Origin of the sequence: Pseudoalteromonas sp. 23_GOM-1509m (assembly GCF_000518425.1) — a bacterium.
Classification (GTDB): domain Bacteria; phylum Pseudomonadota; class Gammaproteobacteria; order Enterobacterales; family Alteromonadaceae; genus Pseudoalteromonas; species Pseudoalteromonas tetraodonis.
The window spans coordinates 102242-159912 of the sequence record NZ_KI912433.1 but is presented as its reverse complement, the minus strand read 5'-3'; the positions used below and the strand labels follow the sequence as shown (position 1 = coordinate 159912).

The 57671-nt window shown below is 41.0% G+C and carries 49 protein-coding genes and 1 other RNA gene (2 of these 50 running past the window's edge); 28 read left to right on the top strand and 22 right to left on the bottom strand.

Features of this window, described 5'->3' with window-relative positions; translation table 11 throughout:
- Both phhA and N523_RS0114065 read left to right on the top strand, forming a co-directional pair.
- Positions 1 to 415: the 3' portion of a phenylalanine 4-monooxygenase gene (gene phhA / locus N523_RS0114070; RefSeq protein WP_013465436.1), read on the top strand. It extends 383 nt beyond the left edge of the window; 415 of the gene's 798 nt are visible here — the last part of the coding sequence; its start codon lies off the left edge, out of view; the stop codon is at positions 413 to 415.
- Between the two features lie 38 nt (positions 416 to 453).
- Complete coding sequence (locus tag N523_RS0114065) at positions 454 to 798, top strand: 4a-hydroxytetrahydrobiopterin dehydratase (RefSeq protein ID WP_013465435.1); 345 nt, start codon at positions 454 to 456, stop codon at positions 796 to 798.
- 81 nt (positions 799 to 879) lie between these two features.
- Here N523_RS0114065 and N523_RS0114060 read toward each other — a convergent pair whose 3' ends face one another.
- The 5 genes from N523_RS0114060 to map form a co-directional block, all read right to left on the bottom strand.
- Positions 880 to 2910, bottom strand: a complete 2031-nt coding sequence (locus N523_RS0114060) for a BCCT family transporter (protein ID WP_013465434.1) — start codon at positions 2908 to 2910, stop codon at positions 880 to 882.
- Between the two features lie 230 nt (positions 2911 to 3140).
- Positions 3141 to 4157 carry a tetratricopeptide repeat protein gene (locus N523_RS0114055; RefSeq protein ID WP_028834045.1) on the bottom strand — a complete coding sequence of 339 codons (1017 nt, stop codon included), beginning with the start codon at positions 4155 to 4157 and terminating at the stop codon, positions 3141 to 3143.
- A gap of 275 nt (positions 4158 to 4432) precedes the next feature.
- Positions 4433 to 5260, bottom strand: a complete 828-nt coding sequence (gene dapD / locus N523_RS0114050; protein ID WP_008467531.1) for a 2,3,4,5-tetrahydropyridine-2,6-dicarboxylate N-succinyltransferase — start codon at positions 5258 to 5260, stop codon at positions 4433 to 4435.
- A gap of 9 nt (positions 5261 to 5269) precedes the next feature.
- On the bottom strand, positions 5270 to 7888 hold the full coding sequence (glnD, locus tag N523_RS0114045) for a [protein-PII] uridylyltransferase (RefSeq protein ID WP_016899280.1): 2619 nt from the start codon (positions 7886 to 7888) through the stop codon (positions 5270 to 5272).
- A gap of 167 nt (positions 7889 to 8055) precedes the next feature.
- Positions 8056 to 8841: a type I methionyl aminopeptidase gene (map, locus tag N523_RS0114040; protein ID WP_008467527.1), complete on the bottom strand. Its 786-nt coding sequence runs from the start codon at positions 8839 to 8841 to the stop codon at positions 8056 to 8058.
- Between the two features lie 272 nt (positions 8842 to 9113).
- Between map and rpsB the strand changes: the two genes are divergently transcribed.
- The 14 genes from rpsB to N523_RS0113970 all read left to right on the top strand — a co-directional run bounded on the left by rpsB (position 9114) and on the right by N523_RS0113970 (position 22732).
- Entirely contained in the window at positions 9114 to 9842 is a 729-nt protein-coding gene (gene rpsB, locus N523_RS0114035; protein WP_013465430.1) for a 30S ribosomal protein S2, read from the top strand.
- A gap of 104 nt (positions 9843 to 9946) precedes the next feature.
- A complete protein-coding gene (gene tsf, locus N523_RS0114030; RefSeq protein ID WP_013465429.1) occupies positions 9947 to 10798 on the top strand; it encodes a translation elongation factor Ts in 852 nt (283 codons plus the stop codon).
- A gap of 158 nt (positions 10799 to 10956) precedes the next feature.
- Positions 10957 to 11706, top strand: a complete 750-nt coding sequence (gene pyrH / locus N523_RS0114025) for a UMP kinase (RefSeq protein ID WP_016899281.1) — start codon at positions 10957 to 10959, stop codon at positions 11704 to 11706.
- A 50-nt stretch (positions 11707 to 11756) separates the two neighbouring features.
- Entirely contained in the window at positions 11757 to 12278 is a 522-nt protein-coding gene (frr, locus tag N523_RS0114020) for a ribosome recycling factor (RefSeq protein ID WP_013465428.1), read from the top strand.
- 256 nt (positions 12279 to 12534) lie between these two features.
- The gene (locus tag N523_RS0114015) at positions 12535 to 13314 is read left to right on the top strand and encodes an isoprenyl transferase (protein ID WP_008110986.1); all 780 of its coding nucleotides are present in this window, start codon (positions 12535 to 12537) and stop codon (positions 13312 to 13314) included.
- A gap of 21 nt (positions 13315 to 13335) precedes the next feature.
- On the top strand, positions 13336 to 14202 hold the full coding sequence (locus N523_RS0114010) for a phosphatidate cytidylyltransferase (RefSeq protein ID WP_008110985.1): 867 nt from the start codon (positions 13336 to 13338) through the stop codon (positions 14200 to 14202).
- Positions 14199 to 15401, top strand: coding sequence for a 1-deoxy-D-xylulose-5-phosphate reductoisomerase (ispC, locus tag N523_RS0114005; protein ID WP_028834046.1), 1203 nt, complete (start codon positions 14199 to 14201; stop codon positions 15399 to 15401). Before N523_RS0114010 ends, ispC begins: the two co-directional genes overlap by 4 nt.
- A gap of 1 nt (position 15402) precedes the next feature.
- Positions 15403 to 16755 carry a sigma E protease regulator RseP gene (rseP, locus tag N523_RS0114000; protein WP_028834047.1) on the top strand — a complete coding sequence of 451 codons (1353 nt, stop codon included), beginning with the start codon at positions 15403 to 15405 and terminating at the stop codon, positions 16753 to 16755.
- A 106-nt stretch (positions 16756 to 16861) separates the two neighbouring features.
- Complete coding sequence (bamA, locus tag N523_RS0113995; protein WP_028834048.1) at positions 16862 to 19333, top strand: outer membrane protein assembly factor BamA; 2472 nt, start codon at positions 16862 to 16864, stop codon at positions 19331 to 19333.
- A gap of 11 nt (positions 19334 to 19344) precedes the next feature.
- Complete coding sequence (locus N523_RS0113990; RefSeq protein WP_010388129.1) at positions 19345 to 19863, top strand: OmpH family outer membrane protein; 519 nt, start codon at positions 19345 to 19347, stop codon at positions 19861 to 19863.
- A gap of 7 nt (positions 19864 to 19870) precedes the next feature.
- Complete coding sequence (gene lpxD, locus N523_RS0113985) at positions 19871 to 20893, top strand: UDP-3-O-(3-hydroxymyristoyl)glucosamine N-acyltransferase (protein ID WP_013465423.1); 1023 nt, start codon at positions 19871 to 19873, stop codon at positions 20891 to 20893.
- A gap of 27 nt (positions 20894 to 20920) precedes the next feature.
- Positions 20921 to 21373: a 3-hydroxyacyl-ACP dehydratase FabZ gene (gene fabZ, locus N523_RS0113980; RefSeq protein WP_008110974.1), complete on the top strand. Its 453-nt coding sequence runs from the start codon at positions 20921 to 20923 to the stop codon at positions 21371 to 21373.
- Positions 21374 to 21375: 2 nt separating this feature from the next.
- Positions 21376 to 22146, top strand: a complete 771-nt coding sequence (gene lpxA, locus N523_RS0113975; RefSeq protein ID WP_013465422.1) for an acyl-ACP--UDP-N-acetylglucosamine O-acyltransferase — start codon at positions 21376 to 21378, stop codon at positions 22144 to 22146.
- A gap of 178 nt (positions 22147 to 22324) precedes the next feature.
- Entirely contained in the window at positions 22325 to 22732 is a 408-nt protein-coding gene (locus N523_RS0113970) for a septal ring lytic transglycosylase RlpA family protein (protein ID WP_013465421.1), read from the top strand.
- Here the strand turns inward: N523_RS0113970 and cydC are convergent.
- The 5 genes from cydC to N523_RS0113945 are packed head-to-tail and all read right to left on the bottom strand — an operon-like array spanning position 22729 to position 29119.
- Positions 22729 to 24465, bottom strand: coding sequence for a thiol reductant ABC exporter subunit CydC (gene cydC / locus N523_RS0113965; RefSeq protein WP_028834049.1), 1737 nt, complete (start codon positions 24463 to 24465; stop codon positions 22729 to 22731). The two genes, N523_RS0113970 and cydC, sit on opposite strands and share 4 nt — an antisense overlap.
- Entirely contained in the window at positions 24458 to 26233 is a 1776-nt protein-coding gene (cydD, locus tag N523_RS0113960) for a thiol reductant ABC exporter subunit CydD (RefSeq protein ID WP_028834050.1), read from the bottom strand. The genes cydC and cydD overlap by 8 nt, the downstream gene beginning before the upstream one ends.
- Entirely contained in the window at positions 26223 to 26387 is a 165-nt protein-coding gene (cydX, locus tag N523_RS0113955) for a cytochrome bd-I oxidase subunit CydX (RefSeq protein ID WP_013465418.1), read from the bottom strand. The genes cydD and cydX overlap by 11 nt, the downstream gene beginning before the upstream one ends.
- Before the next feature lie 12 nt (positions 26388 to 26399).
- Complete coding sequence (gene cydB / locus N523_RS0113950) at positions 26400 to 27539, bottom strand: cytochrome d ubiquinol oxidase subunit II (RefSeq protein WP_013465417.1); 1140 nt, start codon at positions 27537 to 27539, stop codon at positions 26400 to 26402.
- Positions 27536 to 29119, bottom strand: a complete 1584-nt coding sequence (locus tag N523_RS0113945) for a cytochrome ubiquinol oxidase subunit I (protein WP_028834051.1) — start codon at positions 29117 to 29119, stop codon at positions 27536 to 27538. Before N523_RS0113945 ends, cydB begins: the two co-directional genes overlap by 4 nt.
- Before the next feature lie 292 nt (positions 29120 to 29411).
- Here N523_RS0113945 and lpxB point away from each other — a divergent pair, with 292 nt between their 5' ends.
- The 6 genes from lpxB to N523_RS0113915 all read left to right on the top strand — a co-directional run bounded on the left by lpxB (position 29412) and on the right by N523_RS0113915 (position 37396).
- Positions 29412 to 30569: a lipid-A-disaccharide synthase gene (lpxB, locus tag N523_RS0113940; protein ID WP_028834052.1), complete on the top strand. Its 1158-nt coding sequence runs from the start codon at positions 29412 to 29414 to the stop codon at positions 30567 to 30569.
- Complete coding sequence (rnhB, locus tag N523_RS0113935; RefSeq protein ID WP_028834053.1) at positions 30559 to 31158, top strand: ribonuclease HII; 600 nt, start codon at positions 30559 to 30561, stop codon at positions 31156 to 31158. The genes lpxB and rnhB overlap by 11 nt, the downstream gene beginning before the upstream one ends.
- A 2-nt stretch (positions 31159 to 31160) precedes the next feature.
- Positions 31161 to 34652, top strand: a complete 3492-nt coding sequence (gene dnaE / locus N523_RS0113930; RefSeq protein WP_028834054.1) for a DNA polymerase III subunit alpha — start codon at positions 31161 to 31163, stop codon at positions 34650 to 34652.
- Positions 34653 to 34668: 16 nt separating this feature from the next.
- Entirely contained in the window at positions 34669 to 35625 is a 957-nt protein-coding gene (gene accA / locus N523_RS0113925) for an acetyl-CoA carboxylase carboxyl transferase subunit alpha (RefSeq protein WP_008467493.1), read from the top strand.
- Between the two features lie 122 nt (positions 35626 to 35747).
- Positions 35748 to 37058, top strand: coding sequence for a tRNA lysidine(34) synthetase TilS (gene tilS, locus N523_RS0113920; protein ID WP_028834055.1), 1311 nt, complete (start codon positions 35748 to 35750; stop codon positions 37056 to 37058).
- Entirely contained in the window at positions 37055 to 37396 is a 342-nt protein-coding gene (locus tag N523_RS0113915; protein ID WP_028834056.1) for a hypothetical protein, read from the top strand. The genes tilS and N523_RS0113915 overlap by 4 nt, the downstream gene beginning before the upstream one ends.
- A gap of 57 nt (positions 37397 to 37453) precedes the next feature.
- Here the strand turns inward: N523_RS0113915 and N523_RS0113910 are convergent, their stop codons facing one another.
- On the bottom strand, positions 37454 to 38350 hold the full coding sequence (locus tag N523_RS0113910; protein WP_008467488.1) for a GGDEF domain-containing protein: 897 nt from the start codon (positions 38348 to 38350) through the stop codon (positions 37454 to 37456).
- Positions 38351 to 38477: 127 nt separating this feature from the next.
- On the opposite strand from N523_RS0113910, the gene N523_RS0113905 reads away from it, so the two are divergent.
- Positions 38478 to 40451 carry a monovalent cation:proton antiporter-2 (CPA2) family protein gene (locus tag N523_RS0113905; RefSeq protein ID WP_024601812.1) on the top strand — a complete coding sequence of 658 codons (1974 nt, stop codon included), beginning with the start codon at positions 38478 to 38480 and terminating at the stop codon, positions 40449 to 40451.
- 18 nt (positions 40452 to 40469) lie between these two features.
- On the opposite strand, the gene N523_RS0113900 is transcribed toward N523_RS0113905, so the two are convergent.
- On the bottom strand, positions 40470 to 41615 hold the full coding sequence (locus N523_RS0113900) for a patatin-like phospholipase family protein (RefSeq protein WP_016899295.1): 1146 nt from the start codon (positions 41613 to 41615) through the stop codon (positions 40470 to 40472).
- A 172-nt stretch (positions 41616 to 41787) separates the two neighbouring features.
- On the opposite strand from N523_RS0113900, the gene N523_RS0113895 reads away from it, so the two are divergent.
- The 3 genes from N523_RS0113895 (at position 41788) to N523_RS0113890 (ending at position 45861) form a co-directional block, all read left to right on the top strand.
- Positions 41788 to 42666, top strand: coding sequence for a DUF3014 domain-containing protein (locus tag N523_RS0113895; RefSeq protein ID WP_016899296.1), 879 nt, complete (start codon positions 41788 to 41790; stop codon positions 42664 to 42666).
- A 139-nt stretch (positions 42667 to 42805) separates the two neighbouring features.
- An RNA gene (gene ffs, locus N523_RS19400) (signal recognition particle sRNA small type) lies at positions 42806 to 42902 on the top strand.
- Between the two features lie 202 nt (positions 42903 to 43104).
- A complete protein-coding gene (locus tag N523_RS0113890) occupies positions 43105 to 45861 on the top strand; it encodes a hybrid sensor histidine kinase/response regulator (protein WP_028834057.1) in 2757 nt (918 codons plus the stop codon).
- A gap of 74 nt (positions 45862 to 45935) precedes the next feature.
- Here the strand turns inward: N523_RS0113890 and N523_RS0113885 are convergent, their stop codons facing one another.
- The 4 genes from N523_RS0113885 to N523_RS0113870 all read right to left on the bottom strand — a co-directional run bounded on the left by N523_RS0113885 (position 45936) and on the right by N523_RS0113870 (position 49644).
- Positions 45936 to 46337 (bottom strand): DUF6691 family protein, encoded by a 402-nt coding sequence (locus N523_RS0113885; RefSeq protein ID WP_028834058.1) that lies wholly within the window; start codon positions 46335 to 46337, stop codon positions 45936 to 45938.
- A gap of 3 nt (positions 46338 to 46340) precedes the next feature.
- A complete protein-coding gene (locus N523_RS0113880) occupies positions 46341 to 46754 on the bottom strand; it encodes a YeeE/YedE family protein (RefSeq protein ID WP_028834059.1) in 414 nt (137 codons plus the stop codon).
- A gap of 3 nt (positions 46755 to 46757) precedes the next feature.
- Positions 46758 to 48017: an OmpP1/FadL family transporter gene (locus tag N523_RS0113875; protein ID WP_028834060.1), complete on the bottom strand. Its 1260-nt coding sequence runs from the start codon at positions 48015 to 48017 to the stop codon at positions 46758 to 46760.
- Positions 48018 to 48219: 202 nt separating this feature from the next.
- On the bottom strand, positions 48220 to 49644 hold the full coding sequence (locus tag N523_RS0113870) for a sugar porter family MFS transporter (protein WP_013465388.1): 1425 nt from the start codon (positions 49642 to 49644) through the stop codon (positions 48220 to 48222).
- A gap of 486 nt (positions 49645 to 50130) precedes the next feature.
- Here N523_RS0113870 and N523_RS0113865 point away from each other — a divergent pair, with 486 nt between their 5' ends.
- Positions 50131 to 52287, top strand: coding sequence for an exonuclease domain-containing protein (locus tag N523_RS0113865; RefSeq protein ID WP_028834061.1), 2157 nt, complete (start codon positions 50131 to 50133; stop codon positions 52285 to 52287).
- A gap of 240 nt (positions 52288 to 52527) precedes the next feature.
- A complete protein-coding gene (locus N523_RS0113860; RefSeq protein WP_028834062.1) occupies positions 52528 to 53055 on the top strand; it encodes a sel1 repeat family protein in 528 nt (175 codons plus the stop codon).
- 2 nt (positions 53056 to 53057) lie between these two features.
- Here N523_RS0113860 and N523_RS19395 read toward each other — a convergent pair whose 3' ends face one another.
- The 6 genes in view from N523_RS19395 to dinG are tightly spaced (at most 50 nt apart) and all read right to left on the bottom strand, a layout consistent with a single transcriptional unit that may run on beyond the window.
- A complete protein-coding gene (locus N523_RS19395; protein WP_081745130.1) occupies positions 53058 to 53210 on the bottom strand; it encodes a YbaM family protein in 153 nt (50 codons plus the stop codon).
- On the bottom strand, positions 53203 to 53475 hold the full coding sequence (locus N523_RS0113850; RefSeq protein WP_013465384.1) for a late competence development ComFB family protein: 273 nt from the start codon (positions 53473 to 53475) through the stop codon (positions 53203 to 53205). Before N523_RS0113850 ends, N523_RS19395 begins: the two co-directional genes overlap by 8 nt.
- A 50-nt stretch (positions 53476 to 53525) precedes the next feature.
- Positions 53526 to 54413, bottom strand: a complete 888-nt coding sequence (locus tag N523_RS0113845; protein ID WP_028834063.1) for a histone deacetylase family protein — start codon at positions 54411 to 54413, stop codon at positions 53526 to 53528.
- Positions 54413 to 55021, bottom strand: a complete 609-nt coding sequence (locus tag N523_RS0113840; protein WP_028834064.1) for a primosomal replication protein — start codon at positions 55019 to 55021, stop codon at positions 54413 to 54415. Before N523_RS0113840 ends, N523_RS0113845 begins: the two co-directional genes overlap by 1 nt.
- 1 nt (position 55022) lies before the next feature.
- The gene (locus tag N523_RS0113835; protein ID WP_016898974.1) at positions 55023 to 55799 is read right to left on the bottom strand and encodes a TSUP family transporter; all 777 of its coding nucleotides are present in this window, start codon (positions 55797 to 55799) and stop codon (positions 55023 to 55025) included.
- A protein-coding gene (gene dinG, locus N523_RS0113830; RefSeq protein WP_028834065.1) for an ATP-dependent DNA helicase DinG crosses the window boundary here: on the bottom strand, positions 55799 to 57671 show its 3' portion. It continues 203 nt past the right edge of the window; only the last 1873 of its 2076 coding nucleotides appear in the window; the start codon falls outside the window, past its right edge — the gene reads right to left on this strand; its stop codon occupies positions 55799 to 55801. The genes N523_RS0113835 and dinG overlap by 1 nt, the downstream gene beginning before the upstream one ends.

Sequence of the window (57671 nt, the reverse complement as noted above, 5' to 3'; positions counted from 1 at the left end):
TGCCATGCTAACAAATCCTGACTTTGCTGAATTTACGCATAAGTACGGGCAACTAGGTTACGCGGCAGAGAAAAAAGACCGCGTTTATTTAGCGCGCATGTATTGGTTTACGGTCGAATTTGGTTTGATGCAAACTGAAAAAGGATTGCGTATATACGGGGGCGGTATTTTATCAAGCCCAGGAGAAACCCAATACGTGTACTCTGATACACCAGAAATTAATCCAATGAATGTGCTAGATGTGCTGCGCACGCCATACCGTATTGATATTATGCAGCCGCTGTACTACACCATTAATTCGATTCATGATCTGTTTGAAATATCGCAAATGGATATAATGACTTTAGTTGAGCAAGCTAAGGCGCTTGGTTTACACGAGCCGAAATTTCCCCCAAAAGAAAAATTAGCTAGTTAGTTTTTTAATAAAAGTAACACTAGAATTAAGGATTTAAAATGTCTTCATTAAGTGAACAAAAATGTGAAGCCTGTCATGCAGATGCTCCAAAAGTATCAGATGCAGAATTGGCTGAATTAATTAAAAAAATCCCTGATTGGGTGCCGGAAGTACGCGACGGTATTATGCAATTAGAGCGCGTTTATAAGTTTAAAAACTTTAAGCAGGCCATTGCATTTACTAATAAAGTTGGCGATATGGCTGAAGACGAAGGCCATCACCCTGGTCTATTAACCGAATGGGGTAAAGTAACTGTTACTTGGTGGAGCCATTCAATTAAAGGTTTGCATAAAAACGATTTTATTTGTGCTGCTAAAACAGACGATGTATTTAACGCGCTGTAATTATATTTGAGTAAATAAAAAGGCACTTTACAGTGCCTTTTTTATTTTTAATTACCGTTTTACCAATACTGGCTGTATCCGTTAAGCTTTATCGGTATTTAACATGTCATCATGTTCGGCCATATCCCAAGGAAGTTCGCCTGGGCTATTACCTAGAAAGTGTAAGTAGTTCTCAAACTGATCAAGAATATCTTTCACAATATCATCTTCAGTGTAGCCATAAACATCGTATGACAGACCACCACGACGTAAAAACACGTCGGCCTTATAATACTTTTCAGCATCGTTGTTATCAGGTTTTAGCTCTGAGTAAGCAAAGCTTGGCATAGGATGCTCGGTAAGGCGAATATCATAAACAAAATCCACATGTTCATGGCGCAGTACCGTTAAATGAGCGCGACCTAAATCAGTATCAAATTCCACCACTGCATGCCATTGTCTAGATTTCAATTCTGCTTGTACGGCTTTCATTGCCTCAACTACCACGCTACCAATAAAAGTATGTACTTTTTCTTTATTAGGGTAATTGACCATAGCCGCTAAACGGCGTTTCCAGTGAGACAAGTTAATGTTGCGGCTATTAAGAGTATGTGCTTGCAAGCTAGTGTCTCGATGGCCTTCAATTTTTAGAGCTCGCCAAAGCCCCGCCGTGGCAATTAGCATAATAATAGCAAAGGGTAAGGCACTGGCTATGGTCATGGTTTGCAGCGCACTTAGTCCGCCTGCCACTAATAAAACAGCCGCCACAGCACCTTCAAGTACCGCCCAAAACACGCGTTGCCAAGCTGGAGTATTAATGCTTCCTCCAGAGGCGAGTGAATCAATGACTAAAGAGCCTGAATCAGATGATGTAACAAAAAAAGTTATGATCAAAATGACAGTGAGCAGTGAAATGAAAAATGACAGTGGTAACACTTCAAATAATTGAAATAATGCGACGGCATGATTTGCTTGTACATCGCCAATAAGGGTATCAAATCCCTCATTCATAATTAAGTTAAGTGCGGTATCACCAAAGACTGAAAACCATAAAAAGGTAAAAATAGTGGGAACTAACATTACCCCAACAACAAATTGTCGGATGGTTCTGCCGCGGCTAATTTTTGCGATGAACATACCCACAAACGGTGCCCACGCAATCGTCCAGCCAAATATAAATAAGGTCCAGTTACCAATCCAATCACTGCGGCTGTATGCCTGTAAATTAAAGGTACGTTCAACAATGCCGCTTAGGTAACTGCCGGTATTTTGTAAAAATGATTCTAGAATATGGATAGTCGGGCCGATAAAAAAGACAAAGGCCATTAATGAGATGGCCAATGCCATGTTTATAATTGATAATCGCTTAACCCCTTTATCCATCCCGGCAACTACTGAGAGCGTAGCTGCGGCAGTAATAACGGCAATCGCGGTAATTTGCACTGTGGTATTAATAGGGATGTTTGGCCATAAGTAATGTAGGCCAGCATTTATTTGTGTAACCGAAAGCCCTAGTGTAGTGGCAATACCAAATAAAGTACCTAATATGGCAAATACATCCACAGTATGGCCGATTGGGCCATAAATTTTATCGCCAATAAGTGGATACAAGGCAGAGCGAATAGACAGTGGTAAGCCATGGCGAAATGCAAAATAAGCAAGCACTAAACCAACAATTCCATAGATAGCCCAAATATGAAATCCCCAATGGAAAAAGGCAATTTGCATTGCCTGCTTGGCGGCATCAACGGTTTCAGCCGCCCCCGATGGCGGGGATGCGTAATGCAGCACAGGTTCAGCAACACCAAAATAAAGCAGTGCCACGCCATAACCGGCAGAAAAGAGCATGGCAAACCATTCACCAAAGCTGTATTGTGGCTCTGCATGATCAGGGCCTAATTTTATATTCCCCCAGCTAGAAGCCGCGACCGAGACAATAAATACCAAGAAAATAGCGACAGACAACATATAAAACCAGCCAAAGGTTTCAGTAATCCACGCAAGGGCAACACTAAATGCCTGACCAGCGAGTTCAGGGTTACTACTTGTACCAATCACCAAAAGTAGAATAATAAATACTGCGGGCAAAAATACAGGTAGCAAAATGGTTGAGCGTAAAGCAGTTTTTGTCATATTAATCCTTAATATTAATTGCTAACTTTCAAGTATGCCTGACTACCTTATTATAAATTCACTAGGGTTGGCTAATTTTGCAGCTTAAAAATGTCATTTTTTTAAATTAAAGTTAATATTTACAGCAGCTTGGTTTTAAAAAAGAAAGTAAGAGAAAGTTGATGTGAGAGTATTAAAGTATTTATTTTAGAGGGGTATAGCTTTATATAGGCTAAGGACTAAATCGAGTCTTAGCGTTTCCAATCACATTGCTTTACCAGCTCAAACCAAGGGCTGGTAAAGTCCTTAGCGACAATAGGGGCGGGTAAGGTTACAGCTACATCTAGCTTGTTGGCTAAATAGCGCGCTACTAGTTGTTTCATTTTATCGCTTTCTAATTGCTCATATGCAGTTTGTAACTGTTGTTTGTCTTTTTGGCTTATAAAACCACCGATCAAATTTTTGTAGCCTATTTCAAGCCAAAAAAGTAATGCTTGTTTCGCTTCGTTGGGAAAGGCATGGGTTAATGTTGCCGTTGGGCTATAGAGTCGCTCAAAATTAATTTGCTGCTCTTGAATCAAAAAAACCATTAATAAATTAAGTCCGGTTGAGATTTGCCCCGCGCGTTTATCAATGTTTTGGTTATTACTTAATGCACTTCTAAAATAGCGCTCAGCTTCGGGTATATTGCCCTCATCCAGGGCTAAATAACCTAAGTTACTCTCTATCAGTGCAGTTACATTGGGAAGCTGTAATTGTGTGGTGATTTTATGGCTATCAAGGTACAAGGCACGCGCTTTTGCAAAGTCATCTTGCGAGCGAGCAACCAATGCCATACTGTTGGTGAGTGTTAAGCGTTGACGATCGTTTTGCGCATATTTGTAAGCACATTTAAATGAGTACTGGGCATCGTCTAAATATTCTGCATGGCGAAGCCATATTCCCAAGGCACTCATAATGGTGGTCAGTTTTTGTTTGAAATAATCAGTTTGATGATGCTGAAATATTGCGTCAATCGATGTATAAAGCTCGTCATAGTGACTTGTAGGTACTGCTGTACGAGCATAGATAAGGTGCCAGCGGATAAATAATTCTGGCGGCATGAGTTGTAACCCTGTGAGGTTTTCTAAAATAGTAATAGATTGAGCTGGATTAACAGTAAGATAATCTTCGGCTTCGTCTAATTTTTTTTCAAAGGTATTGAAGTCATTAGCAAAGACGTGTTTTGAACATAATAATATCAACCAACTTATTACAAAAAGCCGCAACAACTTAACCTCGACAATCGAACTATGCGTTAATTCACTATAGTTGTAGGCATCTAACAAAGCAACGCAATTAAAGGGGACAGGTTTGTGAGAAAGTATTTTAAAATCACTAAAAAAGCCCTAAAGCTATACAAGCTTAGGGCTTTTTCTGTATGTAATTAAATTTTAGCGAATACACATTAACTTAATGTGTCGTTGGGTTTCGTTTTATTCAACCCAACCTACGTTTAACATCAACCTGCTTAGCGCTAACAGCTAAAAACTTACAGCTGCTCTTAATCATCAATCGAGCGCAGTAGGGCATTAATGCCCACTTTTTCGCGAGTTTGTTTATCTACTTTTTTCACAATAATAGCCGCATACAAGCTATGGCTGCCATCTTTTGAAGGCAGTGCACCTGGAACCACAACAGCGCCGGCAGGCACACGGCCATAGTGAATTTCACCGGTTTCACGGTCGTAAATACGGGTACTTTGGCTAATGTAAACCCCCATTGAAATAACGGCGCCTTCTTCAACAATTACGCCTTCAACAATTTCTGAACGTGCGCCAATAAAACAGTTGTCTTCAATGATGGTAGGATTCGCTTGTAACGGCTCTAAAACGCCGCCTATGCCTACGCCGCCAGATAAGTGTACGTTCTTGCCAATTTGAGCACATGAGCCCACTGTCGCCCATGTATCAACCATGGTGCCATCGTCAACAAATGCACCTATGTTTACGTACGATGGCATTAATACGACATTTTTACCTACAAAGCTGCCTTTACGAGCAACGGCGTTGGGTACGACACGCATGCCGCCTTGCTGAAATTGCTCCGGCGTGTAGTCGCTAAATTTAAGCGGTACTTTATCGTAAAATTGGTTTACGCCGTCGTTCATTGGCTGATTTTCACGAATTCTAAATGAAAGTAGTACTGCTTTTTTAAGCCACTGGTGAACAACCCATTCGCCTGAAATTTTCTCTGCAACGCGAGCAGCGCCGCTATCTAATAGCTCAAGCGCATCTATAATCGCTTGTTTAACATCGCTTGATACTGTAGCAGGGCTAATGCTATCGCGGTTATCCCACGCATTTTCAATCATGGTTTTTAAATCTGACATAGTGTCCTCTTATTCAATTTCGGCGTTGAGTTTTTTACGTAATGCCTGATGAATTTTTGCTTGCTCTTCATCAGTCAGCGCTTGATATTCGTTATTTGATACCACAAAGAAATCTTCTGCACGTTCGCCTACCGTGGTAATACGTGCGGCATGTATGTGGAGTAAGTAAGCTTGAAAAACCTCGGCTATTTTAGTTAATAGTCCAGGTATATCAACCGCTTGAATTTCTATTAAGCTACGATCCTTACGAGGGTGCGGGCGCAGTACAATTTTAGGTTTAATATTAAAGTCTTTAAAACGCTGTGATCGGCTCTTTTTAAAGCGTATTTTTTTACGTGGATCATGAAGCGCTTGCTCTAATCCGCGTTTAATCGATTGTGCGCGGCTACTGGCAATCGGATCGCCGTTAACTTCTAAAATAACAAAGTTGAACAGTACGTAGCCATCTTTGGTGGTCAGTACTTGGGCGTGCTGAATTTGCGCTTTTTTAGAGCCAATAACACTTACCAGTCGAGCAAAGAGGGCACCTGAATAGGGGCTATAAGCAAACACTTGGGTACCGCCATGCATCGCTTTATTAGAAACGATAACACTGGGCTGGCTTAAATCAGTGCACTTGAGTAAGTGCTCAGTATGCCAAGAAATTTGTTGCTCACTAAAAGCGGTAAAGTAATTTGCTTTAAAACGGCTCCAAATTAAGTCAATTTGCTCCTCGTGATAATGCAAATTAAGCAGGCGTTGCTTAGCTTGGTGCTTTTTATCACGAATTTGGTCGCGTTGATCCATTGGGTTTTCAAGCCCGAGGCGCAAGGCGCGCTGTGTGTGCAAATAAAGCTCGCGCAGCAGCGTGTTTTTCCAGTCATTCCATAGGTTGTCATTGGTGGCTCGAATATCAGCCACGGTTAAACAATAGAGGTAATCGAGTTGGCGTTCGGTTTTTACTCGCGATGCAAAATCTTTTATTACATCGGGGTCGTTAATATCTTTACGTTGCGCAGTTACCGACATAAGTAAGTGGTTGCTTACCAACCACGCTATGAGCTTACCATCTGAAGAGGCAAAGCCATGCAGCTTTGAAAACGCTATGGCATCAACAGCGCCCAGCTCTGAGTGATCGCCACCACGCCCCTTAGCAATATCATGAAAAATACCAGCCAAATACAGTAATTCGGGTTTATCCATGCGCGTAACTATTTCACTGCAAATTGGAAAGTCACTAATGCTGGTTTTATCGAAGTATTGGTAAATATTATTAATTAATTTATGGGTATGTTCATCTACGGTATAGGCATGAAACAAATCAAACTGCATTTGGCCAAAAATATTGCGCCACTGCGGAAGGTAAGCGGCAATCATGCCGTGCTTATGCATTAGCGTAAATGCACGGCCCATGCCGTTAGGGTGCTTTATAATACGTAAAAAAGCTTCGCGGCACGCGGCATAATCTTGTAAGTCACCTAATAAGCGACGACGTACTTGGCGGATAGTTCGAATAGTGCTTGGGTATATATGGGTAATTTCTGGGTGATCAGCAATGTGCTCAAATAATACAAAAAGTTGGTCACGCCTAAAAAATACTGACGGACTTTTTACCCGAATTTGATGGCCCACGCGTTCAAAATTACGATCAAGTTCTTCAACAGTGGCTTGGCTGCTGTCTGGTGAAATACTTTGCTCAAAGTACGAAAGTAGCATTTGATTAAGTTCACGCACCCGGCTCATTATTCTGAACAAGCGTTTCATCATGCGCTCAACAGAGGCTTTACCATCACTACCAAAACCCAAAATTTCAGCCGCTTGCGGTTGGTGATCGAATAATAAGCGGTTTTCTGAGCGACCTGCGGCTAAATGCAAAGCAAAGCGAATATTCCATAAATTTTCAAGGCACTCTAACAGTTCTTGGTATTCTTCGTGAGTTAGGTAGCCGTGATTTATCAGTTCTTGCAGGGTTTCGGCTCTAAAGTGTTTTTTAGCAACCCAAATAATCGTTTGTAAATCGCGCAGCCCGCCTGGATTTTCTTTTATATTAGGCTCTAGATTATAAGCCGTACCATGACATTTTTTGTGGCGTAAATTTTGCTCTTGTACTTTTGCAACAAAGAACTCTCCAGAGCCCCATACAGGCCTTTCGATGAGGTGACTTTTGAGCTTTTCGAATTCAATATGGTTGCCGAAAATTAATCGGCTTTCTAGTAGGCTGGTGGCAAAGGTAACATCTTCACGTTTTTGCTCTATGGCTTGTTCAATGGTACGTACACTGTGACCTATTTCTAAATTAAGATCCCACAGCATAGTGACAAACTGGCCTATTTTTTCGCAAATATCGTCATTGGGTTGCTGGGTAACAAGCAGTAAAAAGTCAATGTCGGAGTAGGGATGAAGTTCACCGCGACCATAACCTCCTACAGCAATTAAAGCGAGATCTGGCTCGTGGGCTAAATCGAAAACATGAAAGAGTTTAATCAGTAACCGGTCTATAAATTCTGCACGGGCGTTTATTAGATTACCAACGGGTTGTTTTGAGAATTCATTATGCAACCATTTATAAAAATAGGCGGAGCAATCGCGGTATTCGCTAAGTTGCTGAGCATCATTGAGCAACTTTTTTACTTTGTTAGGTAATGCCACTTAGGCTGGCTCCTATATATGGACTGCATTATAAGTCTTGGATTAAGTTATTTTTATACTGTGTTTGCTGCAAAGGGAATAAATCATGTTATTTCCCTTTGCAGCAAACCACTTAATCTGTACGCAGGCTAAAGCCTGTTATTACTATGATTAAGCACACACTACTATTAGTGCTCGATGATTCTATCGATAGTATCATCTGATCGTAGTGTTAAAATTTCAACACCATTTTCAGTTACCAGTAAGGTATGTTCCCACTGAGCTGATAAACTACGGTCTTTTGTTACCACAGTCCAGTCGTCTTTTAGTAATTTACATTGGCGTTTGCCTGCATTGACCATGGGCTCGATTGTTAAACACATACCGGCTTTTAATGTTTCGCCTGTACCTGGTTTTCCGTAGTGCATTACCTGTGGTTCTTCATGAAATTCACTGCCAATACCGTGCCCGCAGTATTCACGTACGATAGAGTAATTAAAGCTCTCTGCATATTTTTGAATAGCTGCACCAATATCACCAAGGCGAACACCCGGTTTTACCATTTTAATGGCAAGGTAAAGGCTTTCTTGAGTCACTTCTGCAAGGCGTTTGCCTTGAATGTTAGGTGTGCCAACATGGAACATTTTTGAAGTATCACCATGGTAACCATCTTTAATAACAGTAATGTCAATATTGACACTGTCACCGTCTTTTAATGCTTTGTCGTTCGGAATTCCGTGACAAATTACATGATTTACCGAGGTACAAATTGATTTTGGAAAACCATGATAATTAAGAGGAGCAGGAACGGCATCTTGCACATTAACAATATAATCATGACAAATTGTATTTAGCTCATCGGTGGTGATACCTGGTACCACATGTGGTTCGATCATTTCTAGCACATCAGCAGCCAAACGGCCGGCTACACGCATTTTCTCGATTTCTTCAGGGGTCTTAATCACAGCGCTCATTGAGGCTCCAAAGTTGCGTTTTTAGATGATTATCGTCGCACAATTTTTGCACGAGACGTTGAGTATTTAATTTTAATATGGTATAAAGCGCGCCGTCTTTTTACAAATAAATTCTTAAATGATTTTTTGTATTTAAGGCAAACACAATTTTATTTTAACACACACACGTATCGTCACATACACTTGGGTGCATTTCAGTTTCATTTAACTGCGGTGTTGGTGCTATGGGATATGTGGAGGCCTAACCCTAAACAACTTAGAGGATTTACAAAATGGCAAACGTTTCAATGCGCGATATGCTTCAAGCTGGTGTTCACTTTGGTCACCAAGCACGTTACTGGAACCCTAAGATGAAACCTTTCATCTTCGGCGCACGTAACCGTGTACATATCATCAACCTTGAGCAAACTGTACCAATGTTCAACACTGCACTTAAGTTTTTATCTGGTGCTGCTGCAAACAAAGGTAAAGTTCTTTTCGTTGGTACTAAGCGCGCAGCAAGCGAAGCAGTAAAAGAAGCTGCTTTACAAAGCGATCAATTCTTCGTTAACCACCGTTGGTTAGGCGGCATGTTGACTAACTGGAAAACAGTTCGTCAATCAATCAAGCGTCTTAAAGACCTTGAAGCTCAAAGCCAAGACGGTACTTTCGAGAAGTTAACTAAGAAAGAAGCGTTAATGCTTACTCGTGAAATGGACAAGCTTGAAAAAAGCCTTGGTGGTATTAAAAACATGGGTGGCCTTCCAGACGCTATCTTTGTAATCGATGCTGACCACGAGCACATTGCTATCCGTGAAGCTAACAACCTAGGTATCCCAGTTGTTGCAATCGTTGATACTAACTCTAACCCAGACGGTGTTGATTACATCGTACCTGGTAACGATGATGCTATCCGTGCAATCAACCTTTACACTAGTGCTGTTGCAGCTGCGATCACTGAAGGCCGTGAGAGTAACATCGTTGCTCAAGCTGAAAAAGATGACTTCGTAGAAGCTGAGTAATTAGCTGTCATCAAGTCTTCATCTTTTAAAGGTGAAGACTTGCTATTCTTGTGGAGCGGGTAACCCGCTTATCTAAACCTGATTTCAGATTTGAGGATTTACTAATGGCTGTAACTACTGCCCTAGTTAAAGAATTACGCGAGCGTACTGGCGCTGGCATGATGGATTGTAAAAAAGCGTTAACTGAGACTGATGGTGACATCGAGTTAGCGATTGAAAATATGCGTAAGAGCGGTGCTGCAAAGGCTGCTAAAAAAGCAGGTAACATCGCTGCTGAAGGTACTATCATCATCAAGCAAAACGCGGGTGTTGCAGTACTTGTAGAAGTTAACTGTCAAACTGACTTCGTAGCTAAAGATGCAAGCTTCTTAGCATTTGCTAATAAAGTTGCAGATGCTGCTATCGCTGACACTTCATCTATCGAAGACTTACAAGCTAAGTTTGAAGAAGATCGTGTTGAGCTAGTAACTAAAATTGGTGAAAACATCAATGTACGTCGTCTTCAGTACATCACTGGTGAGCAACTAGTTGAGTACCGTCACGGCGAGCGTATTGGTGTTGTTGTTGCAGGTGTTGCTGATGAAGAAACACTTAAGCACGTTGCAATGCACGTTGCTGCTTCAAACCCAGACTACTTAACACCAGATGACGTACCTGCTGATGTTGTTGAAAAAGAAAAGCAAGTACAAATCGACATCGCGATGAATGAAGGCAAGCCTGCTGAAATCGCTGAGAAGATGGTTGTTGGTCGTATGAAAAAATTCACTGGTGAGGTTTCCCTTACTGGTCAAGCTTTCATCATGGAACCTAAAAAGTCTGTTGGCGAAATTCTTAAAGAGAAAAACGCAACAGTTACTGGCTTTGTACGTATGGAAGTTGGTGCAGGTATCGAGAAGAAAGAAGAAGATTTTGCTGCTGAAGTTGCTGCTCAAATTGCAGCTGCTAAAGCTAAGTAAGATTAGCTATTTGTGATGCCAAAGGAAAATAGATGCAATTAAAGTACTATTTGCTTTTGCGTCACGCTTAGAAATTCTTTAAAATAACCGCGCTTTTATGTTTAACATAAGCGCGGTTATTTTTTATCCATAATTCAATAAAAGTTGGCCCCAAAACTATGACTATCAATCGCAAACCTATTTTTAGACGTGTTCTTCTCAAATTAAGTGGTGAAGCTTTAATGGGAGACGAAGGCTTCGGCATCGACCCTAAAGTTTTAGATCGTATGGCACAAGAAATTAAAGAGCTCGTAGAACTCGACGTAGAAGTGGGTTTAGTTATTGGTGGCGGTAACTTTTTACGTGGTGGCTCACTAGCCGAAGCGGGTATGAACCGCGTTGTTGGCGACCACATGGGTATGCTTGCAACCGTCATGAATGGTCTTGCTATGCGTGATGCGTTGCACCGTGCATTTGTAAATTGCCGTTTAATGTCAGCCATTCCTTTAAATGGCGTATGTGATGCGTATAACTGGGCAGAAGCCATTAGCTTATTAAAAACAGGTCGTGTTGTTATTTTTGCAGCCGGTACGGGTAACCCGTTCTTTACAACTGACTCTGCAGCGTGTTTACGTGGCATTGAAATTGAAGCTGACACAGTAATTAAAGCAACCAAAGTAGATGGTGTATTTAGCGATGATCCGGTTAAAAACCCAGATGCGACACTTTACCGTCACTTAAGCTACAATGAAATTATTGATAAAGAACTAAAAGTAATGGATTTAGCGGCATTTACATTAGCTCGCGACCATAATATGCCATTGAGCGTATTTAATATGAATAAATCAGGCGCATTAAAACGCGTAATAATGGGTGAAGAAGAAGGAACCCTTATTTCTTCACAAGCCTCAGATGAAGTTAGTAACTAGATTAGGATTAAACCGTGATTAACGATATTCAAAAAGATGCGCAAGCGCGCATGCAAAAAAGTGTAGCAGCACTTGGTAGTCAATTATCTAAAATTCGTACTGGCCGTGCTCATCCTGCAATTTTAGACGGCATCATGGTGTCGTACTACGGCGCACCAACACCGTTAAACCAAGTTGCAAATGTAACAATTGAAGACTCACGTACATTGGCTATTGGTGTATTTGATAAGTCATTAGCGCAAGCTGTTGAAAAAGCGATTATGGCATCTGACCTTGGTTTAAATCCAATGTCTGCAGGTACAGTGATCCGTGTACCACTTCCTCCATTGACTGAAGAACGTCGTAAAGATTTAATTAAAATCGTACGTGGTGAAGTAGAAGGCGGTCGTGTTGCTATTCGTAACATTCGTCGTGATGCAAATGGCGATATTAAAAACTTATTAAAAGATAAAGACATCTCTGAAGATGAAGCGCGTCAAGCTGAAGATGCTATCCAAAAAATCACTGATAAGTTTATCAAAGAAATGGATACGCAACTAACAGCTAAAGAAGCTGAGTTGATGGAAATCTAATTGCTAATCTAGGCTCGGATTAACAGCTTTACTAAAGTAACTAAGTCGTTGTTTATATGCCTTCGCACTTAACTTTAATTGTGTGATTTTAAAGGGTAACAGATTGTATTTACTCTTTGCTATTGGCTCGATTATCAGTAAATACAAGGTTGTTAGCTGTATAATTATTTGCTTTATGTAGATTTATTATCACGGGTACAGGTTAAAATTATTAGTTTTGAAACGCCGTCTGGGGTATACTAGGCGGCGTTTTTTTATGGAATACACAAAATTTATGGTTCTAGACGCTGATACAATTTCACAGCAATGTTTACCTAAACATGTTGCCATCATCATGGATGGGAACGGGCGTTGGGCACAAGCTAGAAATAGACCTCGTGTATATGGGCATAAAAAAGGCGTGGATGCAGTTCGTCAATCCGTGCAGTTTTGTACTAAATTAGGAATACAATCGTTAACCTTATTTGCTTTTAGTAGTGAAAACTGGCGCCGCCCTGAAGACGAAGTAAATACACTTATGGAGCTTTTTTTATTTGTACTGAGTAAAGAAGTTAAAAAGCTGCATAAAAATAACGTAAAACTAACCATCATTGGAGATTTATCTCGATTCTCTGAAAGCTTGCGCGCTAAAGTACATACAGCTCAAGAACTAACAGCGAACAATACCGGGCTGCACTTAAATGTTGCGGCAAATTACGGTGGTCGCTGGGATATGACTCACGCTGCTAAGCAAGTTGCTTTACAAGTAGCGAATGGAGAAATTGACCCAGCAGATATTACAGAAGAACATATTGCACAGCATATGAGTATGGCAGATCAAGCTCAGCCTGATTTATTGATCCGTACCGGTGGCGATGTCAGAATTAGTAACTTTTTACTTTGGCAGGCAGCCTACGCTGAACTTTATTTCACAAATACACTTTGGCCTGATTTTAATGAAGCTGCTTTTGCAGAGGCCATTGCATGTTACGTTGCCAGAGAGCGACGTTTTGGTTGCACGGGCGAACAAATAAAACAATTACTCGCTCAAACCTAAAATAGATTAAGGGTCATCATTTTGTTAAAACAACGTATTTTAACCTCACTAGTGCTAGCGCCATTAGCACTGGCTTTGGTTTTTTACACCCCACTAACGTTATTTAGTTATTTTGCGGGTGCTATTGTATTAATGGGCGCGTGGGAATGGTCTGCCTTTATGGGACTATGCGATAAGCTAAAACGTGGCGCCTTTGTGTTATTAGTGGCAGTATTACTAGGGTTACTCAATTTGCATTGGCCTATAGAGACTCTATGGCAAGATGGTCAACTTGTAGGCGATGCTAATTACTTATTTACCTTGTCGTTTTCTTGGTGGTTGGTAGCCAGTTACTTAGTATGGCGTTACCCTGCTATGGCGAAAGGGTGGAACGAAGGGCTTGTGATGCGCGGCATTGCTGGTTTGTTGACCTTAGTACCGCTATGGCTTGCACTTAACACACTGCGTAGTGCGCAATATACGGAATCTACTCACTATGGCTCTATGCTCATTTTAGTTGTATTAGGCATTGTATGGAGTGCCGATATAGGCGCTTACTTTACAGGTAAAAGTTTTGGTAAACATAAGTTAATGCCTAAAGTTAGTCCAAATAAAACCATAGAAGGCCTCGCAGGTGGCGTGGTTGCTGCGGTGTTATTTGTACTGGCTTTTTGTTATTACACTAACGTTGATACCTCTGTATGGCCTATTTATGCAGTTATGACAGCGTTTATTGCCTTGTTTTCTGCGGTAGGTGATTTACTTGAGAGTATGTTTAAGCGCGAAGCGGGACTTAAAGATAGCGGCAGTTGCTTACCGGGACACGGTGGTATTTTAGACCGTATTGATAGTTTAACTGCGGCAGCACCGATGTTTGTTATTTGCTTTGCTTGGACGCTTAGCTTATGAGTGCTGTGCAACAACTGGTTATTTTGGGTGCGACGGGGTCGATAGGTCTTAGCACGTTAGATGTTGTTGCAAGAAACCAACAGCAATTTAAAGTTTTTGCATTGACCGCAGGACAAAATGCAAAAAAAATGGCTGAACTGTGTATAGCTCACCAGCCTCGTTATGCTGTAATGGCATCTGAATCGGCGGCTAAGCAGCTTTCTGCGCTTTTAAAGCATGAGAGTAAAACGCAAGTAATGCATGGCGAGAAAGCCATGAGTGAGCTCTGTGCTCATGGTGATGTTGATACGGTTATGTCAGCGATTGTCGGTGCAGCCGGATTACTACCTACCTTGAGCGCTGTTGAAGCGGGCAAAAAAGTATTGCTTGCCAACAAAGAGTCACTGGTGATGTCGGGTCAGTTATTCATTGATAAAGTTAAAAAGCATCAAGCAACTTTATTACCCATCGACAGCGAGCATAATGCTATTTTTCAGTGTTTACCTAGTGCTTTACAAAATACCCAAGGGCAAGCAAGGCTTGAGCAACATGGGGTTAGCAAAATTTTATTAACTGGCTCAGGTGGCCCGTTTTTAAATCGCGATATCAATACCCTTAACACCGTTAGCGTCAGTGAAGCGGTTGCTCATCCTAATTGGTCTATGGGGCAAAAAATATCAGTAGACTCAGCTACGATGATGAACAAAGGCTTAGAGTTTATTGAGGCTAAATGGTTATTTAACTGTGATGCAAACGATATTGATGTGGTGATTCATCCTCAAAGTATTATCCATTCTATGGTGCAATACCAAGATGGCTCTATTTTAGCGCAAATGGGTAACCCTGATATGCGCACCCCGATAGCGCATGCACTTGCGTATCCAGAGCGCATTGATGCGGGTGTCAAGCCGTTAAATTTTTCTGATATTTGTGATTTTTCGTTTACCAAACCTGATTTCTCACGTTACCCCAATTTAAAGCTTGCAATTGCAGCCTGTGATGCAGGCCAAGGAGCCACCACCACCGTTAATGCGGCTAATGAGATTGCAGTTAATGCGTTTCTTCAGGGGCAGATTGGGTTTACGGATATTTATAAAGTGAATGCGCAAACGCTAGACGCCGCACAATTTACTGATGCGAAAACACTCGATGAAATTTTAGAGTGTGACCGTTTAGCACGCATCAGCGCTGCGCAGTTTATAACAAAAGTGGTGCATTGATATGTTCGATTTTTTTTGGAATTTAGGTTCGTTTATACTCGCACTAGGCATTCTAGTGACCGTTCATGAATATGGTCATTTTTGGGTTGCGCGTAAAGCGGGTGTAAAGGTACTGCGCTTTTCAATTGGTTTTGGTAAACCCTTACTAAAATGGCACGATAAATATAATACTGAGTACGTTATTGCGGCAATCCCGCTGGGCGGATACGTGAAAATGCTCGACGAGCGTGTTGATGAAGTGCCTGCCAATCAACGTCATTTATCGTTTAATGCTAAATCAGTTAAAGCCCGCATAGCCATTGTGGCAGCAGGGCCGATGGCGAACTTTTTGTTCGCTATTTTTGCTTTAGCGGTGATGTACATGGTAGGTGTGCAAACCATAAAACCAGTTGTGGGTAGTGTTGTTGAAGGCAGCCGAGCTGAACAAGCCGGTATTATGCCAACCCAGCAAATTATTAAAATTGGTGATGACGACATAAGTAATTGGCAAGATGCGACCTTTTCTTTGATGTCTCATTTAGGTGATAAAAGCGTTGCCGTAACCTTACGTAACGAAAATTATCAGCAAACAGTGCAAACACTTAACCTAGATGGTTGGAAGCTTGATCAACAAGATGTACCGCCGCTCAGTTCGTTAGGTATTGTACCGTTTCGTCCTCAGGCAACCTTGGTTATTGCCGCTATTACTAAAAACTCAGCTGCTGAACAGGCTAATTTACAGGTTAACGACGTTATTTTAGCTGTGAATGGTGAAACAATGACCAGTTGGCAGCAATTAGTTAATCTTATTACTCAATCGGCTAACAAATCCTTACAATTTAGTGTAAAAAGACAAGATAGTATAAAAACAATAACAGTTACTCCAAAGAGCCGGGTCGTCAGTAATGGCATAGAGCAAGGCTTTTTGGGTGTTGCTCCCGTTGTAGAGCAGTGGCCTGATGATTTTGTAGAGACTAGACATTATGGGCCACTAGATAGTATTGTGCTGGGCACAAAAGAAACATGGCGTTTAATTACGCTGAGTTTTGACATGATAGGTAACTTAATAACAGGCCAAGTGTCGGTTAAAAACCTAAGTGGGCCAGTCGGCATAGCTGTAGGCGCCGGCACCAGTGTTAGTTATGGATTAGTCGCATTTTTAAGCTTTTTAGCTTTGATAAGCGTTAACTTGGGAGTATTTAATTTACTTCCTCTGCCAGTGCTTGATGGTGGGCACTTAATGTATTACATAATTGAACTTTTTCGTAAAAAGCCAGTCTCTGAAAAGACACAAGAGTTTGGTTTTAAAGTGGGGGCCTTGCTACTCATTTTTCTAACATGTTTCGCTTTGTTCAATGATGTATCGCGCTTGTAGTTATGTAAGCGTGGTAACGACAAATTAGAACACGATTGTAAAGCTCGTAAATATTTAATTTCCGATGCTAAGCGGTAATACAGTTGTAAAGGATAAAGATAATAAAATGGCTATAAAAAAACATTTGGTAGTTTCAAGTTTATTGGGTGCAAGCTTTGCAGCCCTAGGCCAAAACTCCTTTATTGTTGAAGATTTAAAGGTTGAGGGATTGCAACGTGTTGCACTTGGTGCTGCATTAACGCATATTCCTATTAACGTGGGCGACAATGTTGATGAATATACAATTTCAAAAACAATTAAGTCACTTTATCGCTCTGGTCACTTTGACAATATAAAAGCGTTACGTGATGGTAATAACGTTATTTTTAAAGTAACTGAACGTCCAACCATTAGCTTTATTGAATTTGAAGGCAATAAAGACATAAAAGATGAGCAGTTAAATCAGTCACTCGATCAACAAGATATTCGCCAAGGCGAGCCGCTTGATAAAACGGTAATCGATAACATCGAAAAAGGCCTGATTGAATTTTTCCACAGTATTGGTAAATACAATGCAAAAGTGGATATCAGTGTCACTAAATTACCACGTAATCGGGTTAAATTAAGACTTGAGTTTGACGAGGGCGATGCAGCCTCCATTCGTCAAATTAACTTAGTGGGTAATGAGCTTTTCTCAAACGAAGAGTTATTGCAACTAGTTGAGTCGCAGCAAGACTTACCATGGTGGCAGTTTATGGGTAGCGACCGCTATCAAAAACAAACCATTGAAGGCGATTTAGAGAAAATTCGCAGCTTTTATTTAGACCGTGGCTATTTACGCTTTAATATTGACTCAACTCAAGTATCAGTTAGCCCTGAACGTGAGTCTGTTTATGTAACGGCAAATATTACCGAAGGCGTTAAATACAAAGTGAAAGGCTTTGATTTCATCGGTGATTTACTCGGTCGTGAAGAATTAATAAAAAGTGTTATTCCACTGCGTACAGGCGAGCTTTATAACGGATCAGTGGTTACCTCATCAGAAGAATTTATCAAAAGCTACTTGGCGCGTTTTGGTTACGCCAATGCTGAAGTACGTACGATTCCAGAAATTGATGACGAGAACCAAGAAGTACAATTGACTCTGTCGGTTGACCCAGGCAAGCGTGTGTATGTTCGTCGAATTATTGTAGGTGGTAACCAAAACACGGCTGATGAAGTACTGCGCCGTGAAATGACACAGCTTGAAGGTGCATGGTTATCTAATCAAAACCTAGAGCGTTCTAAACTACAAATTCAACGTTTACCTTATATGGAAACCGTTGATTTTAATGTGGTGCCAGTTCCAGGTGTTGATGACCAAGTAGACGTTGACTTTACAGTTAAAGAGCAATCAGCGGGCAGCTTTAATGCGGGCCTTGCCTATGGTTCATACTTAGGTCTGCAGTTTAATATTGGTGTAACCGAGTCTAACTTTTTAGGCACAGGTAACCAAATTGGCTTTAACATTAATACTTCACGCGGCTCTGAGCGTGTCAGTGTATCGTATACCGACCCTTACTTTACGCCTGATGGCGTATCGCAGGGCAGCAGTATCTTTTACAGTAACTACGATGCCAGTCAGTTTAGCTTGATTGACTATAAGTCAAAAAGTTATGGGTTAGGGACAAACATTGGTTTCCCAATTGATGCCATTAACCGTATTAACTTTGGCGCACGTTGGATAGAAGAAGAGTTGTCAGATATTGCTGAATATGAGCAAACACGTGTACTACGTGAAACCTTCTTAGATCCAGAAAATCCAGATGCGGGCTTTGAATTTACAAAGTACGAGCTAAGTGTAGGTTGGTCGCGTGTAACGGTGAACCGTGGTTTGTTCCCAACAGCTGGCTCAAGACAAACATTAAACCTAACAGCAACAACGCCGAATTCAGATTTAAAATACTTTAAATTAAATTACGATTCACGTTTTTACTGGCCGATTTCAAACGATCATCGTTGGGTGTTCTCAACGCGTGCGGCATTAGGTTACGGTAATGGTTATGGCTCTACTAACGGGTATGAGCAGACGCTCCCATTCCAAGAATATTTCCGTATTACAGAAATGGAACTACGTGGCTTTGATAGAAATACTATCTTACCGCGTGCAGTATCACGAGTACCGCAATCTATACCAGGCACGCCATCGGGTGATGGTACAACCACAGGTAATATTGGTGGAGCATCAGAGTTTGATGTATTGAGAACTCAAGGCCGTATAGGTGGTAACGCGAAAGCCGTTGCAGGTATGGAACTTATTGTTCCTACACCGTTCTTAGATGAAGAAAATACCAGTTCGGTACGTACTAGTTTCTTTGTTGATGCTGCCAACGTTTGGGATACCGAGTTTAACGTTGATCGTTATCAAAACTTAGGTATTGATGAGCGTGCAAAATTAGATGATTATTCAGACCCAATGCGCTTTAGGGTTGCAACCGGTTTATCATTACAATGGATCTCACCTATGGGTCCTATGCTGATCAGCTTTGCGTATCCGTTGCAAAAAGAAGAAGATGACGATACCAAGACCATCAGTTTTAATATTAGTAACACTTTCTAAAGGAGTTTTTTGTGAAAAAATTATTCAAATCAACAGCAGTTGCCGTTTTAGCTACACTTATGATGGGTACATCAGTTAATGCTTTTGCTCATAAAGTGGGTATTGTAGATATGCAAGAAATCTACAAGCAGCTTCCACAAATGGCTAAAATCGAACAGTCTTTACAAACTGAATTTGCTGAGCGTCGTCAAGAGCTTGAAAAGTTACAGGGCGATATTCGCTTTGAAGCTGAAAAGTTTAAGCGTGAAAGCACCACAATGAGTCAAGATCAAAAAGACGCATTACGTGATAAAATCCAGGGTATGCAAAAAAACCTTGCTGAAAAAGGTCGTCCGTTAGAGCAAGAAATTAAAGCACGTCAAAATCAGGAGTTGGCTAAAGTTCAGACTTTAATCATTGAAACTATCCAAGAGATTGCTAAAAAAGGTGATTTTGACGAAGTTAAAGTAAAAGACACAACTATTTACTTTAATCCTAAAGAAGTAACTGATCTTTCTGAAAAAGTAGTAACAGCTGTAAGTAAGAAATAATTAATCTATGCAAAATTATACGCTTTCGCAAATTGCGGAACTTCTAAGCGCCGAGCTACAAGGTGATGGCGCTTTAGAAATTAAAAAAATAGCAACACTTGCAAATGCCCAGACTGGGCATATTGCATTTTTAGCGAACAAGAAATATCGCTCTCAGCTTGAAACAACACAAGCCAGTGCTGTGATACTGAGTCCTGAGGATGCGCCTTATTTTTCAGGCAACAAAATCATCGTCGCCAATCCGTATGTGAATTACGCCAAACTCGCTCAGTTAATGGATACCACGCCACGTAGTGCCATTAGTGGTATACACCCAAGTGCGGTTATACATGCCAGTGCGCAAGTCAGTAAAAGCGCAGCCATAGGCGCGAATGTTGTAATTGAAGCTGACGCTGTGATTGGCGATAACGTACAAATTGGTCCGAACAGTTTTATTGGTGAACGTGTTAAAATAGGCTCAGGCACCAAACTATGGTCAAGTGTGAGCGTTTATCATGATGTTGAGATTGGCGCAGACTGTTTATTTCAAGCGAATACTGTTATTGGCAGCGACGGTTTTGGTTATGCGAATGAACGTGGTCAGTGGCTTAAAATTCCACAACTAGGCTCAGTGATTATTGGCGATAAAGTCGAAATTGGTGCAAGCACCACCATAGATCGTGGTGCACTCGATGATACTATTATTCACAGTAACGTTATTATTGATAACCAGTGTCAAATAGCACACAACGTTGAAGTTCAGTCAGGCACTGCAATTGCCGGTTGTACTGTACTTGCAGGCAGTGTCAGCATAGGTAAAAATTGCCAGATTGGCGGCATGACCGCAATTAACGGTCACATGTCTGTATGTGATGGTGTTATAATTACTGGTATGAGTATGGTGACTAAATCAATCACCGAACCGGGTATTTACTCATCCGGTATGCCTCATACGACTAACAAAGAATGGCGAAAATCAATTGCTCATTTGCGTAACCTTTCAGACATGAAGTCACGTCTAAAAGCGCTTGAAGCATTGAATAAGTCATGAACGTTGAACACTAATAAGGATGCTATTTTGGCAAACGAATTAAATAGCCTTGATATTCAAGAAATTTTAAGTTTATTACCGCACCGTTACCCGATGCTACTGATTGATCGCGTTATAGATTTCACCCCTGGTGAATCGTTACATGCAATTAAAAACGTATCGATTAATGAACCCATTTTCACCGGCCATTTCCCAAACCAGCCGATTTTTCCTGGTGTGCTAATATTAGAGTCAATGGCACAAGCAACGGGTCTATTAGGGTTTAAAACGGTTGAAAATCGTAGTGAAAACGAACTTTACCTATTTGCAGCAGTAGACAATGCTCGTTTTAAGCAGCCGGTTGTGCCAGGTGATACCATGCATCTTCATGTTAAGTTTTTAAAAGAGCGTCGTAACATATGGAAATTTGCGGCTGAAGCTAAAGTTGACGGCAAAACAGTGTGTAGCGCCGAAATCATGTGTGCTAGAAGAGAGTTTTAATTGTGATCCATGCTACGGCAATAATCGAACCGGGTGCAAAACTTGGTAACAATGTGTCAGTTGGACCATACAGTTACATCGGTAATGATGTTGTTATTGGTGATGACTGTATTATTGAGTCTCACGTTGTTGTTAAAGGGCCTGCTACTATTGGCTCTGGTAACCATATTTTTCAGTTTGCTTCTGTGGGCGAAGCCTGCCAAGACAAAAAATATAACAACGAACCAACAAGCTTAATTATTGGCGACAATAATGTTATTCGTGAATGTGCGACTATTCATCGCGGTACAATCCAAGATGAAGGTGTTACCAAAATAGGTAGCAATAACTTATTTATGGCTTACACTCACGTTGCACACGATGCGGTGATTGGCGATAACGTTATTTTTGCAAATAATGCCAGTGTAGCGGGTCACGTTCATGTTGGTGATTGGGTTATTTTAGCGGGTAACTCAGGTGTGCATCAATTTTGTAAAATTGGTGCTCATGCATTTGTTGGTATGTATTCTGGTGTAAATAAAGACGTACCTCCTTTTGTTACCACCATTGGGATGCCAGCAGGCCCTGCAGCAATCAATACCGAAGGTATGAAACGCCGTGGTTTTGAAAGCGATGAGATAATGGCAGTACGCCGCGCGTACAAAGCGTTTTATCGCAAGAGCCTAGGCGTTGATGAAGCGATAGAATCGCTTTCAGAAGACGCTGAAAAATACCCTGCTGTGCAGCTGATGATTGATTTTGTTAAAAGCTCAGAGCGCGGTATCGTGCGTTAATAAAGAGCATTTTAATTTATAAAAAAACCACCTTTGAGTAATCAAGGTGGTTTTTTATCAGCTGATATTTGATTAATAACTCAGCCATGAAGTGCATGTTGCTATGTTTATTAAATTCAGTCTCTACTCAGGCTTACCTTATTACACTCCCTACACATTTTCCTATAAAGTATTAATAATGAAACGGATAAAGTTAGTATTGCTTTCAATGCTATTGGTTATGTTAACTGCTTGTAGTACTGCGCCAAGGCAAATAATTAATCAACAAAGTGATATGTCAGAGCGAGGTAAAGCATCATTCTATGCAGACAAATATCATGGCAGAACCACGGCTAATGGCGAACGTTTTAGCCAACAGGCGGCAACGGCTGCGCACCTAAGACTCCCATTTGGTACAAAAGTGAAAGTTACCAATATTGCTAATAATAAGTCTGTAGTGGTCAGAATTAATGACAGGGGGCCTTATATTCGGGGGCGAATTATTGATTTATCTAAGGCGATGTTTAAAAAAATAGCCGACCCTAAAGTCGGCGTTATTGATGTAACGGTCACCGTTATTGATAAAAGTAATACTGCTAAGGACTAAAAGCGGGTCGTTAACGCCACATAGTCAGGGTGTTCATTGAGCAATTGTTGATGTGAACCTTGAGCGATGATTTGTCCACTGTCTAGCCAGATGACACTATCCATTTGCGATAACAACGCTGGATCATGAGTAATTGTTAATACACTAGCATGCTCTTTTAGCTGTAAAATACTGTTCATAACGGCTTGTTTAGAAATATTATCGAGCCCTTCAGTGGGTTCATCGAGCACTACAATGGCGGGTTGTTGCAGCAGCGCTTGTGCCAAGGCAATGCGTCTTGACTGGCCTTGAGAGACACTGCGTCCCCCCGTACCTAAACGAGTATTTAAGCCTTCTTTTAGCGCGCTAAACCAGTTACCCAGCTCGGCTTGTTTTAACGCCGCTGTCATTTGTTGCGGTGTTGCATCAGGTGCCGCATAGGCAAGATTATCGCTTAATGTACCATCAAAAATATGATGTTGCTGCGCTAAAATATTTAATGTTTTTGCACGGCTTTCATTATTTAAATTATGCAGGTTTATTGTTTCTTTTTCGTTTTGTAAGCTAATTGCACCTTGTTGCAGAGGCCATAAACCGCTTAGTAAATTCACTAAGGTTGTTTTACCACTGCCGCTTCGTCCAACAATCGCCACTTTATGCTTTGCAGGTAGCTCAAAACTCACATTATTTAATGCCTGCTTTTGGCCATAGTGGTAGCAAATTTTATTTAGCGAAAGTGTCCATTTTTTATTATGTGAATCAATAACCTGTGAAGGTATCTCGTTTTTATTCAGTACTTTATCTTCAAGGGTAAATAGTCGCTCAGCTGCTTTTAATACATTAGGTAGTTCAATAAACGCGTTGGGTAGTAACAATACGCTTTCAAAACTGGCCAGTACAAACAAACTCAACATCGCCAATTCAACATTTACCATCTCGGCGCTAAACACCAGCGGCACAATAGTGACAATGCTGGCGAGCATAGCCAGTTGTACTATGAGTAAGCTCAAACCATCAGCATTGCCAAGAGCCTTATGACGAATAAATAATTGCTGGTTATACTGCTTACTTAACTGATCACACTTAGTGAGTTGTTGGTTTCGAGCTTGGTAAATATTTAGTTCTCTAAGACCCGTTAAGGTATCAGATAGCTCAGCTCTTAATTGGGCGCTGAGTAATGTTTCTTGGTGGCTGTTTTTATCTAATTGTCTGCTCAATATAGCGGGTATAACCACCCCAATAACAACGATACCCGTAAAGCAAATTAAGGCTACACTTGGGCTGTAAGCAGACATAAACAGCATAATAATAGGCACAGTGAGTAAGGCTACCAACATCGGCAGCAACACATTTAAATAAAATTTATCTAGTGCGTCTACATCATTTTGTAAGCGGTTAACTAAATCGGCACTGCGGCTCATAGCCAAATCAAGATTATTAAGTTTACTGAGTGTGGCGAACATATTTACTCGTATTTCACTTAACAATAAAAATGTGGCGTTGTGAGTAACTAAGCGTTCAGCGTAACGTGAAGCGGTGCGCACAATCGCCAAAAAACGAATGGTGCCAGCTGGGGTAAAGTAGTTCATATGGACGCCTGCAATTCCTGCGGCAGCCATAGAAGCTAAAAACCAGCCGGAAATAGCGAGTAAGCCTACATTAGCTAGCACCGTGAGTGACGCTAGAAACGTCCCTAGAAGCATCGCTTTATAATGAGGGCGGCACAATTTAAGTAAACGAATAAAGTTAGTCATTAGTCGCTCCATGTTGCGCTGTTTGCAGCAGCTTTGCAAATTCGCCAGCTTGCTGGCTGAGCGTTATAAAGTCGCCTTGCTGAGCGATGGCACCGTTTTCCATAACGATAAGTTGTTTGGCATTTCTTACTGTATTTAAGCGGTGCGCTATGGTGATCACTAAGTGTTCTTTTGCATACTCAGCAATAGCGTTTTGAATGAGCTGTTCAGTTTGACTGTCTAAATGAGCGGTTGGCTCATCAAGCATTAAAATAGGGGCGTTTTTTAAAAATGCACGAGCTAAAGCAATACGCTGCTTTTGTCCTCCAGAGAGCCCTTCGCCTTGTTCACCTATTAATGTGTTAAACCCATCAGGTAAGTCGTTAATAAATTCCAGCGCACCAGCTTGCTGCGCCGCCTGCTCAAGTGCTGCATTTGAAACGCCTGGGTTACCTAGCTTTATATTAGCGCCAATGGTGTCGTAAAATAAGGTTGGCTTTTGTGGGATCCAGGCAATGTTTTGTTGTAATTGGCTTATATCGGCTGTCGTCAATGGTTGTTGGTCAATGGATATGTGTTGTATTACTTCTGGGTGAAAACCAAGCATGCAATCAAGTAGGGTGCTCTTACCTGAGCCGCTAGCTCCCACAATGGCTACTAGCCCTGTGCTTGGCAGGGTTAAATTAATATTATTAATTCCCTCATTGCTATTAGGGTAACTAAAATTGAGATCATGGACGCTGATAGTGCTGTTACCCTCCATGTTTATATGAGCTGTGTGGTTATTATTTTTTGATGGCAGTGGTGCATTTAAAATGATTAGCATATCTGCAGCAGCACTAATTCCTTGTAAGCGCGCATGATAATGGCTGCCTAATTGGCGAAGCGGTAAGTAAAATTCAGGCGCTAGCAGCAATACTACAAAGCCGGTTGCAAAATCGAGCGTGCCAAAAAATAATCTAAAACCAATAATAACCGCTACCAGTGCCACACTAATTGTGGCTAAAAACTCCAGTGCAAAAGAAGATAAAAAAGCAATTTTTAACACGCTTAGCGTTGCATGCCTAAAATCATCTGAAATTTGGGCTATTTGCTTTAGCTCTTTGCGCGTAGCATTAAATAATTTTAGTTGGGTAAGCCCTTGTATGCGGTCAAAAAAGTAGTTGCCTAATACCGCCAGTTGTTGCCAGCGCTTTTGGTTAAGCGCTTCTGCCTTATGACCAACTAGAATCATAAAAAACGGAATAAGTGGTGCGGTTAATAAAAATATCAGTCCCGCTTTATAATCGGTCGGAAATATAACCACTAATATTGCCAGAGGAATAAGCGCACTATAGGCAACCCCTGGTAAGTACTTTGCATAGTAGTCATGCAGAGCTTCTACACCATTGTGCAGCGTGTTGAGCGTAGCGCCTTGGCCGTGTTGCTCTATATAACTTGGCCCAAGTAGCGTGAGTTTATCGAGTAAAGTTTGGCGAATAGCCGATTTGATTTTAAGCGCTGCAAATGCGCTTAAGCGCTCACTTAACGCTAAAAAAATGGCGCGCAGTAAAATAATACCCGCTAAAGGCCATAAAAAGTGGGTTACTTGGGCTAAATTACGCCCTTCAAACATCACATCATGAATGGTTTGTGCAAGTAAATAAGCGCCTGCAATCATTAAAATCGCATTAACTGTACCTAGGGCAATGCTTAGCTTTAACCACATTGCTGCCGGTCTACTTTGCTGCTTTAAAAAAGCGCGCAGAGAGTGTTGCTGCGCGCGATTAGGTCGGGGGTTAGTCGTCATTATGAGTTGTATTATGCTCGTTTAATAAATCATGGGTGGCTTGTTCATCATCAGCAATGCTGTTTTTATTTTGATGAAACTCATACCACATTACATTTATTACGCCTAAGGTACAGGCAAGTAATACACCTAAAATCCACGCGAAATACCACATAATTTAGTCTCCTTAATAGCTGCCATGAGGGTTGTTTTCAATTTCATCAACCGTCACTCTGCGCCACATTTTTACATAACACCACGTGGTGTAGGCTAAAATGAGTGGCACAAATATAACCACAGCAATAAACATAACATTGAGTGTTCTGTGGCTTGATACCGCATCCCAAATGGTTAAGCTAATATCAGGGTTGTTACTTGAGGGCATGATAAATGGGAATAACGAAACGCCCGCGGTCATAATCACTCCAATTAACATCACACTGGTTGCCAGTAAGCCTAAAGCGGGTTTATTTACTTTAGAAAACAGCAGTGCACACAGTGCCATTGCAAATGCCAAAATAGGGAAGGTCATTGTCCATGGGCGTTCGCTGTAGTTATTAAGCCATGCGCCTTGGGCGGTTGTGACTACTTTTGCCAGTGGATCTGCATGGCCTTGAGTATCACCCATAGAAACAATTTGATAGCCCGTTAGGTTGGCAACCCACACACCAGCCGCCGCAAATAACACTATAAAGGCAAGTAATGAGTAGCGACCGTATTGTCCTGAGCGCTCAGCGACCTGATCTGCGGTGCGCAGTTGTAGCCACATTCCCGCGTGTGCAATTAACATGGTAATACTAACTAAGCCGGCAATGAGCGCAAACGGATTAAGTAAAGCAAAAAACGACCCTTGGTAACTGACTCTTAATAAATTATCGATATTAAACGGTACACCCAAAAACAAGTTACCAAACGCGACACCAAATACCAGCGCAGGTATGGCACTACCGGCAAACAAGCCCCAGTCCCAGTTATTACGCCAGCGTTTAGAGTCAACTTTAGAGCGATAATCAAAGCCAAGAGGCCTAAAAAATAATGCAAATAACACCAGCATCATGGCAAAGTAAAAACCAGAAAACGCTGCCGCATAAACCATAGGCCACGCTGCAAACAAAGCTCCGCCTGCAGTAATAAACCATACTTGGTTACCATCCCAGTGGGCACCAATGGTATTAATAACGGTACGCCGTTCACTGTCTGTTTTGCCCACAATACGCAGTAACATGGCAACGCCCATGTCCATACCATCGGTAATGGCAAAACCAATTAACAGCACACCAATAATTAACCACCAGAGCATTTTTAATGTTTCATAATCAAAAATCATGATAGTTCTCCTTTAGCAGCCGTGCTGTGATCAGGTAATTCAAAATGGTACTTACCGGTATGCAAAGAGCTTGGGCCTTGCTTAATAAATTTAATCATTAACCATCCTTCAACAATCGCCAATCCAGTATAGAAAACAATAAAACCAGTTAAGCTAATTAAAATATCATTTACCGTCAGCGATGACGTTGCTAAAAAGGTCGGTAATACTTCAGAAATAGCCCATGGCTGGCGGCCATATTCAGCCACAATCCAACCAAATTCAATAGCAATCCAAGGCAGAGGAATGCTCAATACCGCCGCCCACAACAACCAACGTTTTTGTTCAATAATACGATGGGCGTTGTAATAAAAAGAAAGGATGAATACGCCAAGCATAATTACGCCACAGCCAACCATAATCCTAAATGACCAAAACATAGGGCCCACTTTAGGGAAGGAGTCTTTAACGGCTTGTTGTATTTGTGCCTCGCTGGCATCTACCACATTAGGAGTGTAACGTTTAAGTAATAAGCCATAGCCTAAATCATCTTTGACGTTATCAAACTTTTCGATATTTGCAGGGGTATCGTCACCTGCGCGAAGTTTTTCTAGGTATTCATAAGCAATCATGCCATTGCGAATACGCTTTTCGTGTTTTTTCTCAAGATCTGAAATACCAATCACTTGCTCATCAAGTGAGCGAGTTGCAATAATCCCTAATGCGTAGGGAATTTTTACTGCAGCATGAGTGACTTGCTCTTCTGAGTCAGGGAAACCTATTGCAGTAAAGGCTGCTGGAGCTTCTTCTGTATGCCATTCAGCTTCTATGGTCGCGAGTTTTACTTTTTGTACTTCACCGACTTCGTAGCCAGATTCATCACCGAGTAAAATAACACACAAAATAGAGGCTAAACCAAAGCCTGATGCCACCGAGAACGACCGTTTAGCAAATGCCAAATCACGTCCTTTTAATATGTACCAGCTACTAATTCCAAGTACAAACATAGAGGCGGCCACATAACCTGCAGACACGGTATGAATAAACTTAACTTGTGCTACAGGGTTAAATACCAGCTCTGCAAAACTGGTCATTTCCATGCGCATGGTTTGATAGTTAAACTCAGCCCCTACTGGATTTTGCATCCACGCATTAGCGACTAAAATCCACAGCGCAGACATATTTGTGCCCAGCGCCATTAAAAATGTGACCCCTAAATGCTGGCGTTTAGAGAGCCTATCCCAACCTAAAAAGAACATTCCCACAAAGGTTGATTCTAAAAAGAAGGCCATTAAGCCTTCAATGGCCAGTGGCGCACCAAATACATCACCCACATAGTGCGAGTAATACGACCAGTTAGTACCAAACTCAAATTCCATGGTGAGGCCCGTCGCCACGCCAATAGCAAAGTTAATACCAAATAACTTGCCCCAAAACTTAGTCATATCACGATAAATTTCGCGACCGGTCATAACATAAACCGATTCCATGATAACTAAAATCCAGGTCATACCGATTGTTAACGGCACAAATAAAAAATGAAATAGAGCGGTGACAGCAAACTGTAATCGCGATAGATCCACAAAGGTTTCATCTATCATTTTTGGCTCCTTTGGTTGTGATGCAGTGACAGCACAAAGCAATTGTTAATGTTTTAATAAACTTTCAGTAATTTCTGAAAGTTTGCATCATTATTAGCGTTTGTACAATTTTTGTCAATATGTATATTAGAAAACTTTAATATACTATGACATTACATCAGTCTATAAAATACGCAATCATCAATTAAGAGTAAGCGATAAAAAAGTGGTGTGTTTTAAGCGTTTAACCTAGCCTTAAAACACGGTAAACTAATCGGTATGAACGCCGGGTTTACTTGTGAAAAAATAGCAAATGAAAAAAGATAAAAAACAACTACGAATTGGTATTGTGGCAGGTGAACTGTCGGGCGATATTTTAGGTGAAGGGCTCATAAAAGCACTTAAAATACACTTTCCTGATGCCACTTTTGAAGGTATTGCAGGCCCTAAAATGCAAGCTCAAGGCTGCAAAACGCTGTTTGATATGGATGAGTTGTCGGTTATGGGCTTGGTTGAAGTCCTAGGCCGTTTACCGCGCTTGCTAAAAATCCGCAAACAGTTAGTACAGCACTTTATTGATAACCCTCCTGATGTTTTTATAGGCATTGATGCGCCGGATTTTAATTTACGTGTAGAAAAACCGTTAAAAGACGCAGGCATCAAAACCGTGCAATACGTAAGCCCTTCAGTGTGGGCGTGGCGTGAAAAACGTATTCACACTATAAGTTCAGCAACTAACTTAGTATTGGCTTTATTGCCTTTTGAAAAAGAATTTTACGACAAACACCAAGTACCGTGTACTTTTGTAGGTCATACATTAGCTGACGACATTGCACTTAAACACGACGATAGCCAAGCCCGCAGCCAACTAGGCTTAAGTGCTGATGACAAGGTGTTAGCGTTATTACCTGGGAGCCGGGGCTCAGAAGTGGGCTTGTTAAGTGAAACTTACATAAAAACAGCGGCGCAGTTACAAGCGCAGAACCCTGCATTAAAAGTCGTGGTGCCACTGGTGAACGCAAAGCGCAAAGCGCAGTTTATTGCTATTTTAAATGCCACAGCGCCCTCACTTAATGTTAACTTACTGGACGGGCAATCAAATTTAGCCATGCAAGCCGCCGATGCTATATTGCTTGCATCAGGTACAGCAACGCTTGAGGGCATGTTATATAAAAAGCCAATGGTGGTTGGTTATAAAATTAAACCCATGAGTTACTGGATTTTTAAAACCTTATTTACCTTTAATATTAAATATTTTTCGCTACCCAATTTATTGGCAGATGAAGAGTTAGTACCAGAGTTTTTACAAAGTGAGTGTAATGTCGCTAACTTAACAGCAGCACTTACCCCTATGCTCAATAGCGATAATAAAGAATTAAAAGCACGCTTTTTAGCTATACATGAAAAAATTAGATTAGATGCAAGTAAACAAGCTGCAAATGCAGTGGCGGAGTTAATAGATGCAAATTGAACGACCCAATGTAACCTTAATAGCCGGTGTGGATGAAGTTGGTCGTGGACCGCTGGTGGGTGATGTGGTTACAGCCGCTGTTATTTTAAATCCCGCTAAACCGATTGCTGGCCTTGCCGACTCTAAAAAATTAACCGATAAAAAGCGCCAATTATTAGCCATCGAAATAAAAGAAAAAGCACTGTGTTACGCCATTGGCCGTTGTAGCCCCAGTGAAATAGATGAGTTAAATATATTACAAGCCACTATGCTTGCTATGAGCCGCGCGGTGGAAGCACTTAACACAGTGCCTGAATTTGTGTTTGTAGATGGAAACCGCCTTCCTAAATTAGCCATGCCCGCAGAAGCGGTGGTAAAAGGCGATAGCCTAGTTGCTGAAATATCAGCCGCGTCTATTTTAGCAAAAGTTGCCCGGGATGATGAAATGATTGAACTTGATGCACGCTACCCACAATATGGGTTTGCAGGGCATAAGGGGTATCCAACTAAGGCACATTTTGCAGCGCTTGAACAATACGGTGCGATAGATGAGCATCGCAAGAGCTTTAAACCTGTGCAGCGTGTGCTTGCGCTTTCGGGTAAGGAGTAATTATGGCGGCTCCTGAATTTGTTCATCTAAGAGTTCACTCAGACTTTTCAATGGTTGATGGTTTGGCAAAAACCAAACCAATCGTCGCTAAAGCACAAGAGCTTGAAATGCCAGCGTTGGCAATTACCGATCAAATGAACTTTTGTGGTCTGGTGCGTTTTTATGGCGCAGCGCATAATGCGGGTATTAAGCCGATTGTTGGTGCGGATTTTTGGGTACGTAGTCCAGAATTCCCCGACGAACCAAGCCGATTAACATTATTAGCCAAAGATAACATTGGCTATAAAAATATTACTTTATTGATCTCTAAAGCCTATCAACGTGGCCATGTTTTTCATCGCCCTGTCATTGACCGTGAGTGGTTAGTTGATTTAAAAGAGGGACTTATCATACTCTCGGGCGCCAAAGATGGCGATTTAGGAAAAGCCTTAATAAAAGGTAACCCCGCTATTGTTGAGTCGGTGGTCAGTTTTTATAAGCAGCACTTTAGCGATCATTTTTATATTGAGCTTATTCGTACCAACCGTGCTCAAGAAGAAAATTATTTGCACATGGCGGTGGAGCTTGCAGCAAATGAGCAATTGCCAGTAGTGGCCACCAATGAAGTGGTATTTTTAAAACCTGAAAACTTTGAAGCTCATGAAATTCGTGTGGCTATTTTTGATGGTTACACATTGGATGATAAACGCCGACCAAAGCGTTTTTCACAAGAGCAATACCTAAAAACGCCAGAACAAATGGCAGAGCTATTTAGTGATATTCCAGAAGCGCTACAAAATACCGTAGAAATTGCAAAACGTTGTAATGTGACCGTGCAATTAGGTGAGTATTTCCTACCAGATTACCCGACGGGCTCACTAAAAATTGATGAGTTTTTGGTTAAAGTGTCACAAGACGGCCTTGAAGAACGATTACAGTTTTTATTCCCTGACGAGCAAGAACGCCAACAAAAACGCGGCGAATACGATGAGCGTTTAAAAATAGAACTTGATGTAATTAACCAAATGGGATTCCCTGGTTACTTCTTGATCGTAATGGAGTTTATTCAGTGGAGTAAAGATAACAATATTCCAGTAGGCCCAGGGCGTGGTTCAGGTGCGGGTTCATTAGTGGCTTATGCGCTTAAAATTACCGACCTTGATCCATTAGAGTTTGATTTACTCTTTGAGCGATTCTTAAACCCTGAACGTGTTTCTATGCCCGACTTTGACGTCGACTTTTGCATGGATAGGCGTGATGAAGTAATTGATCATGTATCGGCCTTGTATGGCCGTGACGCGGTATCGCAAATTATTACCTTTGGTACTATGGCAGCAAAAGCGGTAATACGCGATGTAGGCCGTGTACTTGGTCATCCGTATGGGTTTGTCGATCGTATTTCTAAGCTTATTCCGGGCGACCCTGGGATGACACTGGCTAAAGCATTTGACGTAGAACCCCGTTTGCAAGAAGCCTACGACGGCGATGAAGAAGTTAAAGACTTAATCGACATGTGTCGTATTCTTGAGGGTTGTACCCGTAATGCCGGTAAACATGCCGGGGGGGTTGTAATATCGCCGACCACCATTACCGATTTTGCGGCGCTCTATTGCGATGACGAAGGTAAGTTTCCAGTTACCCAGTTTGATAAAAACGATGTAGAAACCGCCGGTTTAGTTAAGTTTGACTTTTTAGGCTTACGTACGCTCACCATATTACAGTGGGCGCTGGATATGACCAATGAGCGCTTAAAGCGTGAAGGCAAACAGCCGGTCGATATCAACACCATTCCATTGGATGATAAAAAAAGTATTGAGCTACTGCTGCGCGCTGAAACCACCGCGGTATTCCAGCTAGAATCACGCGGCATGAAAGACCTAGTTCGCCGATTAAAGCCCGATTGCTTTGAAGATATGATAGCCCTAGTGGCCTTATTCCGCCCAGGTCCACTGCAATCAGGCATGGTAGATAACTTCATCGACCGAAAGCTCGGCAGAGAAGAAATTTCATATCCCGATGCGCAATACCAACACGAAAGTTTAAAGCCGATTCTTGAGCCGACATACGGCATTATTTTGTATCAAGAACAAGTTATGCAAATAGCGCAGGTACTGGCCGGTTATACACTGGGTGGCGCCGACATGTTACGTCGTGCTATGGGTAAGAAAAAGCCCGAAGAAATGGCAAAGCAGCGTTCAACCTTTGAAGAGGGCGCACGTAATAATGGCATTGATGGCGAGCTGGCGATAAAAATATTCGACTTGGTTGAAAAGTTTGCGGGTTACGGTTTTAACAAATCTCACTCAGCAGCATATGCATTAGTATCGTATCAAACGCTGTGGATGAAAACGCATTATCCGGCCGAGTTTATGGCGGCGGTAATGTCGGCTGATATGGATAACACCGACAAAATAGTAACGCTGGTGGATGAGTGTGAAAACATGAAACTCACTTTGTTACCGCCCGATGTAAACGCCGGTGAATACAAGTTTACTGTTAACCTTCAAGGTGAAATTGTCTATGGCATAGGGGCAATTAAAGGCGTGGGTGAAGCGCCGGTTGATGCCATATTAGAGGCGCGAGCAAAAGGCGGCCCATTTAAAGACCTATTTGATTTTTGTGCGCGTGTTGATTTAAAACGCTTAAATAAACGCGTTACCGAGAAATTAATTTATGCAGGCGCATTAGACCAACTAGGGCCTGAAAAAACTCAACCTGGGCGAGCAACACTATTAGCCAGCTTAAAAGATGCGATGCGCGCAGCCGATCAGCACAACAAAGCTGAATTATTAGGGCAAAGTGATTTATTTGGTTTATTGGCTACAGAGCCTGATGAAGTAGAGCAAGCGTTTATAAAAGCGACACCGCTTACGGATAATCAGTGGCTAGACGGTGAAAAAGACACCCTAGGCCTTTACTTAACCGGTCACCCTATAAACCAGTATCGACGAGAGCTTGGGCATTACACCAGTGGCCGACTCATCGACTTACAACCAACTAATCGTGATGTGCTCTCAACCGGAGCAGGTTTAGTGATTGCAGCGAGAACCTTAATTAATAAAAAAGGAAATCGTTGGGGGCTGATAACTTTAGATGACAAAAGCGCCCGAATTGATGTACGCTTGTTTCCAGAACAGTTTGAAATGTACCAAGATATGTTGCAAATCAACAATATTTTGGTGATATCCGGACAGGTCAGCTTTGATAACTTCTCTGGTGGTATTACAATGACCGCCAGAGAAATAAACACCATTGCTCAGGCGCGTGAAAAGCGTATAAAAGCGATTAAGATGACGCTGAATATGGTGCAGATCGAGGCTGGTTTCTTCGATAAATTACAAAAAGTACTCGAACCATACAAAATGGGAACGTGTCCGATCAAGGTATATTATCAACGCCCCGATGCGTTGGTGCAATTAACCCTAGGGATCGAATGGTGTGTTACGCCAAGTGACGACTTAATTCATAAGTTATCGCTGATGGCAGCGCAAAATGTAGAACTAGAATTTAACTAATTAGGTAGTTTAGAGCATGAGCCTCAATTATCTTGATTTTGAGCTTCCAATTGCAGAATTAGAAGCAAAAATTGAAGAATTACAAAATGTAAGCCGCGCTGGCGAATTAGACCTTGGATTAGAAGAGGAAGTCAGCAAACTTAAAGAAAAGAGCGCACAAATGAAGGAGAAAATTTTCTCTGAACTAGGCGCTTGGCAAGTATCACAGTTAGCACGTCATCCGTTGCGTCCTTATACTCGAGATTATATCGAGCGTATTTTTACGGAATTTGACGAATTTGCGGGTGATCGCACGTTTGCTAACGACCCTGCCATTTTAGGCGGCGTAGCCCGTTTAGATGGTGAGCCAGTAATGGTGATCGGTCAGCAAAAAGGCCGTGGTACTGCTGAAAAAATCAAACGTAATTTTGGCATGCCAAAACCTGAAGGTTACCGTAAAGCATTGCGCTTAATGGAAATGGCAGAGCGTTTTAAAATGCCAATCATGACCTTTATCGACACCCCAGGTGCATACCCTGGTGTTGGCGCTGAAGAGCGTGGTCAGTCTGAAGCAATTGCACGTAACCTAAAAGTAATGGCCGCACTTAAAGTACCAACAATTTGTACTGTTATTGGTGAAGGTGGTTCAGGTGGTGCATTAGCCATTGGTGTGGGCGACAGAGTAAACATGTTGCAATACAGCACTTACTCGGTTATTTCACCAGAGGGTTGTGCATCAATTTTATGGAAAAGTGCTGACAAAGCACCATTGGCTGCAGAGGCAATGGGTGTAACAGCAGAGCGTGTTAAAGAGCTAGATTTAATTAATAATTTAGTTGAAGAGCCTCTAGGCGGCGCGCACCGTAATTACGATGCGATGGCACGTAACTTAAAAGTACGCCTTAAGCGCGATTTAGCAGACTTACAAGCGTTATCGCTTGAAGAGATGCTTGATCAACGTTACAAGCGTTTAATGTCGTTTGGTTATTGTTAAAAATAGCTAAATGTAGCTAAATATAGAAAAAAGCCGCCTATGCGGCTTTTTTTGTTTTAAAATACCGTAACGTAGAGCCTTTATTGTTCGGGTTATTAGCAATTTACTCATTGGGTATATTAATGCACAAAACACCTATTTATCTGCAGGTAAAAAAAGCCCTTAATCACTACTTAGAAAATGGGCAATTCACATTTACAGTAGCCTTATCTGGTGGGGTAGACTCGGTGGTGCTGTTGCAGGTAATGCATGCGTTAAAAGAGCAGTGCCCACATTTAAATTTAAGTGCAATTTATGTCAATCATGGCTTAAGTGATAACGCCCATCACTGGCAGCAATTTTGCCAAGCACGCTGTGAGCAGCTTTCAATTGATTTTAAGGCGGTAAACGTCATTATTGAGCCGAAATCGCGCACCAGTATTGAAGCGCAGGCTCGCGAAGCGCGTTATCAAGCGCTTGATGAACACAGCCCAAGTGATAGTGTTATTTTGCTAGGCCAGCATTTAAACGACCAAGTAGAGACATTTTTACTTCGTTTAAAGCGCGGCTCAGGCTTAAAAGGGCTCGGCGCTATGCAGCAAACTCGCGTGCTTGAAAGTGGCCGTGAGTGCTATAGGCCATTACTTGCGGTAAAACGCAGCGACATAGAAGCGTTTGCGCAGCAATTTAATATTAGCCATATTACTGATGAATCAAACTCCAATGAACGCTTTGATCGTAATTTTTTGCGTCAACAAATCGTGCCCAAGTTGGCAGAGCGTTTTACTGGGTTTGAGCAGTGTACAGCACGCAGTATTGAGTTATTACAGCAGCAACAAACACTGCTTGATGAATATACCCAGCAAGATCTCGCACAGTGTATTAACCAACATCAGGCGCTTAATATACAAAACATGGCTCATTACAGCGCTATTCGCATTGCGAATCTTCTGCGCGCATGGCTGGCTTTATTTACCCATACCATGCCTTCGCAAAAACAGTTAATGCAAATAATGAGTCAGGCTATTCATGCACAAGCTGATGCACAAATAAAAATTGAGCTAAGCGATGGGCAAATACGTCGCCATCAAGGTTTACTTTATTTTGTGCAGCCGACGCCTTTAGCCGTTAATATTGAACGCGTAACAAGTCGCGAACTAGTGCTGAATGACGGACAAATACTACAATGCCTGCAGGGAGTGGGTATACGCGCCCCTAAACCTGATGAACAAGTCAGTGTTCGTTTTAACTGTAATAGTGCGCGTATTAAACCACTAAAAAAGCCCGGCAGTAATACCCTTAAGCATTGGTTTAAAGATGCAAAGGTAGCGCCTTGGCTACGTGCTCATATTCCATTAATTTTTTACAATGATGAGCTAGTTCAAGTGGTTGGTTATTTTGTTAGTGATAACCATAAAGATGAGAATGGAGTTATTTGGGAGTATAAATCATGAGTCAACAACCTCATGTTGGGCTGTCGCTTATAAATAAGGCACCTACTGGCATATTAATTACGCTATTGATTGCGGTTTTAGCGAATGTATTTTTAACCCTTAATATAATTACACTAGGCTACGCTGTGTTGGGCGGTATGGTATGTGCCGCCATTTTACTTGCCTATTGGTTAGGTAAGGGGGGCGTATTTTTCATTCTAGGGGTGAGTATGCCCTTACTGTTAGTGCTTTTTACACCGCTTGCGACAATTGCCGCATTGCTTAATTTACTCAGTGGCTTCTTTTTTGGCTTTTGCGCCATGTTGCTCATTTATAAGTACGTGATATTAAAAAAGTAGCGTAAAAAGGCCCAGCGGGGGAGGCTAGGCTTTTTAAAAATAATGCGCTTTTATTACTTAATAGGCTTTTGCGCAGTTTCGCCCAGATGCTTTTGCTTTATATAAGCCTTTATCTGCGCGAGAAAATATCTCGTTCTGGCAATCGTCGCTATTAGTCAGCGTAAAACCAATACTGGCTGTGACGTTGTATTTAGACATAATCGGTGAGTTTCTGACTAAACGCATAATACGTTCAGCCACCACTTTATTGGTGGTAAAAGCCGGGTCTTCGATTAATATTGAAAACTCATCGCCACCAAAGCGAAATACCGAATCAGTCCCCCTAATACTACTAGATAAAACCGCAGCAAACTCGATTAAAACGTCATCGCCAATTTTATGACCATAGTTGTCATTTACTTGCTTAAAATTATCTAAATCAAGCAGCATTAAACTAAACGAATGACCGTTACGTCGATGATTTTCAAGCTTTTGTAGCAACATGTCATTAAATTGACTACGGTTGTTTAATCCGGTTAATGAATCTTTTGTGGCTAACCTTAATACACGGTTATACATAAGCGCATTACGCAATGGATAAATTAGTACACTATGAAAGTGTTGTAGCTTTTTCTCAATAGCCGCACTAAGCGGATACTTTGTATAATAAGTTAATGTGCCTAAGTACTCATTTTCAACTTTTAAATCAAACGAGTACGCTGGATTTTCAACATCACTATTGGGTGTTTTTACATCAATACTTGTTGCTTTAAAATGCACACCAGAAAAATTAAGCAGTTGTTTTGCAAAATTTGCAAACGTTCCTAAAATATCTTCTAAAACTAAGCTCGTTTGCAGTTTAGCTGCTAGCTCATGCAGTGCTGTCGGTGTATTGCTATTATATTGCTCTGCTGAGAACGGCAAAAATTCGCCGCGACCAGAGATACGTTGTGTCAAAATATGAACGTTTTCCACTATTTCTTCCCCCTATAGTATTACTTTTTATAACTAAGCAGGTTATATGCCATATTTACATTCTGGCTGAAACTTATACGGTTGCTATAGTTAAGTTACATTCCATTGATTGCTTATAAGGATTGCATTGCAAAATATTAATGCTCAGGTTTTTGGACTTTTAGTTGCTGCGGTTCTATTTGTATGGCTATTTAAGCGAATAGGGCTTCCCCCTGTATTAGCTTATTTAGCGGTAGGTTTACTAGCTGGTGGCCATGGCGTTGGTTGGATGGCACAAAGCCATGAAATGGACTTTATTGCTGAGCTGGGTATTGTGTTTTTGTTATTTAGTTTAGGGCTGGAGTTTTCTGTATCGCGCTTAATGGCAATGCGAAATATCGTATTTGGCTTAGGCTCATTGCAAGTCATAGTCAGCAGTATCTTGCTTATTTTAATCCTTTATTTATTAAATTTTAGTTTATTAACTAGTTTTACCATCGGCATTATTATTATGCTCTCCTCTACGGCGGTGGTTGCTAAATTATTAAAAGAGAGTGGTGATTTAAATAAACGCCGAGGGCAATTGGCAATCGGTGTTTTACTATTTCAAGACATTGCGGTTGTGCCGTTACTCATTATTTTGCCTTTATTTGCCAGCAGTGATCCCAATAGTATTGGTTGGGCATTACTGTTTGCGCTGACTAAAGGCGCGTTTGTGTGTGTATTGCTATGGGCTATTGGCAAGTGGGTTTTGCCCAAGGTGTTTAAAGAAGTGGCACTAGCTCGGAGCGATGAGCTGTTTGTATTAACCACGTTATTGGTGTCTTTGTTTGCAGGGTTACTCACATACTCTTTTGGTTTATCGATGGCATTAGGGGCTTTTTTAGCAGGCATGATGCTAGGGGAGAGCCACTATCGTCATCAATTAGAGGCCGATATTCGCCCGTTTCGCGATATTCTCATGGGGTTATTTTTTGTAACCGTGGGGATGCAGTTAGACATTGGTTTTGTTGTTGATCATGCGGGTATTATTATTGTTGCCTTGATGGGCATCTTAATCTTAAAAATTGCCGTAGTGATGTTATCTTCTTTATTTATGGGAGAGCGAAAACAAGATGCGTTAGCGTGCGCTATAATGCTGTGGCAAATGGGTGAGTTTGGCTTTGTGTTAATTGCACTCGCTGCACAGCATAACTTGCTGAGCGTTGAGCAAGTATCATTTTTAATTGCCATGGGCGTAATTTCTATGGCGCTTACGCCCTATTTAATTGATAAAACCCCTTTTATTTTAAAACGACTAGGCATGTTAGAGCGCGCAAAGTTTGCCTTTGAAGACGAGCTTCAAAGTAGCACGCTTTATCATAACCATGTGGTGATATGCGGTTTTTCTCGAGTAGGACAAACTATTGCCCGCTTTTTATCCCCAGAGGCAATTGATTATGTGGCAATAGAGAGCGACCCCATTTTAGTACAGGAAGGAAAAGCGGCGGGCGAGCCTTTAATATTTGGTCATGTTGAGCAAAAAGATATTTTAAAGTGTGCGGGGGTAGAGCGAGCGCGACTAGTCATTATTACTTTTACCGAATTTCAACAAACTCAAATAGTCATTAATGCCATTAAACAGGTTGCACCTAAGGTTAAAATACTCATAAGAACCCGTGATGATAGTCAGTTAGAGCGCTTAAAAGCGCTAGGGGTTACTGAGGTTGTGCCTGAGGCGCTTGAAGCAAGCTTAATGTTGGTGTCGCATGTGTTGTCAATGTCTGGTGTGCCAATGAGCCGTATTATTCGCCGTGTTAGTAGTGAGCGACGAAACCGTTATAAATTATTGCAAAGCTTTTTTGCCGGCGAAAATATTGACAGCGATACCAACTTGCCAGAGCGTTTAGAGTATTTACATGTAATAGCCTTACCAGATAAAGCATTTGCGGTTAATAAAGCAATTAGCGAACTCAATTTAGCAAAAAGAAAAGTGCTAATTAAGGCGCTTCGCCGCGAGGGCGAAGAAATAGACACACCACAAGAACACACAATATTGTATGCTAATGATATTCTAGTGCTGCAAGGTAAACCACGGCGTGTAGAACGTGTTGAGCATTATTTACTTGATGGTATAGAGTAGCCCATCAAGCAAAAAAGCTTACTCTAGCTCTAAGAACTTTCTGATTTCAGGGAGTTGTTTCATACCATCGTCGTATCCGATTTGAATTAAATGCTGGGTGTAGCGTTTTTCAAATAACAAATAGCTGGTCAAACTCGACTGAGAGCGCTTTTTTACCCCGATCATACGTAATAAAACTTTTATCGCCCAAGGCATATCATCGTAATACTGCGCGGCAATGGCATTGAAGTTTTGCGATGGATTAATAATAAAGCTATCTATTTGTTTCAATTCTTGATGCTTATGCTTATTGGGCAGTAAACCGAGTGTGCGGTTTATTCTGTCCAAGCGCTCTAAATCAGATTGCATGGTGTCGGTAAATACACTGTCGAGTAAATGCCCTGCCACGGCCGAAAGCCCCGGGAAATGTGCAGAGTACCCTGGAGGGTGTGGCTCTTTGGGTTGATCAACCCCAATAATAAATATTTTATTTGCCCCTAAGTGAATAGAGGGGCTTAAAGGTGAAAGCTGATGTATTGAGCCATCGCCAAAGTAATGGTTATAAATATTCACACTTGGAAACACCATAGGAATGGCACTTGAGGCCATTAGGTGTTCAACATTGATACGAGTAGCGCGTCCTTCGCGCTTGGCTCGTTGCCAAGAATGCTGCGTATTTGACTGAAAAAAAGCAACAGAATCGCCAGTAGTATAACTGGATGCAGTGATAGACAGCGCCTCTAAATAGTCACGGTGTAAATTACGCTCAATACGATGTAAATCTAGTATATCGTTTAACAGTTTTCTAAGTGGTCGGTTATTTAACAAGCTTGCTGGTGGATGGTTTATATGCTCTGACTGGAAACTGGTTAAAATATTACGGGTAATATGACCAAACACACTTAAAAAGTCGCTTTTATATACCATCGAAGTTGAAAAGTTTTTCCATACTGTTTCTAGTTTTCTTACCGCTAAATGCATACATGAGGCGTAACATGCTAAGGCCGCAGAATTAATTGCACCGGCAGAGGTGCCATTTATCACTCTAAAGGGCAGCGGGGCGGTTCTGGGCATACTTTGCGCTAACGCTTTCAAAACACCCACTTGATAAGCCGCTCGGGCACCACCACCTGTTAGTAATAAGGCAATTTTAGGTTTACTAGGATCGACTTGCTTAATTTTCATGTTAGGTATTTAAACTGTTCGCTGTCTTTACTTTATTTATTTACTGTAAGTCTTTAAGCTAGAAGAATCAAAGGATACATTAGCTACATTAATAAATATTAGTGTAAGTTATGAATTAAACCTGTTTAGAGTACTCTAAACAGTATCGCATTTTTATATTTATGGAGTTCGTATGTCAGATAAACCATCAGAATCAGATGTTCAAAAACGTCCACCGAATAACAACCTTATCTTCGCAGGGGTTATTTTATTAATCATTATTATTGCCGCCGCGTTTGTATTATTAAAACCAAGCGAAGCCCCAGAAACAGTTATGCAGGTTGAAGAACCCATAAAAGAGCAACCCGTTATGGAGCTAAAACCTGAAAACGACCCAGTGGTCGGTGCACCATCGGTTAAGCCAGAAAAACCTGAAGAGTTAGCAGTGCCAACACAGCGCCCAGACGTTGAGCCAGAGTCTGAGGTTGTGCCTTTACCAACATTAAATGACAGTGATCCTGTCGTGGTTGCAAAATTAGATGAATACTTAGGCGATGCGGCAATGAGCCTAGTGTTAAACGATGATGTTATTCGTCGTGGTGTGGTGTTTATCGATAACTTAGCAAAAGGTAAGGTAGCTAAGAAACATACCCCAGTTGTAAAGTTAGAAGAAGGTTTTAGCGTAAACGAAGGCGATATTTTAACCATTGATCCTAATAGCTATGAACGCTACACCCCATATGTAAAAGTACTAACAAGTATGAGTGCCGCACAAGCTGTTCGTTTATATGAAGAATATAAACCGCTAATCAACAGTGCATACACTGAAATTGGCTATGGCGATGATGAGTTTACACAAACACTTGAAGATGCCATTGACTTGCTACTTGATACTCCAGAGCCAAAAGGCAGCTTACCTTTATTGCGTGACTCGGTTACTTATCAGTATGCGTTTTCTGAGTGGGAGCAATTACCCGCTGCACAAAAACAACTTTTACGCATGGGCCCAGAGAACATGAAAAAGGTAAAAGCAGCGCTACGTAATATAAAAGCGCAGTTAGAGAGTAATTAATAACCGCTTTAATAACTAAATACCCTGCGATTGTATATGAAGTATGCAATCGCACTTTCTTTTTTGATTATCCCTTGAATAACAGAGTAAAAGTAGAGATAATCTCAATCGCGCCAACCAAGGCCCTCAATGGTAGTCTTATTGGTCCTCTCGCAACACTAGCAGGCGAACCTGGTCAGGCCCGGAAGGGAGCAGCCACAGTTTGTGACGTGTGTGCCGAGATGTGGCTGGTAAGACTGCCACCCAAATTCCTCATTTGGGTGTATTAAAATTCCATTTTTCAATATTTCTTATTTATATTATTCATACACTAATTCTAGATCATACCCACTTAGCTAAATTTTTACCTTTATAGACAATAGCTAATGAGTGAGCAATAATTAAAACTCGTGATTATACTTTACGCCGCAGGTGTTAAATAAGCTATTAAGGGTCAATATGACGTCTCAGAGGAATAAGTGGGCGCTTGCTATATTATTAGGGCTTTTGGGGGGATGCGCTAACCTTTTACCTCTGTATTTTTTTGATAGCTCTGAATTTTTATTTGGTCAGACGTTTGTAATACTCAGTTTAGTGTTTGCTGGGCTTCGTTATTCCCTCCTTAGTTTAACTATTGTCACTGGTTTTTTATTTTATCGCTGGGGGCATAGCTGGACCAGTATTGTTTATGTGCTTGAGCTGTTTTGGCTTTATACCTTTTGCTTAAAGCGTTCTAAGCCAATACTTCCTTTAGGCGCAGTGTTTTGGTTTTTAGTCGGCTTACCACTGGTGTGGGCTTTGGGTCACTTTGTTATAGGCCTGCCTTGGCTCACGCTTGTTGTGGCTGCCTCAAAATACTTTATCAATGCCATGATAGCGTTAGCTTTGGTCGACTTAGTGAGTGTGTTTGTTCCCCACGCAAGCCGGGCTTATCAAGGGCAGCCTCTGGCCCGTATATTAAGTTATGTTGTCAGTATCATTATTGTTTTGGTGGTTTTGATCACCAGTGTCTTTTTGGTTAATCAGCATTACTCGCGCTTAGAATACGAAGTAAATACGCAACTTAAAGAAAAATCACGCTCGATCAGTGCCCAGCTTAGTGACTATTTGTTGTTTCATAAAAATGCAATGGTAATAACCAGTGATGCAATGAGTGCCGGAGCACCAATACAGCAGCAGCTTGAGCGGCTAATGGCTTTATACCCTGGTTTTGCAACTAGTCTGTATGCGAGCTCCGAAGGTTATGTTGAGAAAAGTATACCCAGTGAATTGCTCAGTGGTTTAAGTCAGAGTCAGCGTTATGTTAATGATCGTCCCTATTTCGCTGAGGCTCAGCAGTTCCCCTTAGGCTACAGCAGTGGCGTTTTTCAAGGCAGAGGATTAGGCGATCAACCTATTGTTGCGCTTTCGGCTCCCATTTATAAAAATGATGAGTTTTATGGTGTAGTTGAGGGGTCGCTCAAGCTAGATCAGTTAGAGCGGTTTATTCCCAATTTATTTGAGTATAAAGGGGATTTACTTGTTCTTGATGCCGATAAAAAAGTAGTATTTAGCTCGTTAAGTCAGTTTACGGTGCTGACTGATTTTAAGCAGCAGGATCTTAGTATCCAACGTTTTAGTGGTAATCAGCTTTTTCGCTCAAACGATAACGAGGTGTACCATACAAATCAGTATGTTGACGACACTACAGGGTGGCAGGTTATATCGCTCTACAATCGTAAATATTTAAGCTTGGTGGTAGTGGCTGCTTGGTTGCCCACTATGTTACTGGGGCTATTTTCTATTGCACTGGTGGTATTATTTATTTATAAATTCACCCATTTGCTGGTTAAACCCATCATAGAGTTAACTAATTTAATCAACAGCTTTAGTAAAACTAAAAAACACGTATTTAATACAGACTCTAGTTGGTACGAAATACTGCAATTACAGCAACAATTTGAAATGTTGGGCAATGCACTTCAGCATTCAATCAAAAGTTTGCAAGCCTCTAATGTAAAAAATGAAGACCTTAATAAACAACTTAGTCAATTTAATCAGCAACTCGCAGATAAAGTAGCAGAACAAACAACTGAGCTAACACAAGCCGTTAAACTCGCTAATGAAGCAAATATCGCTAAGTCACAATTTTTAGCTAATATGAGTCACGAACTTCGCACACCTATGAATGGCATATTAGGTATGGGAGAGGTTTTGCTTCGAGATCAGTCTTTAAGTAATGAACAAAAAGAGTTGTTGCTCACGCAGCAAAAAAGCGCAAAAAATTTGCTTGATATTCTTAACGATATTTTAGATTTTTCTAAAATTGAAGCAAATGCCATGGAGCTAAATAGTAGACCCACGCAGGTCGCTCCATTTATCGAAAATATACGCTCTTTATTTACGCCGATTGTTAGTACTAAAGAAGTAGAATTTAGCATAATTCAAACCACAAATTTACCACTGTACATTAGTGTTGATGAATTACGCTTAAATCAGGTGATTATTAATTTACTCTCTAATGCGTATAAATTTACAGAGCAAGGCTTTGTGCGATTATCGTTCGATTATAACGATAATAAACTTCAGGTTAGCGTTGAAGATAGCGGTATTGGTATTGCAAAGGCACAGCAGTCATTATTATTTAGTGAGTTTACTCAAGCTGATGTGGGCGTTGCTCGTAAGTATGGCGGAACAGGGCTGGGGCTGGCTATTTCTCAAAAGCTAATAAAAATGATGGACGGTGAAATTCATTTACACAGTGAAGAGGGTAAAGGTAGTACGTTCACCTTTAGTATTAGTGCGCCAGAATCAGCAGACGCTCCCTCAAAGTTACCTAAAAAAACAGCTTCGCAGCCAAATCTTTTGGATAAACGCATACTGTTGGTAGAGGATAATGCGATTAACCGACAGGTGATTGCAAAAATGCTTGAGCCTACTAAAGCGAGTTTAACAATGGCTGAAGATGGCTTAAAGGCGCTTGAAGTATTGAAGAGTCAGTCGTTTGATTTGATTTTAATGGATTGCCAAATGCCGAACATGGATGGCTATGAATGCACTCGCGCGATTAGAACCACTGAAATTAAAACCGGCTTACGAGTACCTATAGTGGCGATCACTGCAAATGCTTATGAGGAAGATAAGCAGCGCTGTTTAATTGTTGGTATGGATGACTTTATAGCCAAACCCATTAATAGCGATGATTTATATACAGTGATTGGTAATATACTCAGTTGAGCAGCAGCTGAAGAGCACACAACATAGATCACGGTTAGTATGCTAAGTGGCCGAGGCGTGCTCGGCGACTCATATTATACTTTTTTGGTCAGCCACATACCGCCAAGTACGGAAGCAAAAAATAGCCAAAACTCTGTTTTAAGTGATACCAGTTGTACAAGCCCGGGGCCCGGGCAGACGCCGCTTAAGCCCCAACCTAAACCAAATAAAATAGAGCCAGTAATTAACCGCGTATCGACCTTTTTTAAATCGCTAAGGCTTAGTTTGTCGTTAAACACCGGCGTGCTTTTTTTAGACATCCAAAACCATGCGCCCATCATAATGGTCATTGCAACAGCCATAACAATAATTAAGCTACCGTCCCATTGCTGATTAAAAGTTAGAAAGTTAAGCACTTTATCTGGGTTGGTCATGCCACTAATAATTAGTCCCAAACCAAATACAAACCCTAAAATAAGCGTAATAATTGCGTGCATGATTTACCCTACTAAATTAGCGGTGATAATGGCGATTGCCATAAACGTACAGGTTGATACCCATGAACGGGCCGAAAAGCGAGACATACCACATACGCCGTGACCACTGGTGCAGCCATTCGCTAACGTGGTCCCCGCACCGACCAAAAGCCCTGCAATAATAATCATCCAAGGCGATAAGTTTAATTCGCCTACTAACAGCTCAGGGGCAAATAATTGTATAAATACACCTGCTAGTAATAACCCCATCACAAAACACAGTTTCCAACGAGAAGCTGCTGCCAGTGGATTAAAAATTGATTTTATAAGCCCTGAAATTCCCGCTACTTTACCAAATAAAACCAGTAATAACGCGCAGGCTAGACCAATTAAACCACCGCCAATAGCCCCAGTTAGTGGGGTGAATTCGGTTGTCATCGTTTAAATCCTCCAAGCAAGGGATACACCCAATCCTGATTGTTCCATTGAAATTGATAGTTGTTGATCAGGCGCTAAGTAGTTTGCACCTGTTACATTTTTAGAGGGTGAATAAAAAGCCATTGCGTTAAATTGCACCGCGTCACTAAGCGCATGACTAATGCCTGCTGTAAAATGCCATTCTTGCACACCGGGCGCTAAAATATTAAATAAAATGTCAGATGATGGAATGGGTTGCTCAGTATAAGAAGCACCAAACCTAATTTTTTGTTGCTCAGTGCGTTGCCATTGATAACCCAGTTTATAAATACTCATATCGTGCCAACCAAAGCCTGCTCCGGCTTCAGCCCCTAGTGGCGCTGACATTAAATTAGTAATAGGGTTGGCGATACTTTTTACTTCACTGTAATTTATTTTTTGCCAATCAAACACCACTTGGTGCGATGGTAAAAACTGCCAAGCGATACCGAGCTGAATAGAGCTTGGTAAATCAAACCCGCCTTGCTCTGCAAACAGGCCGCTGTAACGGTCAAATTCATCCATAGACACTGATGAACGGTAACTGGCGCCCCAGCTAAATGACGAGTTAATAATGTGGCTGATCCCAAGTTGCATTCCAATGCCTGTGCTGGTATCAACGCCATTATTAGACAGCGCCTCTGGCTTTTGTGAAAAGGCGGCAAAATTTGCCAAACCTTGTGCTTCAAATTGTTGCACTACATAAATAGCAGATACACCTAGGCGTATTTGTTCATTTAATTGATAGCTCATGGTTGGGCTGACAAATAACTGCTTTAAGTCAACACCGGTGGTGCCGCCATAAAATGTGCCTTGAGGGGCAGAATCAGCCACATATTCTGTGTTCATTCCGCCGTTACCGTAAACTAATAGGCCAATATTAATGCGCTCATTTAGTTGATGGCCAATAGCAAATTCGGGAATTGCAAATAAGCTGTTATCACTTTTTTTGGTGGTTGCGTCCAAATACAGTGCATTGGGAAAGTATTCATCGACCTTTGCAGCGGTGTAGTTACGCTCAGGAGCAAATAATTCTATGCCTACCGACATTTGCGTGCCATTAGCTGAAAAAGCAGCCGGGTTATTTGCACCCGACATTAATTCTTCTGATAACGCTACACCAGCACCTGCCATGCCTTTGTGAGTCATACCGTAGCCATGAGTAAAATAGCCATTCGTTGCAAATACATTAAATGTGCTTAACGCAGAGGTGAAAACAAGGCCTGAGAATAACTGTTTTTTCATTTAAATTGAGACTAAGTAGAGAAAGTTGGCGAACAATAGCTAACTTTTTATATTCCAAAAAAGAACTTTAAAAGATTATATATACTAAAAAAGCATATTGTTTGTGGATGAGGAACAGGTAAATGAAAGGGCTTACAAAGGAGGATTAAATACGCTGGAGTAAAACAGCATTATTATGCGCTATTTTACTCCAGCCAAGTAATTACATTGACTCTAATTTCATACCGCGTGTCTCTTTAATGTATTTAACCACAAAGAACACACTAATAAACGCCGAGAGGGTATAAAAACCATAGGCGCCTGCTAAACCAATACTACCTAGCATGATAGGGAAGGTCATAGTAATAGCAAAGTTAGCTATCCACTGCGCACTAGCAGCAACTGCAAGCGCTGCACCACGGATGCGGTTATTAAACATTTCGCCAAGCAGTACCCATACAATAGGGCCCCAGCTTAAACCAAAAAATACCACAAACAGGTTAGCCATTATTAAAGCAAAGGTACCCATATTTTCACTAAGTGCTAACTTGCCCGCTTCATCAAGGCCTGCACTGCCAAAGGTGTAGGTAAGTGCACTTAAACTAATAAACATACCTATACTACCTACCAGTAACAATGGCTTACGTCCCACTTTATCAACTAAAGCAATGGCAATAAAAGTAGACAAAATATTAGTGGTACCCGCAAGCACGTTTATAAACAGTGATTGTGATTCATCAAAACCAGCGGCTTGCCAAAGCTCTGAACCGTAATAAAATACCACGTTAATACCAACAAATTGTTGGAAAACTGATAAAGCTACACCCACCCAAACAATAGGGTGTACCTTTTTACTGCCATCGATAAATAAATCGCGAATACTTGGTTTTTTATCGCTTTTCAGAGACTGCTTTACGTCATTGATTTGCGCATCAGCATCATCGTTTGAAATTTTATTAAATACAGTTTTAGCGTGTTTAAGCTTGCCTTGTGCGACTAAGTAACGCGGTGACTCAGGAATAAACAAGACCCCAATTAAAAATAAGCCTGCAGGAACCAGTTCAGCCCAAAACATCCAGCGCCATGCAGCTAAGTCTAACAATAAAATACCCTCGGCACCGCCAGCAGCGTTAGCAATTAGGTAGTTACTTAAAAAGGCTGCAAATAAGCCAAGAACAATAGCGAGTTGTTGCAATGTCGCTAAGCGACCACGCAAACTTGCTGGTGCTACTTCTGCTATATAAGCAGGCGCTAAAACAGAGGCTGCACCTATGCCTAATCCACCAAATAAGCGGTAAAAAATAAACTCAGCTGAGCTATCAGCAATACCAGAGCCAAATGCACTGATAGCAAATATAAGTGCAGTGACAATCATAATAGCGCGACGGCCAAATTTGTCAGCTAATGGGCCAGCAGCTAAAGCACCCAGCGCACAACCAAGTAAAACAGAGGCAACATTAAACCCTGTTGCTACACTGCTTGAGTTAAATGTATTACCTAATGCCGATACAGTGCCATTTATAACGCCTGAATCAAAACCAAATAAAAAGCCACCAATGGCGGCAACAGCCGATATAAAAATAACGTATAAAAGTGAGCACTTTGCCGCTGCGCTTTGCTCACCTTTAGTTGCATGCTGTGTTGTCATGTTGTTCAATCCTAATTTTTATTATGTGTAATGAAGTTAAGGTACCACTAATAATTTGCGGGCAACCTTAGCACAGAGTAATCACGCTAAAAAAGATATTTCAATAGTAATACGTATGCATAAATAAATTAATTGAGTTGCGCGAGGGTCTGTTTATCTTTTGAGATTGAAGTTTCAGCAGTGTGTTTGGTTTTTAAGCAAAATAGATCTTTTGCCATGTGAATGCCCGTAAATAGGTACTAACGCTTCGTTAATGTTAAACACGCACTGCTTGAAGGGTTCTGCTATCTACACAGGTGAAGATAAGGGCCAGGGTATAAAAAGGGTGCTCGGTTTTAACTTAGTTTATTAGGTAACAAACCTCGCTGAAATTAAAGCGCCCGAGATTGAATCAATTTAAATTCTAAAAGGCTATTAACTCCTAATTGGGTTGCTAAAAGCGCTCAAATAATTATACTGTTTTTATATACAGTATTGGCGGTTTTTATGAGAAAAGAGTTACCAGCAAAATATTATTTGGCACATTTTAAAGAGCTAATAGGCTTTGTGAGCGATAAATGTATGCATTTACTTGAGCAAAAGCACATTACATTTATTAATAAAATAAACACCCTCGACGAGCAAAGCCAATGCATGCTAGCACGTATTTATTCTCGTAAGCCTTATTTAGTGCAAACTCAGTCATTAAATTATGAAGAGATTATTTCGCCTTATCAGGCACTTTTTAATTTAAAAACAGCCGGATTAGTATATGAACCCTCACAAACAGACGCTAAGCAACTGCTTAGTCATCTAACAAAGCCGGCCTTAATTGAGTTGCTAGCTCAACAAGAGCAGCCACCATTATTTAAAAAAAGTGCAGCTAAAAGTTGTTTAGTTGAAGTCGCTATTTCATTTTTTGAATCTAAGCCAGAGCGTCTTTCGCATTTGTATAATCAGTATGTGATCAATAATAGAGATGAGTGTTACCAGTATTTTGAATTTTTGTATATTGGCAGGCTCAGTGCCGGTGATGTTAATCATCAAAATCGGTTTGTACTAAGAGATTTAGGGGTAACTCCTGTTAGGCAAGGACATCATGAAAGTTTGTCTCGCTTTGACTCAATTGAGGAAGCGCAATCTAACTATGTGTTAAACCGTTTTCGGTTAGCCGTTAAAAACGCGAAAGATGACAATGAAAATGAGACGTTAGCAAAACAGTTAATAAATGAATTAGCAGTAGGGGTTGTAGCTCGAGAGCTAAAGAATAAGTTATTGGTCATACTTTATAAGCAACTAAAAACAACTAACCCTGTATTAGCGTTTGATGTACTTAATGCCTGCGAAGACGATGCGCACGCACTAGAAATTCAAATAAGAGAGCAATATAGTTTAGGCAATAAAGAATGGGTAAAGGCGCAACTTGAGAAAATTATAGAAAATCCGCTCACCGATGAGTTACTGTACTTTGCGGATGACTTTTTAATGCGCAAATTTAACAAGCAAACACGCTCACGGCTTAGTGAAATGTTAGCCAGTACACGCTGTATTATAGAAGTTGATGAACTTTACCGTGGCGATGTTGAGTTAGGTGTAAGTGATCACTACACTCGTCAAGGCAAGCAGGTTTTTTATACTGAGAATACCTTGTGGCAAAGCTTATTTGCGCTGGTTTTTTGGCAGGAACTTTTTATTGAAACCCCAACCCCCCCCTGCAACGAATTTGATATTTATCCGCAAGCCTTAAAAACAGATACATTTTATTTAAATCAATCCTCGCAAGTAGAGGCGCGGCTGGCTGCGTGTAATAGTACCCAAAAATTGCTGCGTTTAGTGTGTAACCATGCAGCGAAGTATTATGAGCAACCAAATGGCTTATTTAGATGGCACAAAGATGTATTAAAGCCATTAGAGATGCTTATTTTAAACAGCCCGATAAATGCGCTATTAAGCCATTTAAAAAACATGGCAAAAAACTACCGACAATTAAAAGATGGTTACCCCGATTTAATGATTGTTGATAACAGCGCAGTTCATTTTGAGGAGGTAAAAGCGCCCGGAGACAAGCTTAAAAGAAACCAGCTAGTGAGCATCGATAATTTAAAAAACAGTGGTTTTAAAGTCAATATTGCAGCGGTGAAGTGGTATGTAGACCCTAACCGTATTTATAGTGTGGTAGATATTGAAACTACAGGAGGCCTCAAAGGCGGTAACCGCATTACCGAAATTGGTATTGTTAAAGTAAAGCAGGGCGAAATAGTTGATACATGGACCACATTGATAAACCCAGAGCGACCCATCCCTCGTTTTATTACCAAACTAACCGGTATTAACGACGCCATGGTAAGTGATGCGCCTATACTTAGCGACATTGCTTCGACTTTATTGGATAAAATTTCGGGTAGTATTTTTGTGGCGCATAATGTTAATTTTGATTATGGCTTTATTAAAAAAGAGCTTGAGAGGGTGGGAATTAATTTTAAAATGCCAAAACTGTGTACAGTCGTTGAATCACGCAAAGCATTTAAGGGATTAAAGTCGTATTCGCTGGGAAATTTATCTGCACACTTTAATTTAGACTTAACCAATCATCACCGTGCATTAGACGATGCCAAAGCGGCCGCGCAGTTATTATTATTGGTTCAGCAAACGGACAGTCAGTGATAGATTTACGTCAGTTAAATGCATTGTGCGTAAAGTAAAGTACCTTGTGTATAAATACAGGGTATTAAAAAAATAGGTTTATCTATTTTTAATGGGCGATTAAAACTGCGCTTATAAAAATAATCGCTGTAAGCTTTGCAATCCCATGATAATATTAAATTTATGTTAACAGGTTTTAGGGCAGATGCTTTAAAAGTGGTTATGTTTCTGAGCAAAAAAAATAATAAATTAAGGATAATAATGAATCATCAACGATTGAGTGCCACTTTGCTGGTATTGGTGGCTTTAATAACTGGCTGTAATTCGTCACCAATAAGTCTTTACAGCGATAATACCATGAAGAAAAAAGAATATAATGGTGTTAAGGCATACAGAAAAGGGGAGTTTGAAGAGGCTTTTAACTATTTAGAAGAGCCCGCTGCATTGGGCTATAAAAGTGCACAATACACCCTAGCGTTTATGTTTTTAAAAGGGCAATATTTAGAGCAATCAACTAAGCTTGGTATGGGGTGGTTGGGTGTTGCTGCAGAAGCAGGCGTTGAAAATTGGTCACAACAATATGATACTTTTTATGCCGCTGCGACAACAGAAGAGAAGCAAGAAATAGATGCAATTGTTGCCGTTTATATTGAGCAGTTTGGTGTTAAAGCTCAAAACATGACCTGCCGTAGGTCAACATCACCGAGACGAACATTCGGCGAAATTAAAATTGATTGTAATAAACACGATGGTATTGTCACCGTTCATGAAATACAAACAATAGAGTAAAGCTAGTTACTAACTAGCTTTTTCTCAAAGTCACTTTTTACGATATCGAGCGCTTTTAATACTTCTTCGGGCTCTACGTCGTGTTGCTCTAATATCATAATTAAATCAACAGCCAGTTTTACGTGTGTAGGGGCGTCTTCTAGCGGGTTACTCATTAATATCTTTCTTTTTAGCAATCTGATCAATCGCAAAATTAATAGCAAGTTCAACGCGTTGCTGCATATCTAAACGATCTGTTTGAGTTAAATAAAATGCCATATCTACATCGTATCGAATATAACGTGGGGGTAATTGATTGAGTACGGTACAGCAAAAGTCAGCCATTACATCGTCGTTGTAACGCTCATTAAGTTTACGTTTTTCTATTTCTTCTAAAACGAGTTTTTCGTAAAAATTGTGTATGTCGTCATCTAATCGCATATTCCAGTCACTCTTTGTTATTGTCTTTAATGAGTCTATACCAAGGATTGTTATAAATCGAGAGCCGCTTTAAATAGTTGTTTATGGACACTGACTAAATCATTGATGTTACGCTGATAACCACCACCTAAAGCGCACATAAGCGGGATGTTTCGCTGCTTACAAAAGTTAAGAACGGCAAAGTCACGCGCGTATACGCCAGCCAAAGAAACATTAAATAAGCCAAGTTCGTCTTTGGTATAAATATCGGCGCCCGCATTATATAAAATAATATCGGGCTGGTGGAGGCGAACACATAACTCAAGAGCTTGCTCTAGTGTTGTTAAATACTCTGCATCTGTGGTGTTTGCAGGTAAGCCAAAGTCGTAGTTTGAGTGCTGTTTTTGCCGAGGAAAGTTTTGTTCACAGTGAATTGAACAACTAATTATCTGCTCGTGCTGTTGGGTTATTTGTGCTGTGCCGTCACCTTGATGCACGTCACAATCAAATATTAATACGGTGTCGGCTTGCTCCGTTGCAATAAGGTGGGCTGCAGCAATGGCTAAATCATTAAAAATACAAAAGCCACTGCCGTAATTGCTGTAAGCATGATGATAACCGCCACTTAAATTAGCCGCTAAACCACTTTTAATTGCACTTTCAGCGGCTTGAATGCTGGCACCAACAGAGTAAAGTGTTCGCTCAACAAGTTCAGGAGAGTGAGGAAATCCCATTTTCTTAACCGCTTTGTCAGTTAACGAGCCATTTAAAAAATCAGCGATGTACTCTGAGCTATGACACAATTTCAATTGCGCTGTTGTTGCTGGCGAAGGTGATATAAATTGGGTGTAGCCTAAAAATTCAACTTCATGCTTGAGCTGCTGATACTTTTTAATTGGAAAGCGATGGCGTTCAGGTAACTCTAATTGCGAGTACAGATAGTGATAATAAAGCTGCATTAGCGTAGCTGTTGTTTTTCTACTTGTTGAATTTTGTCTTCGGTGGCAGAAATTGCTTTTCTGCAACGGCCGAGTCGTGCATGAGTGGTTAAAATTTCTTGATTAAGTTTTTGTGCTTGCGCAGGTGATGCTTTTTCCATTTGTAACTTACGCTCTTCAATCATTAATACCAGGCGGCGCTCAAACTCATGGTTTTGTTTAAGCTCATCATATAACTCATGGGATGATTGCATGATTTTTTGCACTGCTTGTTTGTAAATAGGCTGTTTGGCACGAGGCTTATAATGACTTTTGTTTTCTTTCACCCAAATAGGGGTCGATTTAATTACATTAAAGACCGCTTGTACCTGACTAGCAATGCGCTCAAGTGCGTAAGTGTAGGCATGGCGGTGATCGCTCGGTGGTAGGCTGGCTATTTCATCTTCTATTTCTACTACGTAATCAACCAAGTTCATGCTTTTGGTGCTAAATACGGCTCTGTCAAATAAGCTTGGCTGTGCCTGCATATACCGGTTTTTAGAAAAGAGCTTTGCTTTATCAAATTGCTCAGCTTGTTGCTTAAGCGTAGCAACTTGTTGGCGTAGTTTATCTAAAGCGGCAAGTTGCATCTTAAAAGTATGCCTCGTAAATTAGTTTTAATGCTAAAAGTATAACCATAGTATTAAATACTGGGCGAATAAATTTACTACCAAAACGAATCGCTGAATGTGCGCCAAACCATGCACCAAGCATGATAAAGAAGCCCATTGTAATTCCCAGTAAAAAGTTAACATGGCCAAGTGCAACAAAGGTGATCAGCGAGATGAAGTTAGAAACAAAATTCATTGAACGCGCCAAACCACAATTGAGTAGCAAACTCATTTTATAAAGCATACCGTTTGAGGCAGTCCAAAAAGTTCCCGTTCCAGGCCCAGCTAAACCATCAAAAAAACCTAGGCTTAATCCTTGTAGCCACTGTTTTACTTTTATTGTGCGGGTTAATTTAGGCAGATCATCACTTTGTGTGGTACTTAAATTACCAAACAAGCTGTAGCAAGCCACTAAAATAATAATAATGGGTAAGAGCTTATTTAAAAACTCGATACTTAAATGATCAACAATAAGTGTGCCTAACAAAGCACCTATGGCGGTAGCCATAATAGAAGCAAACCAAAATCGTGGGTTAAATAGTTGTTTTTTATAATAGGTGATACTGGCCGTTAACGAGCCAAAACTGGCGGCCAATTTATTAGTGCCAAGCGTTAAATGAGGAGGTAATCCTGCCGTTAACAGTGCTGGTACAGTGAGTAATCCACCGCCGCCAGCAATAGCATCAATAAAGCCAGCTAAAAGTGCAACGCCACATAAAATAGCCCAAGTTGTTGGGTCGAGTGCAAGTTCAAACATCAGTAATCTATTTGTCTTTTAAAAGGTGGTAAGGTGTCAAGCATGGCTTTGCCATATCGTTTGGTGACTAGGCGTCTATCTAAAATAGTTATTGTGCCTGCATCACTTTCTTTACGCAGCAGTCTACCACAGCTTTGTACCAATTTCTTTGCTGCGTCTGGCACGGTTATCGATAAAAACGGATTACCGCCTTTACTTTGCACAAACTCTGCTTGCGCTTCTTCGATAGGCGAGGTGGGCACCGCAAACGGAATTTTGGTAATAATCAGGTTTTCTAAATACTTCCCAGGTAAATCAAGCCCTTCAGAAAGACTTTGGGTACCAAATAAAATACTGCCCTTGCCTTCATCAATATTTTTAGTATGTAATTTGAGTAAAGCTTCTCGTGACATTTCACCTTGTACTAATAAGTTAAATCCTTTTGTTCTAAGAAACTTACTTACATGGTCCATTTGCCAGTAAGAGGCAAATAACACTAAGTTGGCTTTTTTAGTGTTTAGATACTCGGGTAATGTTTTAGCAATATGATCGCTAAACTCTTTATCTGTTGGCTCTATACTTGAGGCCGGAATGCGTAAAGTGGCTTGTTTTGGGTAGTCAAACGGAGAGGGGACTTTAATAAATTTCACCCCTTCCTCTTTGGCAAGGCCGCTTTCATAGGCAAAATGATCAAATGAACCGAGTGCGCTCAAGGTAGCTGAACATAACACGGCTCCAGCACATTCGTTCCATAGCTTATCTTTTAAATAGTAACCGACTTCAATAGGGCAGTCGCTAAGCAGGTGATCATGATGGCTTTTATATTCAAGCCGTTTTATCCAACGGGCATGCGGCGTGCCTTCGCCTTTAGTGGCGTAACTAAACCATAATTTATTAAGTTGCTCTAATCGGTTTATGTATTGCCCGCTTTCAGCCAGAATAGGGTCGGCAACATAAGGTTTAATATCACCGTCGCTTACATCTTGGGTGAGGGTGTCGTGCATTTTATTTAAACACCGTAATGCATCAAGCGTGGCTTCGCTAATATCTTTTGCCTTAGCGTGTAACGATTTAGGGATTTCACCATGTTCAAAGCGATAGGTATCGTCTTTTGAATATTCAAAATCGGCGTTGTCGAGTATATCCCGCACCACTTTTAAATCTTTGTTAGCATCGTTAACGCTATCGCATAACTTAAAGTTTTGCCCAATACCTTTTTGACCCACTAACACTTTGGCCATTTTGCCACTGAATTTAGTAAGTTTGTCGAGCCAATCTATCGTGCCTTTTATTGTGGCGGCGGCAGATGAAAAGTCGCGGGTAATATGTGCAAGGTGGTGCGCTTCATCGATTACATAAATGGTGTTGTCGGGCTCGGGTAAAATTTTTCCGCCCCCTAAGTCTAAATCGGCTAACAGTAACGAATGGTTTATAACCAATACATCCATTTGCATTAACTGCTGGCGGGCGAGTTGAAAAGGACATGTTTGGTGTGCTTTCATCTGGCGTTGGCAAGCATGCTTATCGCAAGCAATGAGCCCCCATACTCTATCAGGAATGGTATCGGCCCAGCTGTCTCTATCACCTTGCCATTTTTTATTGATATAGGCATCGTAAAGTTGCTTTAAGCACTTAGTTTCCATATCGCTTAATGGCGATGTAAGGGTAGGCATAAACTCCATTTGAGTTTGGCTATCGCTGTTTAGTGCATTATGAAGTTTGTGTGCACAAATATAACGTTGGCGACCTTTGACTAAATCAAATTTAAAATCGAGTCCTGAGTGCTTTTTAAAAAACGGCAGTTCTTTAGCGATTAACTGCTCTTGCAAAGCCACAGTAGCCGTAGAAATAACCAGTTTCTTTTTTTGTGCTAATGCCAGTGGCAGAGCGCCT

Bases quoted from the DNA above. Each gene is read 5' to 3' on its own strand.
- N523_RS0113865 (WP_028834061.1), top strand. From the start codon at position 50,131: ATGAGAAAAGAGTTACCAGCAAAATATTATTTGGCACATTTTAAAGAG.
- rseP (WP_028834047.1), top strand. From the start codon at position 15,403: ATGTTCGATTTTTTTTGGAATTTAGGTTCGTTTATACTCGCACTAGGC.
- N523_RS19395 (WP_081745130.1), bottom strand. From the start codon at position 53,210: ATGAGTAACCCGCTAGAAGACGCCCCTACACACGTAAAACTGGCTGTT.
- N523_RS0113870 (WP_013465388.1), bottom strand. From the start codon at position 49,644: ATGACAACACAGCATGCAACTAAAGGTGAGCAAAGCGCAGCGGCAAAG.
- cydC (WP_028834049.1), bottom strand. From the start codon at position 24,465: ATGACTAACTTTATTCGTTTACTTAAATTGTGCCGCCCTCATTATAAA.
- rpsB (WP_013465430.1), top strand. From the start codon at position 9,114: ATGGCAAACGTTTCAATGCGCGATATGCTTCAAGCTGGTGTTCACTTT.
- N523_RS0113915 (WP_028834056.1), top strand. From the start codon at position 37,055: ATGAGTCAACAACCTCATGTTGGGCTGTCGCTTATAAATAAGGCACCT.
- map (WP_008467527.1), bottom strand. From the start codon at position 8,841: ATGAGCGCTGTGATTAAGACCCCTGAAGAAATCGAGAAAATGCGTGTA.
- N523_RS0113880 (WP_028834059.1), bottom strand. From the start codon at position 46,754: ATGACAACCGAATTCACCCCACTAACTGGGGCTATTGGCGGTGGTTTA.
- N523_RS0114015 (WP_008110986.1), top strand. From the start codon at position 12,535: ATGGAATACACAAAATTTATGGTTCTAGACGCTGATACAATTTCACAG.
- rnhB (WP_028834053.1), top strand. From the start codon at position 30,559: ATGCAAATTGAACGACCCAATGTAACCTTAATAGCCGGTGTGGATGAA.
- N523_RS0113945 (WP_028834051.1), bottom strand. From the start codon at position 29,119: ATGATAGATGAAACCTTTGTGGATCTATCGCGATTACAGTTTGCTGTC.
- N523_RS0113900 (WP_016899295.1), bottom strand. From the start codon at position 41,615: ATGAAAATTAAGCAAGTCGATCCTAGTAAACCTAAAATTGCCTTATTA.
- ispC (WP_028834046.1), top strand. From the start codon at position 14,199: ATGAGTGCTGTGCAACAACTGGTTATTTTGGGTGCGACGGGGTCGATA.
- N523_RS0113860 (WP_028834062.1), top strand. From the start codon at position 52,528: ATGAATCATCAACGATTGAGTGCCACTTTGCTGGTATTGGTGGCTTTA.
- N523_RS0113895 (WP_016899296.1), top strand. From the start codon at position 41,788: ATGTCAGATAAACCATCAGAATCAGATGTTCAAAAACGTCCACCGAAT.
- tsf (WP_013465429.1), top strand. From the start codon at position 9,947: ATGGCTGTAACTACTGCCCTAGTTAAAGAATTACGCGAGCGTACTGGC.
- N523_RS0113835 (WP_016898974.1), bottom strand. From the start codon at position 55,799: ATGTTTGAACTTGCACTCGACCCAACAACTTGGGCTATTTTATGTGGC.
- bamA (WP_028834048.1), top strand. From the start codon at position 16,862: ATGGCTATAAAAAAACATTTGGTAGTTTCAAGTTTATTGGGTGCAAGC.
- dapD (WP_008467531.1), bottom strand. From the start codon at position 5,260: ATGTCAGATTTAAAAACCATGATTGAAAATGCGTGGGATAACCGCGAT.
- lpxD (WP_013465423.1), top strand. From the start codon at position 19,871: ATGCAAAATTATACGCTTTCGCAAATTGCGGAACTTCTAAGCGCCGAG.
- accA (WP_008467493.1), top strand. From the start codon at position 34,669: ATGAGCCTCAATTATCTTGATTTTGAGCTTCCAATTGCAGAATTAGAA.
- cydB (WP_013465417.1), bottom strand. From the start codon at position 27,539: ATGATTTTTGATTATGAAACATTAAAAATGCTCTGGTGGTTAATTATT.
- N523_RS0113840 (WP_028834064.1), bottom strand. From the start codon at position 55,021: ATGCAACTTGCCGCTTTAGATAAACTACGCCAACAAGTTGCTACGCTT.
- N523_RS0113850 (WP_013465384.1), bottom strand. From the start codon at position 53,475: ATGCGATTAGATGACGACATACACAATTTTTACGAAAAACTCGTTTTA.
- pyrH (WP_016899281.1), top strand. From the start codon at position 10,957: ATGACTATCAATCGCAAACCTATTTTTAGACGTGTTCTTCTCAAATTA.
- frr (WP_013465428.1), top strand. From the start codon at position 11,757: ATGCAAAAAAGTGTAGCAGCACTTGGTAGTCAATTATCTAAAATTCGT.
- N523_RS0113885 (WP_028834058.1), bottom strand. From the start codon at position 46,337: ATGCACGCAATTATTACGCTTATTTTAGGGTTTGTATTTGGTTTGGGA.
- N523_RS0113875 (WP_028834060.1), bottom strand. From the start codon at position 48,017: ATGAAAAAACAGTTATTCTCAGGCCTTGTTTTCACCTCTGCGTTAAGC.
- N523_RS0113970 (WP_013465421.1), top strand. From the start codon at position 22,325: ATGAAACGGATAAAGTTAGTATTGCTTTCAATGCTATTGGTTATGTTA.
- N523_RS0114065 (WP_013465435.1), top strand. From the start codon at position 454: ATGTCTTCATTAAGTGAACAAAAATGTGAAGCCTGTCATGCAGATGCT.
- N523_RS0113890 (WP_028834057.1), top strand. From the start codon at position 43,105: ATGACGTCTCAGAGGAATAAGTGGGCGCTTGCTATATTATTAGGGCTT.
- cydD (WP_028834050.1), bottom strand. From the start codon at position 26,233: ATGACGACTAACCCCCGACCTAATCGCGCGCAGCAACACTCTCTGCGC.
- N523_RS0114060 (WP_013465434.1), bottom strand. From the start codon at position 2,910: ATGACAAAAACTGCTTTACGCTCAACCATTTTGCTACCTGTATTTTTG.
- tilS (WP_028834055.1), top strand. From the start codon at position 35,748: ATGCACAAAACACCTATTTATCTGCAGGTAAAAAAAGCCCTTAATCAC.
- lpxB (WP_028834052.1), top strand. From the start codon at position 29,412: ATGAAAAAAGATAAAAAACAACTACGAATTGGTATTGTGGCAGGTGAA.
- dnaE (WP_028834054.1), top strand. From the start codon at position 31,161: ATGGCGGCTCCTGAATTTGTTCATCTAAGAGTTCACTCAGACTTTTCA.
- N523_RS0113845 (WP_028834063.1), bottom strand. From the start codon at position 54,413: ATGCAGCTTTATTATCACTATCTGTACTCGCAATTAGAGTTACCTGAA.
- cydX (WP_013465418.1), bottom strand. From the start codon at position 26,387: ATGTGGTATTTCGCGTGGATTTTAGGTGTATTACTTGCCTGTACCTTA.